This is a genomic window from Synechococcus sp. PCC 6312 (assembly GCF_000316685.1).
Classification (GTDB): Bacteria; Cyanobacteriota; Cyanobacteriia; order Thermosynechococcales; family Thermosynechococcaceae; genus Pseudocalidococcus.
Genome location: NC_019680.1, coordinates 1 through 57,671, shown reverse-complemented (window position 1 = coordinate 57,671; position 57,671 = coordinate 1). Strand labels below are relative to the sequence as shown.

Here is a 57,671-nt window from a genome sequence, read left to right as displayed (position 1 = left end):
ATGATGTTCCCCTGGGAATTACCCGTCTGAGTCGGGAGGAAAATAGCAACTTAATTATTGTTGGTTGGTCGGAAAAAACTGGTCTGCGAGCACGGCTGTTTGGCACCGTCATTGATAGCATTCTTTGGTCAGCCCATTGTCCTGTGGCCATTACTCGTCTTTTAGATGAACCGGAGAATATCCAATCCATCCTTGTTCCAGTCCGAGACCTCACGGCCCCAACCCTGAGAATCGTTGGCTTTGCCCAGGCCTTAGCTGCCGCCAGTCAAGCCGATGTCACCCTCCTCCATGTTTGTTTACCCGGTATTCCCAGTGAACAGATGACCCAGTTTGAGGCAGAATTAGCCCGGATTTTGCCACCGGATAGCCGCCCCGTCTGTATTGATATTCAAACCGTGGCTGAATCCGATATTGCTAGTGCCATTCTTGGCCAGGCCGCTAGTCGGGATTTAGTCTTAATGCGCTCAATTCGGCGGCGAACAACCGGGGGGTTGGCGGTGAGTGATATTACCACCCAAGTCGTGAAGGAATTACCCTGCTCAGTCATCCTCTTTGGTGAACCCCACTCCTAAGCTATCCACAACGTTCAACTCAGGTCGGCCAACTCACCATAGGGAGCCTGGCCCTTAATCCGTAAATCTTTAAGAGGCAAACCCTGGCAGCAAAGATAGTGAGCATAAAAGAGATCAGGAGACTGTACCCCTAAGCTGGCCAGGGCCGGTTGAATGGGAAACGGCCAAAGTCGATCGAAACAAAGCTCCCCCTGAATCCAGCCAACTTGCAAAAAACAACAGCCTCGCAAGGGGACGTGCAATTGTTTAAACAGGTATTGGCTGAGGTAATAAAGGGGTTGGCGGATTTTATCCTCCACATGGATGGGTTGTAGATAGTGCCCATCCTGACCCTGACCAATAAGTTCGCCATAGAGTAGGCCTTTTTCAGTTAGAGCTACAGGTAACCAATAATTCCCAGGCCCGGTTAAAAATCCTTTTTCTGCTACGACTTTTTGGATTTGCCGAGGCTGCCGACATTGCTCAAATAGTTCGGCCACTTGGGCATTACCCCAATTCCAGGCCAAGGTCAATGGATATATTTGCCCCTTAGTCTCAACAATTTTCTCTAGTTCTGGATCGTCTAAACACCTGACAACCACATCTAGACCCTGAGCAACTAAGACCGGCACAACTAAGGCTTCAGCTTGTTGACTGGTAATTTCTAGGGCGGCATCCGCTAACCCAGCTACCGGATTAACGACTAACTGAATCTGAGGCAGTGGTGATAGATTGTTTGGCAAATTGACCATGACTAGCCCAAACTAGGCACTAACCGGCCCGGTCTCAAGCCAGGAATGCCCGGTAAATCCAAATTTAGACCATTGCGCTGGGTATTGGCAGTTTGGTTTTGCAGTTGCCGGACTTGGGCCTGGAGGCGTTGGTTTTCCCATTGCAGGCTCTCCATTTTGGTCTTGACTTGCTCTAGGCGTTGAGAGAACTTCTGGCGGTAGACCTCCGGCATTTCCTGGATGACTTTCTCCAGCATTTGATTGCGCTCGTTAAATTCGTGGAGAGAGCCTTGGAGCCGCTGAATTTCCTGATCCCGCTGCTGAATTTCTTGATCGCGGTCTTCAATTTGGGATTGGTAAAAGGTAATTTGATCCCCTAGGGCTAAGGCCTGTTGTTGCAATTCCGTCAGTTGTTGGAGGGTTTCCTCGGTCAGTAATTGGACTTGCTTGGCTTCTTGGCGGGCCTGGTAGAATTGCAGAAATAGCTCTGGTTTGGCCACCATCAACCGATACATTTCTTCTGAGAGTTGTTTGACCAGTTGATCCCGGATTTCAATATCCTGTTGCCAGGCCTGGAGCAGGGTCGGATCAGGGGCGGTAGGGGCTAAAGATAGGGGGGACATTTCACTCACGGTTTCTCACTCCAGCCAAATAGAAAAGAAAAATAATCGAGAATTTTCTCAGATTGAGCGATTGAGTTACCCCCTCAGGATTCGGGATACAGTACTAGCTCATAGCCTTAACTACGCCCAGGCCTCGCACCCCATGCAAAAAATGTGATGACTGACCCACCGCCCACGTCTGACTTTGACCATCAACCAGTTCTGGCCCAAGCCCTTTTAACCGCCTTGATGCCCAAACCCCAGTCCCACTATTTAGATGCCACAGTCGGCGGGGGCGGCCATAGCCTGTTACTTCTAGAGGCTTATCCCGATATCAAAATTACAGCCATTGACCAAGACCCCAACGCCATCACAGCAGCCCAGGCCCGCTTGAGTCCCTATCAACAGCAAGTAAATTTTTGGCATGGAAATTTTAGTGACTTCCGGCCTGGCGATCTGAAGTTTGCCGGAATTTTTGCCGATCTCGGGGTCAGTTCGCCTCAATTTGACCAGGCCGAGCGCGGGTTTAGTTTTCGCTATGAGGCTCCCCTGGATATGCGCATGAACCCAAATCAAGCCACCACCGCCGCCGATTTAGTCAATAACCTCAGTGAAACAGACCTGGCCAATTTATTCTACGAACTTGGGGAGGAGCGATTTTCCCGCCGCATCGCCCGCCGCATCACTGCCCAACGTCCACTCAGAACCACAACCCAGCTGGCAAATCTTGTCGCCCAGGCCGTGCCCAACCGCGGATCACAGCGCATTCATCCGGCTACCCGTGTCTTTCAAGCTTTACGAATTGCAGTCAATCGGGAGTTGGATGTTCTTAAGACCTTTCTTGATCTCGCCCCTCAATGGCTAGAACCGAGCGGATGCATGGCGATCATTAGTTTTCATAGCTTGGAGGATCGCATCGTCAAATATGCCTTTCGGGAATCTCCACTATTACAGGTGATCACCAAAAAGCCAATCATTCCCAGTCCAGAGGAGATCGCCACAAACCCCCGCGCCCGCTCTGCTAAATTACGGATTGCCCAACGCAGCCAACCATGACGCTACCAGGCCACTTAAGCTTGAATTGTCTTTAGCCAAGCTTGCAGATCCGCCACGGTTTCAAATGTTAAAAGGGCCTCACCCAGTTTTTCTAATTGCGGCAGCGACAAACGATTGACTTGACTTTGGAATGTCCCAGGTAAATCGCCAATTTTTTTGGCTAACAGCCGCTGAATTAAGAGTTTTTCTCCCTCAACTCGTCCTTCTTCCCGCCCTTCTTGGATAAATTCTTGCCGCCAGACCTGGTACACAGATGATTCCTTCATAATCTCTCTCCGTAAGATGTTTTGGATCACTGTCTCCTCTAATAATAAACCTGCCAAAATTGCCGTGGAAGCCGTAATGTTACTTTGGGTACGCTGATCAGCAATCGCGCCTAAAGTCTCAGATACGGATTGAAGTACCTGCTGGGGATTGGCTGTTTGGCTTAAGACGGCGAGGGGAAGTAACCCAATCCGGCCTAAAAATGTTGGGGTTGGCTGCTCCCAAAGGCGAATGACGGAAAACTCATGGCGCATTCCCGAAATTTCAAAGGTGGTTTGCTGCACCAGGCCAGAATTCGAGGATAAAAGATAAGTCACCACCTGCCGCATTTGTTTCCTCGGAAAACGGCGATAGACCCGCAAACGATAATCAGCCATCCGAAAAGGAATTAAGGGGTCAGGTTGAGTTTGAAATTCAAGGTGCAAAATCAAGTCGGGAGAATCTAATAAAATCAAGGAGTCAGCATGGATTGGTTCTAAGGAAAGTTCCCCAGGACTGAGATTACCAAAGCAGATCAATTCTCCCAGGAGCCAGACCGCAAAATCCTCTGGGAAGGTCTCAGCTAAGAATTTACAGGTGTTATCAAACATCAGAGCCGCTCCTGAATTGATGCCCCAACAGACCAGGCGGTATTGACATTCATAAATCTAAAAAGAAAATAATTTTCTGCTAATTCTTATCTTTTCACACCCAAATGTAGCTGGCTTGACCGACAGACTACGGGGTGGGATATGCCACAATGTTAGCGGTCGTGCTTATTTACGACATTCCAAGAATAATCATTAGGTTGCTGGCATGGAACCGCTTTACGAATACGCCTGGTTGATTCCCGTCTTGCCTCTGGTGGGGGCGATGCTTGTGGGCGTGGGGCTGATTTCTTTTAATCAAACCGTGAACAAGTTGCGTCAACTCAATGCAGCGGTGATCATTGCCCTCTTGGGGGTGGCGATGACCTACTCCATTGCGATCTTTGTCAGCCAACTCCAGGGCCATGCTCCCTATGAACAGTTAATTGATTGGGCGGCGGCTGGAACCTTTCACCTCTCCATGGGCTACACGATTGATCACTTGACGGCGTTGATGCTGGTGGTGGTGACGACCGTGGCCCTGCTGGTGATGATCTACACCGATGGCTACATGGCCCACGATCCAGGGTATGTCCGGTTTTATGCCTACTTGAGTTTGTTTAGCTCCTCCATGCTGGGCCTGGTGATTAGCCCGAATCTGGTTCAGATTTATATCTTCTGGGAACTGGTGGGGATGTGTTCCTACCTCCTGGTGGGTTTCTGGTATGACCGTAAAAGTGCCGCCGAAGCTGCTCAAAAAGCCTTTGTCACCAACCGAGTCGGAGATTTTGGCCTGTTACTCGGAATTCTCGGATTATTCTGGGCCACGGGCAGTTTTGACTTTGGCGTGATTGGCGAGCGATTGGAGGAATTGACCAGTTCCGGTGTCTTAAATCCAGCCGTAGCCGCATTATTGGCAATTCTGGTGTTCCTTGGGCCCGTGGCTAAATCTGCCCAATTTCCCCTCCATGTCTGGCTCCCGGATGCAATGGAAGGCCCCACACCCATTTCGGCATTGATCCATGCAGCAACGATGGTGGCGGCGGGTGTCTTTCTGATTGCGCGGATGTTCCCCGTGTTTGAAGAAATTCCTTCGGTGATGACACTAATTTCTTGGACGGGGGCATTTACGGCGTTCTTGGGTGCTTCCATTGCCCTAACTCAAAACGACATTAAAAAGGGCCTGGCCTACTCCACAATTTCCCAACTCGGTTATATGGTCATGGGGATGGGTGTGGGAGCCTATAGCGCTGGCCTATTTCACCTGATGACCCACGCCTATTTCAAAGCGATGTTGTTCTTGGGTTCCGGTTCGGTGATTCACGGCATGGAAGCGGCTGTCGGTCATGATCCGGCCTTAGCACAGGATATGCGGGTGATGGGGGGCTTACGGAAATATATGCCGATTACCTCCGCCACGTTTTTGATTGGCTGTCTCGCGATTTCTGGGATTCCGCCCTTTGCTGGGTTTTGGTCTAAAGACGAAATTCTCGGGGCGGTATTTGCAGCTAATCCGGCCATGTGGGTGCTGACCTGGCTGACGGCGGGTGTGACTGCTTTTTATATGTTCCGGATGTACTTCATGACCTTTGAAGGCGAGTTTCGTGGGATTGCCTTTGGGCCGGGTGCGATGGATCCGAAAGAGTTGGAGCATGATTCTGCCCATGGTCATGGTGGCGGTAAACCCCATGAATCCCCTTGGACAATGACCTTGCCTCTGGCAGTTTTAGCGATCCCCTCGCTTTTAGTTGGCCTGGTGGGAACCCCTTTCCATAACTATTTTGAAGGGTTTATCCATGCCCCAGGGGAAATCATTGAATCCTTGGTCGTTGAAGATTTGACCGAATTTTATGTTTTGGGTGGGGCTTCGGTGGGGATTGCCCTAATTGGGATCACGGTGGCTTCATTGATGTATCTGCAAGGGAAAATTAGACCCGCTGCCATTGCTGAGAAAATTCGCCCCCTCTATGAGTTCTCCTTACACAAATGGTATTTTGATGAGCTTTACAATGCCGTCTTTGTGAATGGAGTTCGTCGCATCGCCCGCCAAGTCTTGGAGGTGGATTACAACGTCGTCGATGGGGTGGTTAACTTAACCGGATTTGTCACGATGATTACCGGCGAGGGCTTGAAATACTTTGAAAATGGGCGGGCCCAGTTCTATGCCTTGATTATTTTCCTAGCGGTGCTGGGATTTGTCATTTTCTCCTTCCCGTTTTGAGGAATTATTAAATTTTTCTGCAACCCCCTGCCTTTTTTGAAAATTACTTCTAATTTATTGATGCAGCATTACCTTTGAGCCGCGTCTAGAGTCAGATTGCCAAGGAGCTTTGGATTTTTGTTATGACTGACTTCCCCTGGTTGACTACCATCATCCTATTTCCGCTTCTGGCTTCAGCAGCGATTCCGTTTATTCCTGACCCCGATGGCAAAGGGCGACCGATTCGCTGGTATGCCTTGGTAATTGGCCTGATTGATTTTGTCTTGATCATCTATGCCTTTACCACCCAATACGATCTCAATGGTACGGGCCTCCAGATGGTCGAAGCCTACGATTGGATTCCAGAAATTGGCTTGCGCTGGTCCGTGGGAGTAGATGGAATTTCGATGCCCTTGGTGCTGTTGACTGGATTTGTCACCACGTTGGCAACTCTGGCAGCCTGGCCTGTGACCTTTAAGCCGCGGCTGTTTTATTTCATTATCCTGGCTATGTATGGCGGTCAAATTGCAGTTTTTGCTGTGCAGGATATGTTGGTCTTCTTCCTGGCCTGGGAATTAGAACTGATTCCGGTCTATCTGCTTTTGGCGATTTGGGGCGGTAAAAAACGGCAATACGCAGCAACCAAATTTATTCTTTATACAGCCCTCAGTTCTCTGTTTATCCTGGTGGCCGCCTTTGCCATGGCTTTCTATGGGGATACAACCACCTTTGATATGCACACCTTATCTCTGAAGGATTATGGCCTAGGCTTTCAATTGTTGGTCTATACCGGGTTCCTGGTTGCCTATGGGGTGAAATTACCGATTGTACCACTCCATACTTGGTTGCCGGATGCCCACGGTGAAGCCACAGCCCCAGTCCATATGCTCTTAGCGGGGATTCTGCTGAAAATGGGGGGCTATGCCCTGATCCGGATGAACGTGGAAATGTTGCCAGGAGCCCATGCTAAATTTGCGCCAGTGTTGATCATCCTTGGAGTTGTCAATATTGTCTATGCGGCCTTGACTTCCTATGCTCAACGGAATCTCAAACGCAAGATTGCCTATTCTTCGATTTCCCACATGGGCTTTGTTCTGATTGGGATTGGCTCCTTTACAAGTTTGGGGATGAGTGGGGCAGTTTTACAAATGGTCTCCCATGGCTTGATTGGGGCGAGCTTGTTCTTCTTGGTGGGCGCAACCTATGACCGAACCCATACCTTGATCTTGGAAGAAATGGGCGGTGTTGGCCAAAAGATGTCCAAGATTTTTGCCATGTTTACGGCTTGTTCCCTGGCGTCTTTAGCGTTGCCGGGGATGAGTGGCTTTGTGGCGGAATTAATGGTGTTTGTCGGTTTTGCTACGAGCGATGCCTATAGTCTGACCTTTCGGATTGTGGTGGTTCTCTTGGCGGCGGTGGGCGTGATTTTGACCCCGATTTACTTGCTCTCAATGCTCCGGGAGATTTTTTATGGCCCAGAAAACAAGGAACTGGTCAACCATGAAGAACTGGTGGACGCTGAGCCGCGTGAGATCTTTATCATTGCCTGTTTGTTAGTGCCTATTATTGGAATTGGTCTCTATCCAAAAATTCTGACCCAGATTTATGATGCAACAACAGTACAGTTAGTGGCTCGGATTCGAGAGTCTGTCCCCACTCTGGCGCAACGGCAATCACCTGAGACGGCAACTCTGGGATTTTTTGTGGCTCCTACTTTAGAAAACCAGGCCCTAGAATAAACTCAAGATAATTTGTTTGGATTAGCCATGGATTCCTCCCCAGGCCTGGCCTGTAAAACCCTTTTATTAGTCGATGACGATCCCAACTTAGTTCTGTTAGTTCAAGATTATTTGGAACTGAAGGGCTATCGGGTACTGACGGCGGCTCAAGGGCGGGAAGCCTTACAGGTGTTAAAACATGAAACCCCGGACATGATTATTTGTGATGTGATGATGCCAGAAATGGATGGTTATCATTTTGTCCGTCACATCCGGGAACAGGAAAACATTAAATGGCTACCGGTCTTGTTTTTGTCAGCAAAAGGGCAAACGGAAGATCGGGTCATGGGCTTAAATACAGGGGCTGATGTTTATATGGTCAAGCCCTTTGAGCCTGAGGAATTAGTGGCCCAAATCGAAGCCTCCTTGAAGCAATCAGAACGGGTTAAACAACTCCAAACAGCAAGTTTTGAGACTCCTGGCCCCTTGCCCTTACCGGAAGGAATTGAACTGACACCCACAGAAATAAAGGTGCTGCGTTTAGTGGCCCAGGGATTAGCCAATAAGGATATTGCTAGCCAACTGGTTGTGAGTCAACGCACTGTGGAAAGTCACGTCAGCAATATGTTGGGTAAAACAGGGCTAACGAATCGGACTGAACTCGCTCGCTGGGCCTTGGACTATCGCTTAAGTTAAAACCTGACCACCGATGATTTGGAACAAAATGTCCCCATTTTATGGTCACGATCCTAGTTATGCCCCAGGCCTGGAGGGTATGGCCGTCCTGATCTGGGCCTGGATAAGGTTCCCGTAGAGATATAGCCCCAATTTACTGGGTTTTGCGCTCCTACGACTGGGAAGAGTCTAGATAAACTGGTGTAGCCTATAGGTCTGGTATCGGTCAGAATAATCAGGGCTGTGATGATTGTTTGTAAGGAGATTAACTCAATGCCCATTAAAATTTCCCTGCTTGGTTTAATCTTATTGGTGGCGACTGCTGTCCCTGTGATCAGTCCGATCAGCGCAAATTCTCAGCCGGCTGGCACAGGACAATTTGGGGTAGATAATCCGCTTTTGCAGCGGGCCATGAACCTCGCACGGCAGGCCGCGGAACGAGCGAATGGCGGCCTCAGTCAATACCGGGCTGAACCTGCAATGTCTGGAATCGCCACCCAATCCCCCTTTGTGCTCAATTCTGATGGGAGCTTCACCTTTACCTTTTTAGGGGGCAAACCCGATCAACCCTTCTCCTTGGAATCCATTGTGACGGTGAGTGGTGATGGGCGAGAAGTGAATCTTGATTATAACGGGCCGATCAAATCCCCCAGGCCCCAGACAACTAATCCCAATAGAACGAGCAATAGTATTGGTGAGGAAATTCGCAACATCCAACGGGCGATGAATCTGGCCCGGCAAGCCGGCGTTAAAGCCAATGGTGGGTTATCGGTCTATCGGCCGGATATGTCCATGTTTAGCTTAGATCGGGCCAAATATGTGTTGAATGATAACGGAACCGTGACATTTAGCTTCTTAGGTGGGAGCCCCAATGCTCAACCGACCATTGAAAGTGTGATTACAGTTGCCTTGGATGGCTCCCAGATTACGATTGACTACAATGGCCCGATTCGTAATCCCTCCTGATCCCTGGGGGGGATTGAGCCGTTGATCCGGTGATCGGCCTCCAGCTTGCTATTCGGCATCGGCAAGGATTTTGGGAACCCGAAAAAATTCATCTTCAGCTTCTGGAGCAATTGCCAACAGGCCAGGCCGGTTAGGGAAAGGATTGAGTTGATCAACGCGGGTCACATTACTCACTTCAATGGCCCGGGTGGTGGGAGCAATGTTGCTGACCTCTAGTTCATCCAGTTGTTGGACATAGTCAAGGATGGCACTGAGTTGGGTCGTCAGGGTGGCAATTTCGGAGTCGGCCAAGTCCAAGCGGGCCAAGTGGGCGACTTTTTTCACATCTGCATCCGTTAGCATGACAATCTTGCCTCAACCCTAGAAAAACACATCAGCAGTGGAGCGGCCCGTGGTTTTCAGCCAATTTTGCGCTTCGATATAGTTGTTGGGAGCCTGTTGAATGGCCCGTTTCCAATATTCAGCTGCTTTATCATAGTATTGCTCAGCGGTTTCCAAATCTTCAGCTTCTTCGGACTGGGTTCCTAAGTAGTGGAGAATCACCGCCACATTGTTCAGGGCCTGGGGCATCCGGGGGTTTAAATCCAAAGCCTGGTGATAATAGTCAAGGGCTTTATTGTGATCCCCATTACTGGCATGGATCAGCCCAACATTATAGAGAATAAAACTCCGGTCGTAGGGATCCTGCTCTAGCTTGAGGGCTTCTTCATAGTTTTCCAGGGCCTCAGCATATTCACCATCCCCTTGGGCGGACATCCCATCGCGGTAGTAGGCGAAGGCAGCCTTCGATTGGCGGTTAGTCGGCAGAACCTTAAGAAGGATATCCGCCATGACTGTAAAGGTTTTGTCAATGAAATTATCGTTACGCTGAGAGCGAGGCATGGGGAATTGACCTGTTGAGTCAGAGTTTGCCGAACCGAATCCTTATAGGTAATCTACCGCGCCCAGGCCTGGGACAGCAACTCTGAGGATTTAGAACGCTTAAGCCAGATGTAACTTCAAGATCGCTGGCGAAGCTCGCCTTACTTTACAGCGAATGGTGGATTGCCCCAAACGTTGACAGGCCTCATAGCGATGGCAGCCGGAAAATCCATAATATTGCCCATCAACTTCTAGGACATCAATTGGCTCCTGTTGGCCAATATCTGCAATGGACTGCATTAAGGCTGCGACCTTGTCAGAATCATTTTGGCGCAGGAGCGGGCGGCGGATTGCAGTGAGGGGAATATCTAGAATTCGCATGATCTCAAGACTCCTAATTATGACGAGATATGACGAGCAGTGATTTCATCATTTTCAACTTAATCATAGTCGTTATGAGTATGTTTTACAAGATCAGTATCATTGGCCTGGTGGCAACTGAGGTGGGCGGGAGGGGGATTTGTCTAGTGCTGAAAAATTCCCTTTAAGATAGTGGGTAGTGATGGCCAGGAGCAGTGTTACGCCAGATGTCTCTATCCGCTGAAATCAATTTACGTCCCTTGGCCTATCGCGACCTCGATACTGTCCTGGAAATGTTCGCCCAGGCCCAGACAACGCTCCCAGGCCTGAATCGAGATCGCCAGTTTTTACAGCATTGGTACGCCCCCCTAAAACTGATTAGTTTTATGCCCCATCACCTCCCCCAACCATTGCGGGTTTATGTCGCAGAAAAAGGGGATCAGGTCTTGGGGGCCATTCAGGTGTCCCCATTTAACAAAAATCGGACAACCTGGCAGGTGGATCAGTTAGTGGCCCAGGCCGGTGGGACAGAATTCGGCAATCAAGAGATTGGGACACAGCTATTACGCCATTGCTTTACCAAGGTTTGGGAAGCTCGCACCTGGTTGTTGGAGGTGAGTGCTAGTGACAGTGATGGCCTGGGCCTGTATCGCCATAACGGTTTTCAACCCCTAGCCCAACTCACCTACTGGACAATCACCCCGGAGCAGTTAGCCAGCCTCGCCACCCATGAACCGGATTTGCCCAATCTTCTCCCCGCCACTAATGCCGATGCGGCCCTGCTCTGCCAACTGGATACAGCGGCCATGCCAGCCCTAGTTCGACAAGTCTTTGATCGGCATATTTGCGACTTCAGAGCGGGGATAGGGCAGTTTTTAGCCAGTAGTCTGCAAAACCTCTGGGGAACCACTCAAACCCAGCAAGGCTATGTTTTTGAACCGCAACGCAAAGCCGCCATTGGGTATTATGCTGTCGAACTCGCCCGCCACGGCAATCACGCCCACCAGGCCCAGATCACGGTGCATCCGGCCTATACCTGGCTTTATCCGGAGTTGCTTTCGCAAATTTCTCGTCTCACCCAGGCCTGGCCCACGAGTCCCCTGTATTTGACTTCTACCGATTACCAACCAGAGCGGGAGGCCTTTTTTGAACAGGTTGGGGCGAGTCGAACGGGCAATACGCTGATGATGTCGCGCTCCGTTTGGCATAAGGTGAGAGAAGTCCGGCCCCGTTTACCCGAGGGATTAGCCTTAGGGGAAGTGATTCAAGGCCTGCAACAAAATCGCCAACCCCTGCCCGGCCGCATGGCTCACCCCGATGTGATGCCCCTCTCCCCTCCCGGCAACTTTCCCCATCAGGATGAATAAGTTAGAGCGGGCTTTTCAATTGATCCAGCCATAAGGTTAAATTTCGCTGCATTTTTCAGACTACGCCTATCTCTGGAGTACATTGAGAGGCGAATTCCTATTGCTGCTGTGGCGATATACCCAATGGGAATCCGGTAAGTTCAACTGAAGGAATTTTTATGACCGCCGATCAATCCGTCCCCAACTACTTAGTCCCTGCAATTTTATCCACTGTTTGCTGCTGTATTCCCTTTGGCATTGTGGCCATTGTCTATGCTTCCCAAGTCAACACCAAACTGGCTGCCGGGGATCGCACAGGCGCAATTGCAGCCTCCGAAAAGGCTAAACTCTGGAGCTGGATTGCCTTTGGCAGTGGTTTAGCAATCTCGGTGATTTACATTATCATCCAGGTTATTGCCTTCCAAGCGGTTAATCAATAAAAGGCTCTAAAAAACCCGATGTTGGAGACAGGGCATTTGTTGGCGAACTTGTTCCAGACGTAAGGGTTCAATCGCCGCCACTGCTAACCCCGGCCGGTCTCCAGCATCAGCCAGAATGGTTCCCCAGGGATCCACAATCATCGCATGGCCATGGGTTTGGCGGCGGGCATAATGTTGACCCGTTTGGGCCGGGGCCAGGACATAAGCGGTGTTTTCAATGGCGCGGGCCTGGAGGAGGACTTGCCAATGATCTTTCCCCGTAAAGGCGGTGAAGGCGGCGGGGACAAAGAGAACATTCGCTCCGGCTTTGACTAAGGCTCGATAGAGTTCTGGAAACCGGACATCATAGCATACAGATAAGCCAATATTGCCCAAGGTGGGTGAAGCATAGACTGGGGGAAGGGTTGAACCCGCTAAGACTGTTCCAGATTCGTGATAGATGTTGCCATCGGGTAAATCTACGTCAAATAAATGGACTTTTTGGTAGCGGGCCAGTTCTTGACCATTGGGGCCAACTAATAAGGCCGTATTATAAACTTTGCCCGTTGCTGTCGGGACTGGATAGCCCCCCCCCAAGAGAGTAATTTGAAACCGTTGGGCCATTCGCCGTAGAAATTGTTCGGTTTGACTGGCAATTTCCGCCGCTTGAGCAACTTTGACGGAATCATCTCCCAAAAATGAAAAGTTTTCCGGCAGTCCCACCAACTCAGCCCCGCGCCGGATCGCTAGTTCAATCAGTTCCTCAGCTTGGGCTAAATTCTTAGCAAGATCCGGCAAACTGGTCATCTGGACAGCGGCAGCGAGATAGGACTTCATAGATTGTTTGAGGCTGGGTGTGAGGACGGGCCTTATTTATCCTAAGACAAGATGTCATCCGAAGATCCGTTCCCTCTCAATCCAAATCAAACCTGGATCAACGGGGTTGTGAAGTAGAGAACAATCTCCATCAGTCCTTGTCGAAATCTCTGGGGACTTGCTAGGATGTTTAAGCGCACAAGTTGGGGTGTCGCCAAGCGGTAAGGCAGCGGGTTTTGGTCCCGCCATTCGGGGGTTCGAATCCTCCCGCCCCAGTCCCTCGCTTTTGAGCAATGTCTAATCTTGTAAATTGCCAGGCCGGAACTCTTGCCCTTGACTTTGATGGGGTGATCTGTGATGGGTTACGGGAGTATTTCCAGGCCAGTTGGGTGGCCTATCGGCAAATTTGGCCCACCTCCGTCAAGACTCCTCCCCCAGCGTTAGAAGCCCAGTTCAAAACCTTACGCCCGATTGTCACCCACGGTTGGGAAATGCCGCTAGTCTTACGGGGCCTGATTAAGGGGTATCGCCTACGGGAAATTCAGTCAAACTGGAGCACGATAAAACAGCGGATCCTGACTGAGGAAGATTTAAACTGGCGGCATTTGGGCCAAACCCTAGATCGCATCCGGGATGAATGGATTAAGCGGGACTGGCAAGGTTGGTTGGGGCTACATCAGTTTTATCCGGGGGTGGTGGCCCAACTCCAGGCCTGGGAAAAATTGGCTTTACCCCTAGTCATCATTACCACGAAAGAAACTCGCTTTGTGGAATATTTACTCACCCAGGCCCAGGTGAATTGCCCCTCCCTCGGAATTTATGGTAAGGACTGCCAGCAAACCAAAGTCGAGGTTCTCCTCAAATTGCAAGACAGGGTTTCCTTGCCCATCTGGTTTGTCGAAGATCGGCTCGAGGCCCTGCAATCAGTAGAAAGGGAACCCCGCTTAAATCAAGTCCAGCTATTTCTGGCGGCTTGGGGTTATACAACGGTGGCCACCTGTACCCAGGCCCAAGCGGATTCCAGAATTACCCTGTTGCAGTTGGATCAGTTTTGTCAGGACTTTTCCACCTGGATGCCCAAGGAGATCCCCTAATGCCCAGCCATCATGAACTGCTTGAAGAAGCCCAATTTCCCCAGGCCTTGAAGCAAATTCTCAACCAGAGTGAACAGGCCTTCAAAACCTGGGAGGTGGTGGTGACAGATTTTCTCGACCCCCTCGTTCGCCTAGAAGCTATCGCAGCTCTCAACCAGTTAACGGATCTCCACTACCAGGCCTGGGGGGGCTATCCCCAAGCAGAACGCCAACGCATGGTCTTAGCCCGCACCGATATCCCCTTAGACCAAAGCAATATTGGCCTGGAACTCTGGGCAATTGCCGGGAACTTTCTCTTTGACCCGCCCACGGATACGGACTTTCACCAGGCCCTCATAATGGCAGGCATCCCCACGGATCAGATTGGTGACATTATCCTCCTTGGAGATCGGGGCGCACAGGTGATTCTCGTCCCAGGTTTAGACATCTCCTTGGGCCAGGTGAAACAGGTTCGTACAGTGCCAGTTAATGCCCAACCCCAGGCCTGGCAGGAACTTCGGGTCAGACCTCCCCAGATTAAAACCCTAACCACTGTGGAAGCTTCACTGCGCTTAGATGCCTTAGCCTCAGCCGGATTTGGAATGTCCCGGAGCAAAATGGTAGAGATGATCAATGGCGGTGCGGTGCGGGTCAACTGGCAGCCGATTAACCAACCAAGTCATCTCCTGAAAACTGGGGACTTAGTGACGCTCAAACAGCGGGGCCACCTGACCATCGGGTCGATTCAAGTCACCAAAAAGGAACGCTATCGAGTCGAATTAAGCCGTGCTAGCTAGGTTTATCAGGGGAGATCAAGAATCATGTCCGCATCATCCAACCGCAAGATCAATCTGATTCTGGCCAAGCCCCTGATCCGGTTGCTCCTATCCCTTGGCCTGGCCGTTGCCGCCTATGCCCTAATCGAAACTCCTTGGTGGGAAATTCGTATCCTGACGGCCTTTAACTTGGGGTTATTTCTGCACTTAGCAATTTTGGGAACATTTCTCTGGAATGCCACTCCAGCCCAAACCTATCACCATGCCCAAGGGGGAGAACCGAGTAATGTCGCCTTACTGACGGTTGTTGTTCTGTTTTCCCTATTAGGGTTTGTCGGCGTGGCCGTGATGCTAGACAACTCGCAAAAGTATCCCCCCTTGATTACCAACCTGCACATGGGCCTCTCCTTCCTGGCCATCTTTCTGTCTTGGCTGTTGGTACATATCTATTTCGCCATTCACTATGCCCATCTCTACTATGACGAGATTGAGGAATCAGTCCGAACCCACGCAGCCGGGGTTCCCTACCGCAAGGGGCTAGATTTTCCCCATGAAGACCTGGTGTCCTATCGAGATTTTCTCTACTATTCCTTCACAATTGCCATGTGTTACCAAACCTCCGATGTTTCGATTATTAGTTACGAAATGCGCTCGGTTAGCTTGGTGCAATCGGTATTGTCGTTTATTTTTGTGGCGGTGGTCTTTGGCCTGGTGGTGAATGTGATTTCTAATGTGGTTTAGAATCGCCTCAGAACCCTGCCATCAAAGTATCAGCCGATTACCATAACAATCATCAAGATCAACTGCTGTCAACTTGCCCCCTGCCACTGTGCTAATTTCTGACCCCCAGGCCGCCCTCAGCCGACACACATTCATTGACCAGTTCTTTGCCCTCCGCCAAGCCAGCCTGAGCTTATTTGACTCCGTTTCCCCAGCAGCCTTTTGTCACCAGGCCCATCCTGACTTTAGCCCTGTGGGTTGGCATTTAGGACATATTGGCTGGACAGAAGGACTCTGGCTCTTACCCAAATCATTACGGGAACAACTCACCCCCCCAGACTACAACGCCCTATTTGCCGCCAGTGGTTTACCGAAAACAGCCCGTTCCCAACTGCCCCCACTCCAAGAAATTTGCACCTATCTCGCCACCATCCGGGCGGCTATATTAACGGCATGGGTGAAGCAGGATTTCCAAGCCCAGGAATGGCTAGCCTGGTGGTTATTGCAACACGAAGCCCAACACGGAGAAACAATTCAAATGATCCTCGCACTCCAGGCTCCGAATCCTCTAAGTACAACTGTTATCCCTGTCAACAAGCAGATTACCGCAATGGTGACAATTCCTGCTGGTGTCCTCAAGCCCTCGGCTCCCTCATTACTGCTCTTGGACAACGAAAAACCAGGCCTGGCTGAGGAAATCCCCGCATTTCAGATTGATCAACAGCCCGTCAGCCGTGGCCAATTTCAATATTTCATCGAATCCGGTGGCTATGAAACCGAACAATGGTGGACAGCAGAGGGCTGGGCCTGGCGAAAACAATATCAAATCAATCAACCCCGGTATTGGGCCTGGCCGGTGAGTTCAGATCATCCAGTCTGTGGAGTGAGTTGGTATGAAGCCGCCGCCTATGCTGCCTTTATGGGTAAACAACTCCCAACAGAACACCAATGGGAACGGGCCCAGCAAGTCCTCCAGGCCCCACCCCGATCTGAAATTCCCCTCGCCACACCTAGAGACCATTACACAAGTTCCCTCTCAACATCCTCCTATGGCTTTGGGCAAGTTTGGGAATGGACTGACACCTGGTTTCATCCCTATCCGGGGTTTTGTAGCTCCCCCTATCCAGGCTATTCCGCCGCCTATTTTGACCGGGCCCATCGGGTTCTCAAAGGCCAGAGTTTTGCCAGCCAACCCCTCACCCAACGCCCCTCGTTCCGGAACTGGTATCATCCCCACACCCAAGAAATTTTTGCCGGAATCCGCTGTGTAAGGACATGAGAGCCATCTATCCGGCCATCCCGATGTAATAAGCTGAATAAGAATCAAACACACAGGATCAAGAGATGAGTCGGATCAAGGTGGGATTAGTCTTTGGCGGCCGCTCCGGGGAACATGAGGTTTCAATTATCTCTGCCCAGGCCATTGCCAAAGGACTCATCACCCCACCAAACACCGATAAATATGAGTTAGTTCCCTTTTACATTGGCAAGAACGGGGCCTGGTCAGCACCGAACATCGCAACTTCGATTCTGGCTACGGGGCAACCCCTGTCCGTAACCGATACAACAACACCTAATCTTTGGCAGTTCCCCCCCCAAGTCAGCGAGATCGATGTTTGGTTCCCCATCCTCCACGGCCCCAACGGGGAAGACGGCACGATCCAAGGCCTATTCAAACTGGTGCAAAAACCTTGGGTAGGCTCTGGGGTTGCGGCATCTGCGGTGGGGATGGATAAAATTCTGATGAAAGCCGTATTTGCCGCCGCTGGCCTGGAGCAAGTCGCCTATCTGCCAGTCAATCGGAGTGAAATCTGGTCGGATCCGTGTGTGTATAGCCATCTCTGTGATCAAATTGAGTCAACTCTCGGTTATCCTTGCTTCGTTAAACCCGCCAATCTCGGCTCTTCTGTGGGGATTACCAAAGTCAAAAATCGCGACCAACTCACCACCGCCCTCGACAATGCTGCCAGTTACGACACCCGGATTATTGTGGAGGCTGGAGTGATTGCCCGCGAAGTTGAATGTGCGGTTCTAGGGAATGATCGCCCCCAGGCCTCGGTGATTGGCGAAATTACCTACAGCAGTGAATTTTATGACTATGAAACGAAATATACCGATGGGCGGGCAAATCTCCTGATTCCGGCCAACTTACCCCCAGCGGTTGTCGAGCAAATCCAGGCCATGTCAATCAAAGCTTTCAAAGCCATTGGCGCATCAGGCTTAGCCCGGATGGACTTTTTCTATCTGGAAGCAACGGGAGAAATCCTTATCAACGAAGTCAATACCCTGCCCGGATTCACTGCCCTCAGTATGTATCCCCAACTCTGGCTCAAAAGTGGGCTCGCCTTTCCTGATTTAGTGGATGAATTAGTCCGACTGGCCTTGGCACGGGGAGCAAGCTAACGACAGATAACCAGGGGAAAAATAGCCTTAGCGATCAAAGTTACCAGAATTATCTACATCCCCAGAATCCGTGGAGTAGCTGGGCCGATCTAGGGGTTGGTAATCCGTATCAATCGGTTGATCGTCATTTAATTCGGGACGGGGACGAGGGCGGCGGCGGGGGCCAACTTTGCGACTCCGAGGTTCTGAAGTATCCGGGGTAGAACTGGGACGACTGGCGGCTGGCCGGGGGCGCGGGGGTGGAGCATCCTCATAACGGGACGGGGCCTGGGGTTCTCCATAATTATCTACGGGTGAATCATCCTCAACGGTGGGACGACTGGGACGGCGATTGGTGGGTCGGGTTGGGCGAGGGTTCGTAGGTGGACGCTCTGGGCGAATCGGTCGTTCCGGAGGTTCTGGAGCATTGCCACGGCGGGAGGGCAAACGGCCGGCCGGAGTTACATCATCCTCCCAAGCATCGTCATAACGCTCCCGGCTTGCATCACGACTGCCTCGAATCCGGCGCACGGGTGGTAAGTCTTCCTCGTAGGGTTCCAATTCCTCTAGCTCGGCCCGATAGGTATAGGTGCGACTGACCGGACGATCTTCATCCACAACTGGAGTATTCCGGCGGGCCTGTTCCGTGGCAATCCGGCGGAGGCGAATACTTTCAATCGCAAAGAAGACTGCGGAACCCGTTAAGAGAACCTGACCAAAAAAGAGAATCGGATCGAGTCGCCAACCCTGGAAAAAAAGAATTCCGCCACAGAGTAAACAAACCGCCGCAAAAAATATGTCATGATCACGGGCTAACTCCGGCCGGACAGAGCGCAAGAAATATAAAACGGCTCCACCCACGGCCAGGCCAATGCCCAAAATCCCGGCTGGCCCAAGGCCCACATTCACAATTTGGCCTAAAACTGGGTAAAACATTGGAACTGGGATACCCACGCGCTTTTCCTCAAATCACTCGCATTTGCCGGAACCATTTCCATGTTAGCGATTCAGGCCCCGTTTCTCGCTCTTTAGCCAAAAAATCCTGACAGGATGGGTGGGAACCTGCCAGGGGTAACTCAGCCGGACAAACAGGTTGGGATGAAATAAATAATCTCTGATGTCCTTCACCGGTGATGATTTCGGTTCAGAGTTTGTTCACAGGGGAGGAGCCGGAGAACCTGAGCCAACTAGCTGACAGGTTGGGGGGCTGGCGCACCAGTTGCCGGAGTTGCTGCTTGGGAGTTGGGGGTTTGGATGGCAATCACATTGGGAGTGAATAAAAAGACTGCTTCTCCGAGGCGAGTTTGATGGCCGTTAATGGCATAGGTACTCCCGGCTGCAAAATCAGAAATCCGTTGGGCTTCACTAATTTCTAAATCTTCTAAGTTAAGGATTACCGCTTTATCCGCACGCAAGGCCTGGACAATTAGGGTTGTGTCGCTCAAGGCCCGCGGTTTGACAATCACAACTTCATAGCCACTATTCAAACCACTCAAACCACGAGATAAAGAGAGAACATCATTCATGGAGTCAAGCCCCCTCAGGCGTTGCAAACATAGTTATCATCCTTACATTTGGGGAATCTCACGGCAAAATTCATAAATTAAAGTTCACAAATGTAGTTAATGTCCTAGTCTAAAGCATCTGTCTTAATTTCAGCCATGTTGGCGGTGATCAATGGAAATGTACGTTACCAAAACGGCAACTCAGCAGCACCTTTGTTGATCCTCCCCTAATCTAATATTCAGAACTCCATTCAACCCCAATTTCAAGAACAAGGGCAGGCTCACCAACCGTCTGTCGAGCGATTTAATCACCCTAGGAGGCACCTCAATGACCCGTTTACTTTGGCCCGCAAGTTTAGTGGGTCTCTGGACACTTTCCCTAATTACCCTCAAAGTTTCTGACCAATGGGCGGCAAATAGCCCTCATGCTTCTGTCCTCAGTCCAGCCATTGCCGCCGAACCTTGGGGCCTGGTCACGCTCAAACCTCCCAGCCAACCCCAACCGGATTCCCCAACTATGGTCATGACTCCAAATCAATATCAGCAATACCGCACGACTATTGAACGCACCCAGGCCATGCTGAACAATACCGAAGCGATTCGTTTGGCCCAACAGTACGGTCTGAACCTGCTCAACGTCACCTGGGAAGATACGGGCCGCTATCAAAATTCAGCCGTTGGCCCCAACATCAGCGACATGACGATTCAAATGCAGCAGTTTAACCCCACAACCAAAAGCTATGAACTGAGCTTGATGCCCGTAATCCGCTATCCCAACTTCACGGATAAAACCGGGGATGTGCCGCTGGAGCGATTTTATATCCGAGTTGGCAATGAAAAAGGTAGAACGCTCAAACGGGTCAGCCTCAAAGAATTGCTCAGTAATTTTCGCAACTATCTCCACCAGCCCCAATCTTGGCCTGGCCGAAATAAATCCCTCTTAGCTCCCCGCGATACCCATGTGTTGGTCAGTGCCCAGGCCTGTTTTCTGCCTATTCCTCAGGGTGGTAAAGCCGAATTTAATCCGGTGTTGTTTAACTATCAGTCCTACGAGAAAAATCCGGCTGTCCTGACGATCCTTGTCACCCGTGAAGGAACCAGTGCCACGATTATTGACAACAAGCGGGATGGTTTTCAAGCTGGACAGACCTGGGGCCAACGCCTATTCTTTAACAAAAATGGGTTGCGGGCTAGCTTAACCGGACAACGAGCCAGTGATTTTAGCAGTAACCCTGACGCTCCCGGTCCGACTACGCCGCTCACCTCTGCCCAGGCCGAAGCTGATGGTTTGAATATGGTGATGTTAATTCAAGTCCCCCTCAAACAACAGCCCCGACCGCAACGTGATTTCAGTCTGAACCAAGCTTTTCCCAGTGCTGCTCCGATGATGGAATCTGCAAGTAGGGGTGGTTCTAATGTGGAAGCTGCGGTGATTGGCCATGGGCGAGTGGAAGGGCCTTATACAGAAATTGATAACCTCCCAATCGAGCGCGACCCCCGTTTCCCAATTCGTGTCACGGTGCAGTTTTATAAAGCCACGAGTAATGGCATGGTCTCACCAGAGGATATGCGCCAAATCAATGCCCAAATCAGCCGGGTTTATCAGGATGCGGATTTTGTCGGCAGTTTAGTGGTGGATGGTAGCACCGGCCGGCCAACGGAATATCAAGGCCCCAAACAAGAACCGCCGGGTTGGTGGGAAGATTTTTGGCAGCGATATGAGGCAAATTCCGGGCAATCGCGACAAGAGGCCATGGAAATGTTACGCAAATTACGGGGACTGGCCTGGATGCCGAAAACCCCAGCGGAACTTCAAAAAGCCCTGGCGGACTCCAATCGTCACCCCCAGCCTTAAAAACCGACAAAAAAAAGAGGCCTAAAACTTAGACCCCTGACTACACTTTGACCGCTGAGAATTGTGCTTACACGAAACACAAAGGAGAATCTAGGGAATTATAGTAAACCCCAGAAATGCAGAACGCCCTGCTTGGTGAGTAATTCAGTCACAAGGGCAGCAACAAATCCAATCATGGCCAAACGACCATTCCAAATTTCGGCCTGGGGGGTAAAGCCAAATACCCAAGCATTCCGGTCTTCTGTCTTGGCAACCTTAGTAGCGTCTGTCATAGTTTTGACTCCTGACGTAAACCCGATGAACTTGTAAATCAATGTAACAACTTTCTCCAAAGATTGCAACAAGTCTTAATAATTAGTCCATCTTTGCCCGAAGCTGAGACAACTACAGAGTTTGGCGGGGGGCCTATATCAGGGGAGGCAGTCAACCTATTAATTGAGTCTAATTCCTAATTAGTTGAAAATTACTTCCACTGGATTGGAGCAGTTGATCTCTAGGACTGGCAAAAAATAGGATTCCCATTCAGCCATATTCAGTGAGTGACCCCTGCCAATAGGAATCAAACAATCATAAATCGCAAAAAAATGGGGCCTGCCACCAACGACTGACCCCACCTGCCGATTCCTCAAGAGAGGAGAACACTGAAAATTACTATAACTTAGTTGAGAAATAGTAGCAACTATTTTGCAAAAATTTCTGAGACGATCAACGGGGTATGATAGCCAAAGCCTTGGAGTCTCTGGTGATATGGCGTTACAGTTGCGGGTCTATGTACCTCCCCATCCTCTCATCCAACATTGGTTAGCCGTAGCCCGGGATGTCGGAACGCCGACCGCTTTGTTTCGGACGGCCATGACCGAGTTAGGTCGCTGGTTAACCTATGAAGCGGCGCGAGATTGGCTGCCAACCCTAGAAACAATGGTTGAAACCCCCTTGGCTCCCTGTGCAGCTAAAGTGGTTGACTCCCAAGCCCCGTTGGTGGTAGTGCCGATTTTGCGGGCAGGATTATCGCTGCTCACGGGTGTTGAAAGTGTCATTCCCCTCGCCAAGACCTATCACATTGGCATTGTCCGTAATGAAGCAACCCTAGAACCATCTTGCTATCTGAATAAGTTTCCTGACCAGTTTGAACCCAGGACACGCCTCCTGATTAGTGAACCCATGCTGGCCACGGGCGGCTCGATTATGACCACCATGACTGAACTCACCCAACGGGGTATAGACCCATCTCTAGTCCGAATTATTGCCATTGTTGCTGCCCCGCCTGCCTTGCAAAAGTTAGGAGCCCATTTCCCAGCAGTCCAGGTTTACACCGCTACCATTGATCCAGAGTTAAATGAACAGGGGTTTATTGTCCCAGGCCTGGGAGATGCAGGGGATCGTAGTTTTGGGACTTGAACCAGATCCGCTAGAGTGGGAAAGGAAATGGTAGCAGGCAGATATGGAAAATCGCAGTGACCGCTTTGGGAGTGGGTTTATTGCTGGGGCAGTATTTGGAAGCATTGTGGGTGCCTTTGCCGCTGTTTTTTTAACCAACAAACTCGCTGAGTTAGAAGCAGGGCCGCCCAATAGATCGCCAGCAGGGGGACGTTTACCCTTAGGGATGAATGATGAAACCGCCATGGAGTCAGCCCGTCAGGGACTAGAAGCTAAAATTGCCCAACTCAACGACGCTGTGGATGATCTGCAACAACGCCTCAGTACCGTTTCAGAATCCAACGACCTTTAGGCCAGTCCCCCGTTGGAGACAAATTCGCTACCATCACTCAATTTTGCTGATTAGCCCTAGGGAGTTCCGTTATCTGTGAATGAATTTATGAATGATGCCTCTGTTGTCCCCTTAGTTCTCACCGCATTGAGTAATTTTCTCCAAATCTACTTAATTATCCTGCTAGTCCGCGTCCTTTTAACTTGGTTTCCGAATGTGGACTGGGGGAATCCGGTCTTTTCGATCCTGGCTCAATTAACCGACCCCTATTTAAATATTTTTCGGAGCTTAATCCCCCCCATCGGTGGCCTGGACTTTTCCCCTATCATTGCTTTCTTTCTGCTACAGTTCCTTGTCCAACTTCTCAGTTCGTTCTCGCGGGGGGGCGCGCTGTTTTAAGATTGACAATACAGGTTTAAAACGGATTTTCCGCCAGAACATTTCGGTTGTTCCACTTTGTTACAGTAGAAGATTAAGCCATGACCGCAGTCCTCAGCCCCTCCCTCGATCTAGACCACGTTAACCAAGAGCTAGATGGTCAGCATCCGGCTCAAATTTTGGCCTGGGCCCTCGCCCAATTTCCCACCGGACTGGTACAGACAAGTGCCTTTAATGTCGATGACTTGGTGATTACAGATCTGCTCTATCGCCAACTTCAGCCCGCCGCCCCAATCCCGGTTCTATTCCTCGAAACCCTCCATCATTTCCCCGAAACCCTAGAACTCGTTAAAAAAGCAGAGTCTCACTACAAGCTAGACCTACAGGTTTATCAAATTCGGGGAGTCAATGATCGGACGGAATTTGCCCAAAAATTTGGTGAATCCCTCTGGGATACCGATGTGGTCAAGTTTCATCATCTGACCAAAATTGAACCCTTAGAGCGGGGGTTATTAGAGCTGGGGACAACGGCTTGGATTACTGGCCGCCGTCGCGATCAGGCTGTAACCCGGGCCGAAATGCCCTATGTGGAACTAGATAAGCTGGGCCGCTATAAAATTAACCCCTTGGCGGCCTGGACACGCAAACAATCATGGATCTACGTGGCAGAGCATGGAATGATGTATAATCCACTCCACGATCAAGGCTATGCCAGTATTGGCGACGAACCCCTGACAACTCCGGTGGGTGAGGGCGAAGATGAGCGGGCCGGGCGTTGGCGGGGACTAGGCAAAACTGAATGTGGAATTCATATTTAAGTTTCAGTTTCCTGTTTTTCTAACCTATCCTTAATATCTACTCAGCAGCAGGAACCTAGGGAGACTAGAGACATTTCACCTTATCCCTAGGTTTCTGTTTGAGCTAGAAATTTCCTCGCTCCTGACTCAGAGCTGACGTATCCCTTCATCTGAGCTAGATCGGCAATCTTGATGGAGATTTTTCGGGGAGTAGGGTGGGATTATGAGTCGATAGCACAGTCCTAATTAAGCGGAATAAAACTAATTCCCAATTAGGGTTCTTCCCTAGCCCCTGACAGACAGTTGGATATTTGTCCCCAGAAAACACCCTAAACCCCAGTAAATTTTGTATGGTAAGTTATTGCTCAGGATAGTATCAACATCATCATTCACCCTTCCAGTGGCAATGCCATGAGTCACCTCCATGAGTAACGTGTTAGTTGTTGAAGACAGTGCGCCCCAACGGGAAATGATCAGTGAGCTTCTGGCTAAGTCGGGGATGACCGTTGCGTTGGCGACTGACGGGGTAGAAGCACTGGAACAGGTCAAGGCTCTGCAACCCGATATTGTTGTTCTCGATATTGTCATGCCTCGTAAAAATGGCTATGAGGTCTGTCGGGAAATTAAGTCAGATCCGAGTACCCAGAACGTTCCAGTCATTATCTGTAGCTCCAAAGGCGAGGACTTTGATAAGTATTGGGGCATGAAACAGGGAGCAGATGCCTATATTGTCAAGCCTTTTCAGCCGAAAGAATTAATTGGCACAATCAAGCAACTATTGAGGGGAGCCGGGTAATGCTGAGTAGCTCAGATTTTTTAGCTGATGATTCCCAGGTTCTAGATGGCAGTTTCCAGGGCCTTCAAACCCCCGAGGGGGATTTACATTTACGGTTTTCCCTCAGTTCTGGAACTGAATTGGCCCTGCCTGCCGTTGGGGTTCGAGAAGTGATTGCCACTCCCCCAGATCGGATTACCCCTGTTCCCAATACCTCAGCCACCCTCTTGGGAGTCCTGAACTTACGGGGGCAAGTCATTTGGGTAGCAGATGCTGGACAATTTTTGGGAGAAGAAGCCCCGATCAATGCCGATCGGCCGGAAATTTCCATTATTGCCATTGAAGATGAGGAATTAGTCGTTGGCCTGGCAGTGGATCAGGTGAAAGGTATGGAGTGGTTGAATCCAGAGGCAATTGTCCCACCTGGTAACATTAGCGACAGCATGATTCCCTTTATTCGAGGAGAATGGATTATGGATGAAGCCTCATCCCAGAGCTTAAAGTTGCTGGATCCAGTCGCTGTGATTCGTAGTGCTCGCTGGGGAGGATAAACATTAAATTAAAAGACCGGCCTGCAATACCGTAGATTCAAGTTTCTTTACATTTGACGGTCTTTGTAATCTTCAAACAGGAATTAAACATACTCTATATAAGTAGGTAAGCGCAGGCGATGTCTCACACACCACAGTGCAGTTAGGGGAGCAAGTTTAATGGCATCCAGTACCCAGTACACCCAAGAATATCAAAAAGCTGTGACAGCCTATATTCAGGGGAATTATGACCAGGCTGCGACAATCGTGGACAAGCTGGTCATCACTCGTCCTGACGATCCCAATATTCGCTTACTGCGGGGACATATCTACTGTTGCCAAGAACAATATCAACCAGCCCAAGAGCAATACGAGTTGGTGTTAAATCTGACCTCTGATCCGGAGCTAATTAATTGCGCCAATGAAAGTTTGTCCAAGACCTTAGAACTGGTGGACATTGGGGGAACCAATGGGGGTAACGCTTACGAAGAAGACTGGGATAGTGATGAACCCACCGGATTGCAAATGGGCCATACCTTTATCCAAACTAACCAGGCCCCCTCTCAGGCGGAATCTGTGAGTGCTCAGTTCCAGGCCAGTGACTCTTTACCCGAAGATTTGGCCGTTCCGGCTGAGTTCTCTCTCACCTCAACAGATGAAGTTTTGTCGGGAGAGTCAGACCTAGATCCCTTTGCCATTGGCATCGCTGTAGAGGCTCCCAAGAGTTCAAATCTGGACTGGAGCGATATTCCTGCTGATTTAGGAGCGATTGATGGTGATTCTGACTTCGTCGGCCTTAATTTTGACCAAGGGCCAGCCCTGGAGACTGATGAGCTAGATTCCGAAAACGAAATGACCATGCTCATGCCCAATCAACCAGACCTTTCCGCCCTTGATTCGGAATTAGTGGTTTCGGTGGGAGAGGCGAGTCTTGGCAACTTGGATAATTTGTTTGGCGATCCCTTTGCCACAGATATTGGGGATGGAGATGTATTTGTAACCAAAACTCCCCAAGCCTGGTCAGAGCCAAATTCGCTGGAACCTTCTCCCATTCTGCCGAGTCAACCAGCCGTTGAGGCTAGCCTAGAAACCGCCCAAGACTTTGATTTTGACTTTGATCCCAATGCTTTAGGGGACATGGATGACCTTGGAGATCTGGGTGATATTGCCGACCTTGAAGAGTTTGATGGCTTAGAAGATTTTGATCTAGATAATATCAGCGACCTAAGTGGTGACCTTAACGACTTCGGGCAGACGGAGGCCCTAGCCATAGATGAGTTCGCTACAGAAATTCAGCTTGAAGGAAATGTGCCAGCCCCAGAACCCATCGCCAACTTCTTCCCTGAGGAATCGGATGGGATTGCCGAGGTAGAGTCCTCCGAATCAATTGCTTCTCTGGTCACGGATTCAGTCACACCTCTAGAAGGGCTATCTCAGGCAGAAGTTACCCCTTCTGAATTGGGTTTGGATTTGGCCTGGGATGAAGAGCCAGCCATTGCCGGTTCTTCTGAGCTTGAGTTGCCAGGAGAAATTCGGCCTGAACCGGACTCAGATTATCTAGAGGATTTCTTTGCTGATAATCTCGCCGATGACTCAGGAATTGCACTGGATTTTGATGCTGACGCGGCTCTGTTTTCTCTTGATGGTGAATCGGGTCAACCCAATGGAGAAGCGGCAGAGACTGCTGTTTATTTTGCAACTGAGCCAGGCCTGGAGACGCAAGCATCACTAGAGGCAGAGTTAACGCAGTCCCCATCACCCGGCCCCGATGTCGTAGATTTACTAGAGTTTACAGACACCGATATTCCCCTTGAGATGGAGGAAACCAGTGATGAAGATGACTTAACAGCCTTTTTAGAAACTCCTGAACCAAATCCTGAGTCAGGTTCAAGCCCGTCATTCCTTGACCTGGATTCCATTCCCTCGGCCTTGGAGGAGGATGGTGAAGATCTCTTTGGGGATTATTTTGCAGCCCAACCCACTCCTGGGACAGCTTGGGAAGAGTCAGAAGAAGTGGAGGCGATCTTCATCAATGCCACCGATACGGCCGAACCTGCTGCTATTTCTACAGAGAGTACCTTTGCTGATCCGGATACCGAAGGGGCAGAACCCAATCTCGAACTTCTGGAGTTGCCAGAATTAGAGATTTTTGGCACTGGAGCAGGGGAATTGGATTTTGGCGAAGTGGAATCTTCCGAAAGCCCAGTTGGGGTATCTCCTCAGTGGGAAATGGATACATTCCAGGCCTCAGAGCTTCCCCTCCCTATTGATCTAGAGGGCGAGGCTGCAGCCCCAATGAATGAAACATTCGCCATTGTCCCTGAGGATCTGGACTTATCAGCGGAGTTGAGTCAATTACCCGATTTAGATTTCGGTGACAATGACACCCCCAGTATTGCCCAGGCCAGTGCCGAGCTTGAGGATTTGTCAGCCTTTACCCAGCCAGCCCCAATTCCCATACCTTCCCCTGTCCCCTCGCCTCCACTCCGTCCTGTTGTAGCCACCACTACCACCTCCCTGAGCAGTAGTGATACCAGTGCTTCCTCATTTAGTAAGCGCAATACCACTACGGCCCTGACAGTGGGGGTTGTCTCTGCCTTGGCCTCTGGGTTGGTTGGCCTGGGCATTAATCAGGGTGAAAACGTCCCCAGTGCCTTGCTAGGTGGCCTGGCAGGGGGCTTTGCTGGAGGTGTTGCTGCCTACGCCTTAGGGCGGCGAAATGTGGATCATATTAAGCGCTGCACTACTGATTTACAGGCTCAGTTTAATGCCGTCATTACTGGGGATATTTCAGCCACCGCTACGGTCTTTGCTCCAGATGAGTTAGGGCAGCTGGCCACCAGTTTTAACACCATGACTCAGTCAATCCAAGGGGTGATGGCCGAGAGTCAGCAAAAAGCAGAGGAAAATGAGCGGCAACGGGATGACCTGCAACGACAGGTGATTCGCCTATTGGATGATGTCGAAGGGGCTGCTCGCGGAGATCTGACGGTTCAAGCCGAGGTCACTGCGGATGTCCTTGGGGCAGTCGCTGACTCCTTTAACCTGACTATTTTTAATCTCCGCAAGATTGTGCAACAGGTGAAAGTTGCAGCCCGGCAAGTCAATAAAGGGGCAACGGATAATGAAATCTTTGCTCGTAGTCTCTCTTCCGATGCTTTACGCCAGGCCGAAGAGTTAGCGGTGACGCTCAACTCGGTGCAGATGATGACCAATGCCATTCAACGGGTGGCCGAAAGTGCTAAAGAAGCCAATCTCGTCGCTCGCAATGCAACAGAAGCCGCTCTCAAAGGTGGCGAAGCGGTGGAGCGAACCGTGGCAGGGATTCTCCAAATTCGGGAAACAGTGGCGGAAACGACCCGGAAAGTCAAGCATCTCGCCGAGTCATCCCAGGAGATTTCCAAAATTGTCGGCTTAATTTCCCAAATTTCGGCTCGTACCAACCTGTTAGCATTGAACGCCAGTATTGAGGCCGCTCGGGCTGGGGAATCGGGGAAAGGATTTGCTATCGTTGCAGATGAAGTCCGGCAACTCGCAGATCGGGCCGCTAAATCCTCCAAGGAAATTGAGCAAATCGTCCTCCAAATTCAAAGTGAAACCGGGGCGGTGATGACGGCGATGGAAGAAGGTACTCAACAGGTGATTGAAGGAACCCGGCGGGCAGAACAAGCCAAACATTCCCTGGAGGATATTATCCAAGTTTCCAGTCAGATTGATAGCTTAGTGCGCTCCATTACCAGTGCCACAGTGGAGCAGACGGAAACGGCCCGTTCCATGGCTCAAGTGATGCAGTCGGTAGAACTCACAGCCCAGGCCACCTCTCAGGAAGCCCAACGAGTCTCGGATTCTCTCCAAAATCTGGTGACAGTTGCCCGAGATCTACAGTCTTCGGTAGAGCGGTTTAAGGTTGAACAAACGGAAGAACAGGGGTAATTCAAGGAGTGGGCGATGCAGACTGATCAGCAAAAGCGCATCTTAGGCTATTTCATTGAGGAAGCTCAAGAGCATTTAACCACCATTGAGACCAGCCTCATGAATTTGCAGGGGGTGGTTGATGACCCGGAAGCCATGAGTGAGATGTTTCGGGCCGCTCATTCCGTTAAGGGTGGGGCAGCTATGCTGGGTTTGCACAGCATTCAGCAAATTTCCCACAAACTAGAGGACTACTTCAAGATCCTTAAGGAGCATCCCGTCCGGGTAGATGAAACCTTAGAAACTCTTTTTTTACAGGGGTTTGATGCCCTACGAGAACTTTTAGACGAACTCCAAAGCCCCTTTGGCCTATCTGAAGAGGTGGCCAACCAGGCCCTGAGTCAAACTGAACCTGTCTTTGATCAGTTAGAGGCTCATCTGAGTGGTTTAGTGTCCGGCGCACCCACACCTGCTGTTACTCTGACTTCTATCCCGATCGCCCCCACTGCAATAGCCGAACCTAGCGATGGGCGGGAATTTGTGTTTCAAACCGATGTCCCAGAACGGCTCCGGGGGATGTTGCAACTGTTCAAGCAGGCGGACTCCCCGGAGATTCGTCAAGAGTTACAAGCCGCTTGTGTTAGCTTAGGGCAGTTGGGAGAACCCTTTGATCTGCAGGCCTGGGTCAACCTATTAGAGGCTGCCGAGCGGGCCATTGCTAATCCTGACAATAGCCTTTTGGCCCTGGCCCCCACCATCATTAAAGACATTAAGGCGGCCCGTGATCTCGTCCTAGCCCAGCAAGAGGGTGAGATTCGCCTTTCCCCGGAAATGCTGCCTCTCTTACCGGTTGAACCGGTTCTTGAGTCCCCATTGGTCTTAGAGGAGAGTCTTCCAGAGGCAGTGATGCCCATGGCCACACTAGACCCAATTGGAGCATTAGAAGCATCCAGGGAGTTCTTCCCCTCTGAACCAGAGGTAATTGCCGCCGAATTAAGGGAAGAAGCGGTGGCCTGGCAGACAACGGAAGCGGATCTGAGTGAATTAGATGATATTTTTGAGCTTTCTGGAGAACTGCCTCCCCCTTGGCCAGGCCTGGACTATGGCTTTGAGTCCACTCAGCCTGTGATTGATGCCGATGATGATCTCTCCGAATTTTTAGAAAGCACGGCGGCAGCAGCCGGAGCTAGCAATGAGATGGATCTCTCGGGTCTATTTGGGGAGAGAACCGCAGCAGTTGAGGATCTAGCTGAGTTGGGCGGTTTAGATTTCACGAGTTCCGAGCCAGACCCCCTTGCCAGCGGTGGCGTGCGTGATGAAGAAGTTGACCTAGCTACCTTTTTTGCCCAAACAACGGCATCACAGCCCCTAGAACCCCAGTCCCTAGAGATTCCTGCTGATGCGGCTGGCTTGGGGAGCTTGATTGATACCTTGCTGGAGGGCATTGATCAAAGCGAAGCCAATTTAACCGCTGACAGTGAATTTTTAGATACCTTCTTGGCAGAGGAAATCACCCCTGCCACCTTAGAGGCTTTGACACCTCCCGGCCGGGTCGAGACTCCTACCTCGGATTGGCGCGAATCTACAGAGGTGGCCGCCGTTCTTGATGAACTGATTGTCCCAGCCCCAGAACTTAGCTCGTTGGGGGATCAGGAGAATTTAGAACAACTGGCAACTTCAGCTGATTTAGAAGCCTTCATGGCCGCTACTGCCGATGAACCCTTACCTAGTCCTGGTATGGTTTCAGATCAAGATGATATTCTCAATGATCTGAGCGAAATTAGTGAAATTTTTGCGGGGCGGGTGGCTGCTACCCCAGTGCCTACGGTTGACTTTGAAGACCTTGATGCCCTCCTAGCTGAAGCTCCACCTCAAGCCCCAGAGACTGTAGCTGACCCAACTCCGGCCTGGGATGACCTAGAATCGCTCCTTGAGGAACCCGTTGCCGGCACTGAATCCGTTCCAGCCTACCGACTGAGGGAGTTTGATTCCCTACTCACCGACTTAACCCCCAATCCAGCCCTCTCCGCTGATCCCATCTCCCCCGCCCTCAATTTACGTCCGCGGACGACTCGGCGTAGTGCCAGTGCAGGCTTTGATCAAACCATGCGGGTTTCTGTCAAGCATTTAGATGGTCTCAACAACCTAGTCGGGGAATTGGTTGTTAATCGGAATGCCTTAGAAGATAACCAAGAGCGGCTCCGACAATTTTTAGATAACCTCCTCTATCAAGTTCAGCAGTTGGGGGATGTCAGCCAACAAATGCAGGATTTATACGACCGTTCCCTCCTCGAAAGCTCTTTGTTCAGCAGCATTTCTCAACCTCGCGGCTTTGGGCGGGAGAGTGCCAATGACCCTAACCATGCCACCGGGGTGCAATTTGACTCCCTGGAAATGGATCGGTTCACTGGCTTCCATACCCTTTCCCAGGAAGTTATTGAACGAATTGTTCGCGTTCGAGAGGCTGCCTCCGACATTGAATATGTGGTTGATGAAGTTGAGCAAACAACCCGGATGTTCCGCCAAGTCACCACCCAAGTCCAAGAAAGTTTGAGTCGTTCCCGAATGGTGCCCTTCCGAGAAATGGCCACACGCTTACCGGGTGCCGTTCGCCAAATTGCCAGCAAATGTGGCAAGCAAGCCAACCTGGAAATTGAAGGCGAAGGAATTCTCGTAGATAAGGGGATTCTTGAGCGGCTCTACGATCCCATGACCCACCTGATCAACAATGCTATCTATCACGGGATTGAAACCCCAGAGGAGCGTCGGGCCAAGGGGAAACCAGAAAAAGGAACTGTGAAGATCCGGGCCTTTTACCAGGGTAGTCAGACGATTATTTCCGTCAGTGATGATGGCCATGGGATTGATTCGGAACGGGTTAAAGCCAAGGCCATTGCCACTGGAATTATTTCTGCTTCTGAAGCTAATCACCTGACCCGCCAAGATATTTATGGTCTCCTTTTTCGGTCTGGGTTTAGCACCAAGGATCAGGCCGATGATTTGGCCGGGCGTGGCGTGGGTATGGATGTCGTCCGGGTTAGCCTTGAGGAAATTCGCGGCAGCATCAACACTGATTCCACCCTCGGTAAAGGCACAACCTTCACAATTCGCTTACCTCTGACTCTGAGTATTACAAAAGCCCTCTGTTGTATTGATAATCACTGCCGGATTGCCTTCCCCATTGATGGTGTGGAAGATATGCTAGATATTCCCGAAGATCGCTTACAGGTGAGTGAGGACGGTGAGCAGAAACTGGCCTGGCGGGATCGGCAGTTGACATTCCGGCGGTTGACAGATTTACTTCCTTATCGACGACAAATTAGTCGAAGTAATGTCTATGGTGGAGCCAGTCATGAGGAAGATGTCATTTCCGTTGTCATTCTCCGCAGTGCCGATGATTTGATTGCCCTACAAGTGGATCAGGTCATTGGTGAGCAGGAAATTGTGATTAAGCAACTGGCGGGGCCGGTTCCCAAGCCTATGGGGATTGCTGGAGTTACCGTACAAGGGGATGGACGTGCAATGGCCATTGCCGACATTCTGGAGTTAGTTGATCTCTCTCTCAATCGTCTCGAACCTGGAGATTGGGGTACGCCAATGCCTCCCCTACCGGAAGAACCTGTCAAGACCGAACCGCTAGTGTTGATTATTGACGACTCTATTACGGTGCGGGAATTACTCTCAATGACCTTTACTCGAGCAGGTTATCGAGTTGAACAAGCCCGTGATGGGCAGGATGCCTGGGAAAAACTCCGCTCTGGCTTACCCTGTGATTTAGTTTTCTGCGATATTGAGATGCCGCGGATGGATGGCCTGGAGTTGCTGTCGCGGATGCAGAAAGATCCTACTTTAAGCCAACTACCGATTGCGATGCTGACTTCACGGGGGGCAGATCGTCACCGGCAAATGGCTGCCCAACTGGGAGCACGAGGCTATTTCACCAAACCCTACTTGGAGGAGCAGTTATTGGATGCGGCAAATCGCTTGCTCCAGGGGGAAGTTTTGGTTTCTGAACCAGTCACATGAACCAAACTAGTTATGGGTTAGAGGAATTTACAGCATTATTTCCTTTTCCCTTAGATAACTTCCAACTCCAGGCCATTGAGGCCCTCAATCAAAACTGTTCTGTTGTCGTCTGTGCCCCCACGGGTTCTGGGAAGACTCTGGTTGGAGAGTATGTGATTCATCGGGCCTTGGCGCGGCAACGACGGGTTTTTTATACCACTCCCTTAAAGGCACTCTCAAATCAAAAACTGCGGGATTTTCGGGAACAATTTGGCCATGAACAAGTGGGCCTATTAACAGGGGATGTGTCCATTAATCGTGATGCACCCATTTTAGTCATGACTACCGAAATTTTTCGGAATATGCTCTATGGCACGCCAATTGGGGAAGTGGGCACATCCTTAGCCGGAGTCGAGTCGGTGGTTTTAGATGAATGCCATTATATGAATGATCGGCAACGAGGGACTGTGTGGGAAGAGTCAATCATTTATTGTCCAGCCGAAATTCAGTTAGTCGCCCTTTCTGCCACCATCGCCAATGGGGAACAACTAACGGATTGGATTACCGCCGTGCACGGGGAGACCAGGCTGATTTATTCGGATTGGCGACCTGTTCCCCTACAGTTTTATTTTTGCCAGGGAAAGGGATTATTTCCTCTCCTAAATAGTGAGAAAACCCATCTCAATGCCCGTTTACTGCGCTCCAACCCTCCTCCTGGCCGAGGCCGGAAACGCCCAGAGTTCCTCAATTTAGCTTATGTGGTCAATCAGTTAGCCCAGCGGCAAATGTTACCAGCCATCTACTTTATTTTTAGTCGACGCGGCTGTGACCAGGCCCTGCAACAAATGGGGGGGGTGAATCTCCTCAATCCAGAGGAATCCCAGGCCCTGAACCAAATTTTGGACGAGTTCTTAACCCGTAATGGGGCTGTTGTTCCCACGGCCCACATTGCCCCCTTGCGCCAGGGGATTGCCGCCCACCATGCCGGAGTCTTACCCCTTTGGAAAACCCTAATTGAAGAGCTTTTTCAGGAAGGCTTAATCAAAGTCGTGTTTGCCACCGAAACCCTTGCGGCGGGAATTAATATGCCAGCCCGAACAACAGTATTATCGTCTCTTTCCAAACGCACGGATTCTGGGCATCGCTTGCTAACAGCCTCTGAGTTTTTGCAAATTTCGGGGCGGGCCGGACGGCGGGGGATGGATGAAATTGGCCATGTGGTGACCTTGCAAACCCCCTTTGAAGGTGCACGGGAAGCTGCCTATCTGGCTACTGTTGGCCCGGATCCCCTGGTGAGTCAATTTACACCCAGTTATGGGATGGTTTTAAATCTGCTGCAACGGCATACCTTAGAGGAAGCCAGAGACTTGATTGAGCGCAGTTTTGGCCAATACCTTGCCACCTTACACCTTGCTCCCCAACGCCAGGCCATTACGACACTAGAAGTAGAACTGGAAGAGATTAACCAGCGTCTAGATCCTGCCAACCCCCAGGCCCTGAGTCGTTATCAAAAGCTGCGGGAACGGCTCCGCCAAGAACAACGCCTCCTGAAAACCCTGAGCCACCAGGCCGAGGCCCTGGCCCATGAACAGCGGGTTCCCCAACTTTTGGTTGCTCAACCAGGGACTTTAGTGTGCTTGGATACGACCGAACTCCATCCCAAGGTGGAAGATGCCTATCTCACGGCGATCCTTGCTGCCAAACTGCCGGGGCCGGGGCAATTTCCCCTCTTAGGTTGTTGGGGAGTTAATAACCGCTTTTATGTCGTCGCATTGGAGCAGGTCAAGGCCATTGGCGAGGTAGCTCCAGTGATGTTCCCAGCCTGGCCTACCGACATTTCCCCTAAACGTGGGTATTCCTGGAACGGGCCTACGGAAGCAGCCAACATCGCCAAAGCTTTACCGGAAATGCATCCCGATGTTTCCCGAGAAGTCCAGGCCCAGGCCCAGAAAATTGCCCAAATTGAGACTGAAATGGCCACCCTACCCGTGGGGGCGAATCCAGGGACGGCTTTACGATTACGGCGACGACGGGAGAAATTATTAACAGACCTGGTGGATCGCCAAGAAAAACTGAGCCAGCAAGCCCACCCCCATTGGGAAGACTTTTTGAGTTTAATTGCCATTTTGCAAGAGTTTGGGGGCCTGGAGGATTTAGTTGCTACCCCCTTGGGGCAATTAGCGGCTTCCTTGCGGGGCGAGAACGAACTGTGGTTAGCCTTGGCATTCGATTCTGGAGCCTTGGATGAGTTGCCCCCGCAACAACTAGCCGCCGCCTGTGCCGCCTTAGTCACCGAAACCCCCCGCCCCGATAGCTGGACAGATTATGCTCTTTCTGCACCAGTTGAAGAGGCCTTAAGCAGCTTGCGCCCACTCCGCCGCCAGTTGTTCCAGGCCCAGCGCCGCAAACGAGTGATTTTCCCGATCTGGTTAGAAACGGGTTTAGTCGGCCTGGTGGAGCATTGGGCCTTAGGAATTGACTGGTCTGCTCTCTGCCAAGCTACGAACTTAGATCAGGGGGATTTAGTCCGTCTGTTGCGCCGCACCTTAGATGTTCTCTCCCAAATTCCCCATGCGCCCCATGCCAGCCCAACCCTGAAGAAATCGGCAACCCAGGCCCGCCAATTACTGGATCGCTTCCCCGTTAATGACTTACTTGTCGAAGACCCCGATATCAATCCTCAGGATATAGTCAGCCTCAGTTCGTGAATTTAAGAAGGGCAGTAACGCCTTGCCTGAGAACCCAGGTAAATAATTTACCAAGAATCTGTTTTCTTAGATACAGAATGTCCTAGCTGAGCTTTCGTAATAGTAAGAGATGAAGCAACTAAAACATTTAACCCAAGTAAGACCTAATCGCTTTTCTGGGCAATTGAGGAAATAAATAACGATATGGCCTAGTTAATAGTCTCTGATAATGCTTCCCTAAAGTCTTACCAGATTAAATCTACCTCTAGGTTAAGTTACCTGGACTCAATTATTTGAGGTAGCACTTGAATCAGCAGTATTTGATTAAAGCCAGACACGGACTTTTGCAAGTGCGCCTAAAGCTGCGGAATACTGCCTACCCAGTTCTTCCAGGCCTGCGTCTGTCCTATCAAAAATAGGTAATACACCGCTATAGGTCTAACTGTAGGTTTTTGAGTGTGTAGGAGTTTTCACAATAGACAATAGCTAGGAAATTTTTTGATACCTGCTTTTTTTCATATCGCCTTTATTTGGCTAAGGACTGAGCAACAATGACAAAATTTTCGACTCCCAAGTGGCGTTTTTTTCGGTACACTGACTTCAAGTCAAAGACCTGGGGGCAAACTATATCCTCTCTTTGGTTAGCGTTCCGAAGATTTGCTGATCTCTCCCAGCCCCCTGCTCCCTTGGCTGGCTCCCGCCGCTTTATTGTTCTATTTGCCTTGCCTCTATGCCTGATTGGATTTTCTAGTTTATTGGCTGGGCCATTCGCTGAGGGTTCTCTGGCCCAAACCGCAGATGCAGCCACAGATCCCTACAAGGCCATTGACGCAGCCGACACAGCCTGGATGTTAGTCAGTACAGCCTTGGTCTTGTTGATGACACCCGGCCTGGCATTTTTCTATGGTGGCTTAGTCCGCTCCCGCAACGTCCTGAACACAATCATGATGAGCCTCGTTTCCATGGGAGTCGTGGGGGTAACCTGGGTGCTGTGGGGGTACAGTTTAGCCTTCAGTCATGTTTCCCTCAATGACAAGAATTTTGAAACTGGGATTGGCGCATTGATTGGCGGCTTGAATTGGATTGGGTTGCATGGTGTTGATCTGGCCCCAGATCCCGGTGGAATTTATGCCGCGACCATTCCCCATGAACTGTTTATGCTCTATCAAATGACCTTTGCCATTATTACGGTGGCGTTGGTGTCAGGCGCGATTGTGGAGCGGATCAGTTTTAAGGCCTACTTTTGGTTTCTGATCCTATGGTCAACTTTTATTTACTCGCCTTTAGCGCACATGGTTTGGGGACGGGGCTTTTTAGGCAGTATCAATGCGCTCGATTTTGCCGGGGGGACGGTGGTGCACATCAGTTCTGGAGTCTCGGCCTTAGTGGCGGCCTGGATGTTAGGGGCGCGCAAGGATCATCAAGTTGCCCCCATGTTGCCTCACAATGTGCCCTTTGTTTTGCTCGGGGTGGGTTTGCTTTGGTTTGGCTGGTTTGGCTTTAACGGGGGTAGTGCCTTAGGGATTGGCGGTGATGTGGCCAAATTACCTTCAGCAACAGTGGCAGTGGTCGCAACAACAATTGCAGCAGCAGCAGCAGGCTTAACGTGGATGTTGGCGGAATGGCTACTACGAGGTGTACCCACTGCTGTCGGATTAGGAAGTGGTTTTGTGGCTGGCCTGGTCGGAATTACTCCTGCGGCCGGTTTTGTGACTCCCCTGAGTGCGCTGGCTATTGGGGCAATTACAGCCTTGTGCTGCTATGGAGCCGTCAACTTAAAAGCCAAGTTAAAGTTTGATGATGCTCTGGATACATTTCCTGTTCATGGTGTGGGGGGAACAGTCGGGGCCCTTTTAACCGGGGTGTTTGCCACAAAAGTGGTCAATGGTTTTGCCAATACCGATGGTTTACTGTACGGCAATCCAGGCCAACTGCTGCCTCAACTCACCAGCATCATCGTTTCTTGGGTGTTAGCGGGTGTCGGTACATTCATTATTCTCAAACTGTTGTCATTGGTGATGGACTTACGGGTGAGTACCGATGTGGAGGATGAGGGCCTGGATATTCATGAGCACGGTGAGGCAGCCTATGGCGGTGATTTTCCTAGCGAAATCAGTCTCAAGCGTTAACGCTGGATGCCTGATCAGACAGATTAATCTTTGACAATGATTGCAATCCTGCTATGGCGTTATCCATGTGGGGCTAGATTGGAGCAGGTCAGCAAAAAGTTCTGAGGCAATGCCTTGAGAATTTCTACCAGCTTAGATATAGTCCCTCGACCCCGATAAACTTAAGCTTTGCCTTTGCTTTGGAAAGCGGATCATGGGAGAGAATAGGGCCTGGATGTGATTCAGTTGTGCCTCAGTTTTTGAGGATTTCCTATGCGCTTGCGCCCACGTTACCCGGCCAAGTTATCCCATTGGTTATTACGGGAAAATACAGCAAAGGGGCACGAGCAGTCCCAGGCCTGGTGGCGGGTCATGTGTCTGACGGGTGTGGATTACTTTTCAACGCTGGGCTATCAACCGGGAATTGCGGCTTTGGCGGCTGGGGCCCTCTCTCCCGTAGCAACCTTGATTTTGATCCTCTTAACCCTGTTTGGCGCGTTACCCATTTATCGGCGGGTGGCCAGCTTTAGTCCCCACGGCGAAGGCTCCATTGCCATGTTGGAACATCTGCTTCCTTGGTGGCAGGGGAAATTATTGGTTCTCGGCCTGTTGGGCTTTATGGCTACGGACTTCATGATTACGATCACCATTTCCGCCGCCGATGCCACGGCCCACCTCTTAGAAAATCCCTTTGTACAGGGGCTGGGACTGTTTCCAGGGGAAAATGTTCTCGTCACATTGGTCTTGATTGTCCTCCTCGCCCTTGTTTTTCTGCGGGGTTTTCGGGAGGCCGTGGGGATTGCCGTGCCCTTGGTGGTTGTCTATTTATTCCTGAATACCATCACGATTATTGTGGCTGGCTATCATGTCATGGAAAACTGGGGGCAGGTGGTGGCCTGGCAAAATCTCCTCTTGACCAGTTATCCAAACCCACTGCTGCTGCTGGTGACGGCAGGGTTACTCTTTCCTAAATTGGCGTTGGGGCTATCGGGCTTTGAAACCGGGGTGGTAGTGATGCCTTTGATTCGGGGTCGGGCCGGAGATACAGAAGATCAACCCATAGGCCGGATTAAGAATACTGGCAAAATGCTGGGTCTGGCGGCGGTGCTGATGAGTATCTTTCTGTTATCCAGTAGTCTGGTGACTATTTTGTTAATCCCGGCGGCAGAATTTCAAACTGGAGGCAGTGCCAATGGCCGGGCCCTCGCCTATCTGGCCCATGAGTATTTGGGAAATGGGTTTGGCACAGTTTATGACATCAGTACCATCTTGATTTTGTGGTTTGCCGGGGCTTCGGCGATGGCGGGGCTGTTGAATGTGGTTCCCCGTTATTTACCCCGCTATGGGATGGCCCCTAGTTGGACAAGAATGCGGCGGCCCTTGGTCTTGGTCTATACCGCCATTGCTTTTTTCGTTACGGTGCTCTTCCAGGCCAATGTGGATGCCCAGGGGGCGGCCTATGCAACCGGGGTTTTGGTCTTGATGAGTTCGGCCGCTGTCGCTGTCACCCTGGTCTTTCGACATCGCCCAGGCCTGGCTAAATGGGGCTTTGGCTTTATTAGTCTGGTTTTTGCCTATACAACTCTTGTCAATATTGCCGAGCGACCGGAAGGGATTAAGATTGCCAGCTTTTTTATTGGGGTGGTTGTGATCATTTCCCTGATTTCCCGAGTGTGGCGTTCTACAGAATTACGGATTGAGTCGGTCAGCTTTGATCCAGCGGCAATGGAGTTTATTCACCAGGAAAGTAACAATCAAGGGATTATTCGCCTGATTGCCCATCGCTACAGTGCCAATACAGGCCCCAATGACTACCAGGCCAAGGAACAGCGGGTTCGTGAGGATGACCATATTCCGCCAACGGATTCAGTCCTATTTTTGGAGGTGCAGGTTGCTGATGCGTCCACCTTTAGCCAAACCATTGGAGTCCAGGGGCTAACCATTGGAGAACAGCGGGTTTTACGCACCCAGGCCGCGGCGATTCCCAATGCCATTGCGGCAATTTTGCTCCAAATTCGGGATGATACCGGCCAACTCCCCCATGTTTACTTTGGTTGGGCCGAGGGACATCCGATTAAGTTTTTAATCCGCTTTATCTTGTTTGGCGAAGGAGACACCGCTTTAGTGACGCGGGAAGTGTTGCGTCAAGCCGAACCGGATCCTGAGCAACGGCCGAGAATTCATGTCGGGGGATAGGGGAAGTTTGAGGACGCGATGGGGCAAATATCGTTACAGTAAGGGAAGTAAAGTTTTGTCACAAACTCCTATGCCCTCTCAACCGTTTCTAACGCCAGCCGCCGCAATCAAGGATCCGCAAGTCCCGGCCTGGTATGCCCTAGACCCGGTTTGGCAAGGAACAACGGATGTGATTCCTGTGGGATTACCCCATGCCCTGTTGGCCCCGGCCTGGCAGATTTTAATCTTGGGCGATGGCTCACCGACTCGGCATTTACAACTCCTGACGGGGGAACCTACAGAGGTGGATGTGATTGATATGTCTCTGGTTGGCCTGGATGCAGATCACGCTCCGCCGGCAATTGCGGCAATTCCTGGCCCAAGGCTCAGACGACAAGTGTGGTTGCGGACTGCTTCGGGTCAACGTTTGGCCTATGCCACTTCTTGGTGGGAAGCTGCCCATGTGGATGAATATCTCCAAAACCGGGCTTTACCCATTTGGGCCAGTCTAGCCAAACTAAAGGTCGAACTGTATCGGGATATTCAGGGGGTTTATTTGGGTCATTCCCCAGAGTTAGCGGCTGCCTTCGGGGAAACCGGGCCGTTTTGGGGCCGACATTACTTGTTCTGGCACGACCATCGCCCGTTAACAGTCATCTATGAAGTTTTTTCACCCTATCTCTGTCGCTATCTGGGCCCGATGAGTTGTCATCCTTAGGTTAAGCGGTGATTCTCATGCTCAAGCTCTGAGGTCAACATCTTGGTACAAGAGACTGTGCCCCAGGCCTGGCGCGGTAAAAAATGACTGAAGCTAGGTATGATGTGCGCCTTGGCTTCTAAAGGCTTTTTTCCCCTTCCCAATTACTTAAATCATGTCAGAGTGAAGAGGACTATAGCCACAACTTAATGAAGCGGGATAGGCATGAAATTTTGAAAATAATCTTGCAACATTTTGATGAAATTATTGAGGCTTGAAATCGCTACTTTGAGTATAAAAATGACTAAGTTTCACCATGTCCAGGCCCTGGAGTTTGAGGGAGATGATCTCATTCTCAAGGTAGATAACCAAGTTGCTCGCACCCTATTAGTGAAATTTCGCCACGATTAGCCCAGGCCAGCCCAGAAGAACGCTCTATCTATCAAGTTTCCCCGGCTGGATATGGGATTCACTGGCCCCTAATTGATGAGGATTTGTCTATTAACGGGTTACTGAGAATTGCCCAAAAATCATCAGTTGCTACGGTTTAACTGCTGTTATTAAGGTGATCGCTTTCAATTTGGCTAATCTCTGGTTTCCATGAAGTCATCTGAAAATTGGTCTAAGCTGTCAAACAATAATTGCCAGGGATGATCTTTAGAAATGAGAATGATTGAATCACCAACCTTCTTGATATAAAACTCAGTGCCAGAAAGTTCTATTTCTTTGGGAAGGATGACAATTTGGTGATCGCCATCGGTTTTGATTTGAGCGGTATTCATGGCCAACTTCTCTAGGCTAATGTCTTTAATTATCGTTGATAGCACATCGTGAAAAATGTAGTCTTGTGTTCAAGTCATCGCTTCATCCCAGGCCTGGGCAAAGTCAGCTAAAACCTCTGCTTGGGTGGGTTCATCGGTTGCTTCTGATTCTGGAACAAGAATGATCACTTCAACTCGACTATTTTCATCAATGGTCAGGGGTTGATCTAGGGTTAATTGCCCCTGATAGTTAATGGTTGCCATGACTTTGACGGCTTTCATAATGATTTCCTTGAATTATTTAGGGGCATAGTTTTGATCAACATATTAAAATCCTTGTAAGATTTTGGGTTTCAGGCCAGCTTACAGAAACGCCCTATCTATCAAGTTTCCCCGGCCGGATATGGGATTCACTGGAGGAGGTTTAGCGAGTGTAAGGCTGTTCTATGCGCAAGCCTGAGATGACTTGGTAGTGCTTGATGTTAAAAGTGCAGAGGGTTACATTCCGCCCAACGGCACAGGCCCCAATTAAAGCATCAATCAAACCAATTTTGTGAGACAGGTGATAGGCCGTAAAATCAGATAGGGCCCGGGCGCAGTCAGTTTCAGTTGGCCAGACAATCGTTAAGGGGGCGATGAGTTGGAGCACTTGACGCACCTGTTGCTTATTCTGAGCATCTTGAATCAACTCCATAACCACAAAGCCAGGAATACTTGGTAGTTCTGGGAGAGAGGCAAACCAGGCCAGGGCCGGCTCATACCCCCGCTGAATATCGATCATGACATCGGTATCAACTAGGTACATTTGCTACCTAAATTCGCTCACGGTATTCAGCTTGATCGCGTAATCTGCGGGCATACTCTTGGCTATTTGCAATATCAGGCCGAGAGTTAATCACCCCAATACTTTCCCAGTAGGCAACAAGCTCAACTCCTGTTTTGGGAGGGTTTTGCAAAAAAGGACGAAGGGAGAGAACTCGAAGAATATATTCCGGCAGCGGTAGATTTAGTTGGGCAGCCTCGTCAGAAAGCTCGTTCTCTAGGTCTGAGGGTAATTCCAAAGAGATAGTCATTGCCTGGAGTCTTCTACACTACGAAGTTAATACAGTGCCATATTACAAAACCTTTCACCCCTTTTGGGATTGATGTATTGATTGCCGAGCCTGTGTTACGAGATAGCCTGAGATTGGATGCTAGAAAACTGGTACAAAGAGCGAGAACGATATGAGTCAGAACTTAACTAAAGCTGAACAACAACGCCTCGCTGCTGTCAATATCCAAGTGGCCCGACAATTAGGCCAGGCCCTCAAAAATCCTGAAGTCTTAGCCGATATACCTAATGGAGCCGTTGTTTTTCCGATTACCACAGATGCTTGGATCAATGAGCAAAATGAGAAACTTGCGGCCATCGCTGTCTCAGAAGGGAAGCCTGTTCATTGGATCAAAATCGAGGACTTTACTAAGACACAGAGCCTCAATACGACAGAAATCCTTACTGCATAGTAAGCTCGATCTCCAGGCCTGGCAAAATCCACTCATACGTTAAATCGGCCGGGGGATGGGCATTCTGGGTGGGGCCGTTTTCCACATCAGATCAATTTCTTCTGGAGTGAGGCCATAGGCTTGGTTGACTAAATCTGAGAGTTGAATTTCTAGGGTGAGAGCTTCGGCATTGCGGGCCTGGATTTGGGGGGCATAGTCTTGGTAAACATCTCGCAATTCTTTTAAGGCTTTGGGGTTTAGGCTGGTTCCTTTGGGTTTTCTGATTCTCACTTCTTGGACAAACTGATCACCATCCAAATTGGCAAAGTTCTCTAATTTTTGGCCGAGTTTAAGAATCGCTTGTTCTGTTTGGAGCCAATCATATACCTCTCTATGGCTGGCCTGGTTTTGTTTGGTGAGTTCAATTAAGCGACTAACTTTTGGTTCAATTTGTGACTTTATTTCATCGGTAGTCGGGGGAATTGGTAAGGTTTCTGTGTATATGTTTTTGAGCCGTAACACTTCATCTTTGCCGTGAGCAGCATTACGCCATAGCCATGCCCATATTAGTGGTGAATTGATAACTGCTAATAACCAAAGATTATTTGTAGGTAAGATAAAACATAAGTCGTTGGTATAAAAATTATTATAATCAAAACAAAATTTTGCTCCCCACGCTAAATCAGGCCAGATTATTTTAGGTTGTTCAAATAAATCCGTAGAAGATGGAGGAGCTTGTAACTGCCACCATAATTGTTTTCCTGCTCTTTTCTCTAATTTCTCACCGTATTGAGTTAAATGTTCCCTGACAATAGGGTAATTTTCTATTTGAATCTCTTTATGCGCTAGAATCATCCACAAGTTTTGCCAATCTGGATTCCAGCGTTTAACATCCTGGCCTCTTAAGTAAGGTTTGATAATTTCTACACTCTTGGGATCAAGATTAACTAATTTGTTTTTGGTTGCATTGTCAATTAAGAAAGCCTCATTTAAACCCGTTTTAATACCGTAATAGGGTGAATGTCCTACATATTCCTTAAGTGGAATCCCCACCGATTGAATCTTCTGCATCAAAGCATCAACTTCTGGGGGTTCAAGGCTCCAGGCCTGTTCCGTAAAGCGAGTCCAAGGAATATCAAACCCTTCCTGCTGCACATACTGAGGCAAACTAATCTCTGGCAACTTCTCACGGGGAACTGGACACACCCGCACTGTTGAAGCTGGATGATTCACCGTTTCAGGCTTACGCATCGAGACAATACAGGGAAACACTTCAGCATCAGGAAAAATTGGGGCATGACCAAAATCTAGAATTTGCTCAAAGATAGAATTCTCAGTAAAGAACCGCCGCAATGCTTCCCCATAGCCCGCCTTGAACCACTTATTCGTGACGATGTAGGACAGCACCCCCTCCGGCTTAAGAATCCTTAACCCCTGCTCATAAAAATAGACATAGAGATCAGCCACCCCATCAAAAGTCTGGTAATGGGTTTGTAAATAGGGCTTAAATGGGGTGAGTCGTTCCTGGCGGACATAGGGCGGATTCCCCAGCACCACATCAAACCCACCATCCGCAAACACATCAGGAAACGCCGCTAGCCAATTAAACGCTAAGGGATCATAACTAGGATCAGAAACAATAGAATTGCCAACCTTGATATTGTCATCCAAGTAAGTTAACGCCTTTTCCTTCTTGGCCGTCTTTAACCACAGGGATAACTTGGTAATTTCCACAGACTCCGGCCATAAATCAACCCCAAACAAATTTTTATTTAAAATAGTCTCGTCTAAATCAAATAAACTCCGCTGCCCCACCACATCCGCCGCCACCTTTCCCTTACTTTGTTGATCCACTGCCAAAGCGGCCAAGGCTTCATTCACCCGCTCATACTCTCGGTTTAGATAATCAAACGCCGCAATCAAAAATGCCCCCGAACCACAGGCCGGATCAATCACCCTGGTTTTGAGCAAAATATCTCGATAGTCCTCCCAAAACTTAACCTCAGTGTCTCGCCGTTTCTTGGTCGCTTGCTTGGGAATGGTATCTAATCCGAGTTGTTGAGATAAAACGGCTTCCTTTTGCCTTAAATATCCCCCCAATGCCACCTCGACAATGTACTGAGTAATAAATGCCGGAGTGTAATAAACCCCCTGAGTCTTGCGCTTGCCTTGCTTTTGGTTAAACGATTGCCCCGCCGCTAGAGCCTTCAACTCCTCCAGATCACTAACCGACTGCTCAAAAATATGCCCCAAAATGTTGACCGACACTTCCGTATCAAAATCAAACCGAGTTAAATCCTTAAGCTGGCCACAGAGTTGATCCGTAACCTGAAGCTGCTCATCTAAAAGAGAATCCAGTTTGAACAGGCCGCCGTTATAGCCCGGAATGGGTGGATCCTCATTCCCCTGATCGACCCACCGAAAAATGGCTTTGTAGTTCTCCCAAATGGGCCTGGGGTTGTAAGGATCTCGATGCTCATAGGCTTTTTGGATCGTCTTATCCGGCAATAACCCCCGATCCTCGCAAAAAGCAATAAACAACACCCGATCCAAGACCTTCTGGGCTTTTTCGATCAGGACAGTATCTCGATTTTCGATGTCATTTGGGGCCGTGGCCTGGAAATGCTGGGCTAAATCAACCCGGACTTGCTTGTATTGCTCATACAGGGCATTAGTAATCGCTGCCTCGGCTTCATTGGACTCAGCTAATAGTTCATCAATCCGTGACCGGGCCTGGGGTTGATTGGGTAAAAAGTTCTCTCGACACAGCAGGAAATAAAACCGCTGAAACGCCTCCATCTCCCCCAAGTCCAGCAAGCGAAAGATTTCACAATAGGCCGGGGTCTTACTGGTTTGATACAGCCGAATTTCCCGATAGTTCGAGACAATCACCCATTTACAATCCGGTGTGTAATTGGCATATCGCCACCCTTGATCTACTGCTGATTCCTTCCGGCCTGGGGCAACCCGATCCAAATCATCCTTGGCCCCCTTTAACTCAATCGGTGCAATCACCCGCCCGGATAACTTAACCCCGCCTTTGGCCTGCACAGTAGCCGTAAAGAACCCCAACGCCCCATCAGCCGAACCGCCCCCATCAGAAATCGTTTGCTCGGCATGAATCTCCCAGGCCTGGCCACCCCCCGCAATCACGGATCGATAGCCCAATATGGCCTGGAAAATATCAGCTAAAAAACTGCCATGCAGCGAGGTTTCCTTAATCTCATCCAACGTCCCAGACTGCAAAACATCAATCCACTGCAAAATCTTCCCTTGTCGCTCAGGTAAGTCAGCCGGAAACGTAAACGCCCGAATTGCAGCATTTAGAGTTCTGTCATGAAAAAGCGGGTTTGTGGGTTGTCGAGACATTGTGACGCAAGATCATCTCTTCCCATACTGTAATTCGAGTGTCCTTAATCCGGGGCCGGTTGCCACAAATCCCTGAACTTTTTTTGGATCAGTTATCGGTGATCTGGACATTCACAGACCATTATTTTATGGGTCGCCTGGGATTCGAACCCAAGACCAATCGGTTAAAAGCCGAGTGCTCTACCGCTGAGCTAGCGACCCACTACTTTGCGCCTTAAATTCAAGGCATTTACCAAGGTAACATATCCAATTTGCTCTTGGATAGTAGGTTCTATTTAAGCAGGGTGTAGGTAAATAGTGTCACCCAGCCGAGTTCCATAAATTTGGGCTGCAGAACCTTGGTTAATGGCAATTTCAAGCCAACCATGACTACCGATCAGGGCAATGGGCTGGCCTGGAGAGACTTCGCTGTAGATGTGCATCAACGGTAAAGTTAGGGCCTGGTACTGAACCATCCACGTCCCGCCTTGACAGAGTGTTTTTGGCAAGGTTGAGATGACATTCCCAAAATGATCAATGCCTTGAATAGTTCCCCGCCAACCAGAGGAGGTTTGTTCAGGCTCCAGGCCAGGTAAACAGATTAAAGAAGCCGGATCAATCGGGTTCCCCAGAGAACTGAGTCCTACTCCCAAGGATAAATGGGCTGCTACGGGGGCAAAAATATCTCGGCCGTGGAACGTGGTACTAATTTCCAATGGGAGCCAATAGTCTGGATTAGTTAACTCCACAGCTTGGTTAACCTGGGCCTGGTGCAGCACTCCTGTAAAAATCCCATTATCTGGGCCAACTAAAACCCCTTGACTCGTTTGGATGGCCAGGCCCCGGCGACTACTACCTACTCCTGGATCCACCACCGCTAGATGAATGGTCTGAGGATTAAAGTAGGGCGTGGCCTGGCGGAGTTGGAACATTGCGGCATGACAGTCGTGAGGAGCAATGCCATGGGTCAGGTCAATGATGGTTGCGGTGGGGTTAATTTGGGAAATGATGCCGCGCAGAATTCCTGCATAAGAATCTTGATAGCCAAAATCAGTCAGCAGGGTAATCATCGAAGTAAGTGTGAAAGCAGCCGACATCAGCAGACTGGTGTAATCTACGACTAAATCATGTAATAATTCCCGATCATTTGAGAACTATTTTACGGAATGCAACCATGTTGAATGACACCGACCGGGTACAAGTCCTCAGTGAAGCGTTGCCCTATCTCCAGGCCTTTGCCGGACGCACGGTAGTTGTCAAATATGGGGGTGCAGCGATGAAAGACAGCAACCTGAAAGCGACAGTGATTCGGGATATTGTCTTTATGTCCTTTGTGGGAGTCCGACCCGTAGTAGTACATGGGGGCGGCCCAGAAATTAACACGTGGCTGACCAAACTCAACATTGAACCCCAATTCAAGAATGGCCTGCGAGTGACTGATGCCCCAACAATGGATGTGGTAGAAATGGTTCTGGTGGGGCGGGTCAATAAGGAACTGGTTTCCCTGATTAACCAGGCCGGGGGTCAGGCGGTGGGACTGTGTGGCAAAGATGGAAACCTCATCCAGGCCCGGAGTCAGGGACAAGATGGGATTGGCTTTGTTGGCGATGTTCAAAGTGTGGATATTCGCGTGGTCTCAACCCTAGTTGAAAAAGGCTATATTCCCGTCATTTCCAGCGTTGCTGCCGATGAAACCGGCCAAGCCTACAACATCAATGCCGATACCGTGGCGGGGGAAATTGCGGCTGCCTTGGGGGCCGAAAAACTGATTTTACTGACAGACACCGCCGGAATTTTACGGGATTACCACGACCCCAGCACCCTGCTCTATAAACTGGATATTGCCCAGGCCCGCGAACTCATTCAAGACGGCACAGTATCTGGTGGCATGATTCCCAAGGTCAACTGCTGTATCCGCTCCCTCGCCCAAGGTGTCAAAGCAGCCCATATCATTGACGGGCGGATTCCCCATTCCCTACTTCTAGAAATTTTCACCGACTCTGGGATTGGCTCCATGATTGTCGGTTCTTCCTGTTAAACCCATACCCAGCTCTACCTCCATGGCCAGTCCCTTCAGCAGCTTTGATCCCAACACCCTCTTAACCTTAGAGGAAGCTCAAGCCATAGAACAAACCGTCCTCCCCGCCCAAGAGCGATTTTTAATCCGGGTGGCTCTCTATTCCCTGCGCTACCTGAAACCAATGGCCGAGCAAGAGCAGATTTCCCTTAATCAACTGAGTCCAGAGCTAATTTATCAATGGCTAGAGCAGGACGAAACACTTCTGGGAGAAGAACACCAATCCCCTGGCTTCCTCACCTGGTATGGACAATTTTTGATCGCCTCCCTAAATCAACTCAGACAGGCCGGCGAGTTTTGCCAGGTTAGTCCAGAAGAATTGAGTTTGGCGCAAGTCATTACTTGGTTTCGGGCCCAGGCCCAAGCGCGATTGAGTCCCTAGGCAAACTGGAAAAGGGGAAAGACCAAGAAGATGAATGCTGAATCCCCGCAAATCTTAACTATTAGCTTCCCGATCCAAGGCCAACTCGACCTGACGAAACTCTTGCTCAAGGCGGGTTTTCAGTTTTTCTGGGACGGGGCGATTGGGATAAGAGCTATAGTGACCAGCCAAAGAATTTAAGGCGGTTCGCATCGTCGTAAAGGAAGTCAAGCTGGTCAAATTGTCATCACGGCGATAAAGGGCAATAAAGCTATTAATCTTGGTGCGGGCATCGGCCTGGGCAGCAGCTTTCGTGGGATCATCTTCAGGCAAGGCAATGGCCTGGCGGAGGCTATCAATCACAGCGATGGTGTCTTGGCGAAAATTACCACTCAGGCCTGGGGGAGTATTACTACACCCGGTTAAGCCGATTGAGATCACTAGGACTAGGCTGAGGGCAAAGCTTAAGAAACGCTTCATAAAAGTTAAACCAGTCGGGAAAAAGAGCCTGAAGATATTTCTAATATTTCCATATCCCTAGAATCATCCGCTAGAGAATAAGGAAATATCGCGAGTTACCCAGACAGTCCCGCCCGCAATCTTAGGAAATTGTTAAGTAATTATGAGAATTTTGGCAAGAGTTGTTAAGATAATTAACATTATGATTCTCTTACTCTTGCTGGTTATTGGATTAGTGATTTGGTCGGTACGGCTTCTTCAAGGAGCTTATCGACTCAAGGATTCGTCCTTAGCAATTGCTAGTGTGTTGGTGGCTATCTCGGCTGGGGGAGTCGTGATTGTTTATGGCTTAATGGATGGCTGCTTGGGGCAATTTAGCCAAATGGGTCTAGCCCAGGCCAATGCCGACCTTGAAATTATCATGTCTGGAGACCCCGAGCTAGTCTCAACAGCGGTCACTACTGCACCAAATCTCTAGGGCTTCAGTTTTCTCACCCGTTGTGGTGAAGCCCATCACGTTAAGATATGAGTATTTTTCAGACAGATTAGGTAACGTTTATGTCCCTTTTGTCCATCGCTGCGGCAATTGCTGTTCTCGGACTCCTGATTTTCGTCCATGAATTAGGGCATTTCTTAGCCGCACGGACTCAGGGGATCTACGTTAATCGCTTTTCCATTGGCTTTGGCCCAGTCCTGTGGAAATATCAGGGTCCCGAAACTGAATACGCCCTGCGTGGGATTCCTCTGGGTGGATATGTGGGGTTTCCCGATGATGATCCGGATAGCCCGATTCCTCCTCAGGATCCCAACCTTCTCAAAAACCGCCCAGTTTTAGATCGGGCAATCGTTATTAGTGCTGGGGTATTAGCTAATCTTCTCTTTGCCTTTCTCCTCATCTTGACCCAGATGGGGATCTTTGGAATTCCGCAAATTACCTATCAGCCAGGGGTAGTTGTACCACAATTGGCGACAGAAAGTAGCTTAGTTGCCCTTCAGGCTGGTATCGAAGCTGGAGACCGAATTACAGCAGTCAATGGCTATCCCTTAGAAGCCAAAGCCGAAAGCCTTACTTACTTGATGTCACAAATCCAATCCCACCCAGGGGAACCACTGCAGTTAGAAATTGTCCGAGGGGATACAACCCAAAACCTAACCATTGTGCCGGAGTTAGGAGAAGATGGCCGGGCCAAGGTGGGTGTGCAATTGGCTCCCAATGTAGAAGTGACGCGTCAACAGACCCTTAACCCAATCCAATTGGTAGGCGCGGCGGCGCAAGAGTTTGAGCGGATTACCCAGTTAACAGTCACGGGATTTATTAAGCTCTTTCAGCACCTCGATCAAGCCGCCTCACAAGTGTCTGGGCCGGTAGCGATTGTGGCCATTGGGGCTGATATTGTCCGCTCTAATTTTGGCCAGTTATTTCAATTTGCCGCCCTGATTAGTATTAACCTAGCCGTAATTAATATTTTGCCCTTACCGGCCTTAGATGGGGGTCAACTGGTCTTTTTGCTGATTGAAGGGCTGCGGGGTAAACCTTTACCAACTCGGATTCAGGAAGGGGTCATGCAAACGGGCTTGGTTTTATTGTTGGGCTTAGGGATGGTTTTAATTGTCCGCGATACGGTCAACTTAACTGGCCTAGCCTGGATGCAGCAGTTATTTTAAAAGCTCCATAGCCTGAGTCAAACCCATACTTAAAAAACCTGCCCAGAATGACATCATTACCCCGGCATGGGACTGTCGATGCTGATGTTAAGAGTCTAACTGGTGATGATCTCTGGCCAGTGGGAATGAGGTGACATTGAGAAGCTTGTCATGGTGGCTCATCCTTACCCGGCCAGGGGGAAAGTCACAACCGTAGAACATTCTCAATCTGCCTTTCCTTACATGCCCTATCTTTACCCCAGACACAGTAACGTTAAGGAACGCGTCTATGTCTATCAACGGTCATGAATTAGATGAGTTTTGCCAATCGTGACGGGCCTGGAAGGCTTGGCCTAATCTAGGAGTGTTGGCAAAGGGGATGAGGTGGTGATGTGAGTGAACTGGAACTAAATCCATGGTTGGGTATGTTTTAATTCTGGCGGTTATTATCTTGGGTGGGGCGATTGCAACCGTCGGCGATCGGCTGGGGTCAAAGGTCGGTAAAGCCCGTTTATCTCTCTTTAATTTACGTCCTAAGCAAACCGCCGTTTTAATTACCATTCTGACGGGGAGTTTAATTGCTGGTTCAACGCTGGGCATATTATTTGCAGTTAGTAAGGAACTGCGGGATGCTGTGTTTCGGATTGAATCAATTCAACGTCAACGCCAAGCCGCAGAAGTAGAACTCAAAACCGCTCTCATTCAGAAAAATTCGATTGAATCGGATCTAGCGGCATCCCAGGCCAACCTTTCCCAGGTCAAAACCCAACTAGCCGGAGCCACAAAGAGCCTCAAAGCCGCCCTTACCCGCCAGGCCCAGACCCAACGCTTATTTGAACAACTCCAAGCCCGCTATCGCCAAACCCAGGCCAACCTTATCCAAGTCCAGGCCAAAAGCCGCACCCTGCAAACCGAAATTACCCGTCTCCAGGCAGAACAAACCACAGCCTTGCGTCAACTCCAGACTGCCCAAGGTCAACGCCAAGAACTCGAAATAGCTGTCACTAAGATACAAACGCGTCTTGCCGCTGCCGAACGCCAAAAACAAACCCTTGAGGACTCCATTGCCACCATTCAGACCCAACTCGCCACTGCCGATCAACAACGCCAAGCCCTTTTGGATCAACAAACCAAACTCCGATCTGAAATCAAGACCTTAGAAACCAGTCGCCAACGCCTTGAAGAAAATGTCGAAGTCCTCCTCCTGGGTTTAAGGCGCGGGACAATTTCGATTCGGGCTGGACAAGTCTTAGCAGCTGGGGTGGTGAAAAACATTGATACCCCCACCAAAGCCCAACAGGCCATTGAAGAATTTCTTCGCCAGGCCCGGCGCAATGCGATCATTTTGAATAGTCCCCAAAACATTAAACCCACGGATCAAGTCATTCAAGTTACAACCGCTGATATTGAGCGTCTCATGCAGCAGTTATTAACGGGTAAGACATACAGCGTGCGCATCCTAGCCGCAGCCAACTATCTCCAAGGAGAGGCCAATATCTTAGTAGTCCCCCAGGCCGCAGAAAATAGCTTGATCTTTGAGCCAGGAGCCACGATTGCCCGCATTAATCTCAGCCCTAGTAAAATGAGTGATGAACAAATTTTGCAACGCTTAGATGCACTCTTTACCACCTCCAATCAACGGGCTATTGAAGCTGGAGTGTGGCCAGATCCGGTCAGTGGTACTGTCGGAGCCTTTGATCAGATCGAATTAGTCAAATTTATTTTGGCTTTAAGAAACTATCCAGGGGATATTGAAATCAGTAGCATCGTTCCCCAGGCCATCTACACGTCTGGACCAATGAAGCTGGAGTTAGTCGCGCGACAAAACCAAAAAATTATTTTACGGGGCGGCTAGGTATCACTATTCAAGAGCAAAAGCAAGCTTTCGATAAACTAGGTTGGTTCCTTCGGTTTTAACCAACTCGCAAATTCTCTGGTAAAAGTCCCGGCTAAAATTGCGACCCGAATCCGTTGGGTAAAACAAATCAATTCCGTCAAGTTGTGAATCGCCAAGAGGGTAAACCCCAAGACTTCCTGAGAGCGGATTAAATGACTTAGGTAAGCCCGACTAAAATTTTGGCAGGTATAACAGGAACAGGTTTCATCCAGGGGAGTAAAGTCCGTTTTGAAACGAGCATTCTTGAGATTCCAACGTTCTCCTTGCACCAAGGCACAGCCATGACGGGCCAGGCGCGTGGGAATGACACAATCAAACAAATCAATTCCGGCGGCAATGGCTTGGGCCATTTCCCGATAAGTACCAACTCCCATGAGATAGCGGGGCTTATCTTCCGGTAACAGGGGCGTAGTTGCTGCCACCACTCCGGCAATTAACTCCGGCGGTTCTCCCACACTCACCCCACCAATGGCATAGCCGGGTAAATCGAGCTTGACCATTTCAGTCGCACAGGCCTGGCGCAAATCTAAATACACCCCTCCCTGAATAATCCCAAAAAGAGCCTGGGGATGAGACTGTGGGTCATGAGGACGGTCATAGTGAGCCTGGTAACAGCGATATAACCAGCGGATTGTGCGCTCTGTAGCAGCCTGGACTTGATCGCGAGTGGCTGGATAGGGGGGACATTCATCAAAGGCCATAATCACATCCGCCCCCAATCGCCCTTGAATCTGCATCGCGATTTCTGGACTAATGAAAATCTCTCGTCCATCTTTGGGAGACTTAAATAGCACCCCAGCATCGCTAATAGCCCGCATTTGACTGAGGCTAAACACCTGAAAGCCCCCAGAATCCGTCAAAATTGGCCCAGGCCAACCCATAAAGCGATGCAATCCCCCCGCCGCCGCAATAATTTCTTCACCAGGTTGCAAATGCAAGTGATAGGTGTTAGCCAAAATCATTTGCGCCCCAGTGGTGGCCAGTTGGGCCGGGGTGACTGTTTTCACATTGGCGAGGGTTCCCACCGGCATAAAGCGCGGGGTTTCAATAATTCCGTGGGGGGTATGAAAAACACCGGCACGAGCTTGGGTCTGGGGACAACGGGCCTGGCAGTCAAACTTAAACACGGGGGCCTAGATAATAGAGCATTGCTCCTCAATGATCCCATACCCAAGAGCGCATCCAATTTTTTCAGGCGCAACTAGCCGGACTCCCTCACCAGGAACCGGCAGTTATTCAGGACTATCCACCATCACGACTAGGGGGTAATCCTCAGATCAGAATCAGATCAGGAGTTATGGCTCACGGTAATCGGTAACTCAGGCCAGCGGCTTTTGATGACCAGCCTGCTTTATTTCTGTCATTAAAGGAACTCCTTTCATCAATATTTACAAGAGTTTATGTAATTTCTGCCATATTCCGACCGACATATAGGAGTCTGTGGCATGATCATTTAGTAACCTACGATGCTGTTTTTTTGATACAGGAGTCATCTATGTCCCTCCAACTCGGGGATGTCGTACCCAACTTTACCCAAGATTCTTCCGAAGGCGAAATTAACTTTTACGATTGGGCCGGAGATAGTTGGGTGATTCTGTTCTCACACCCGGCGGACTATACCCCCGTTTGTACCACCGAATTAGGGGTTGTGGCCAAACTGCAAGACGAGTTTGTCAAGCGCAATGTCAAAACCATTGCCCTCAGTGTTGATGATGCCAATTCCCACAAGGGCTGGATCGGTGACATTAATGAAACCCAAAACACCACGGTCAACTACCCAATTTTGGCAGATGGGGATAAAAAAGTTTCCACCCTTTACGGGATGATTCACCCCAACTCCAGCACTGGCAACACCTTAACAGTCCGTTCCGTATTTATCATTGACCCCAACAAAAAATTACGCCTAACCCTTACCTACCCTGCCAGCACGGGCCGCAACTTTGATGAACTTTTGCGGGTGATTGATTCTCTACAATTGACGGATTATCACAGTGTTGCCACCCCAGCGAACTGGAAGGATGGGGATGATTGTGTTGTGGTTCCCTCGATTCCCACGGATGTCGCGCGGGAAAAATTCCCCAAAGGCGTTACTGAGGTCAAGCCCTACCTCCGGTTAACTCCCCAACCCAACAAGTAAGTTCACCTATGATCTCAAGTGAGATATTGAGATAATCTTAAGCGTTATCTGAGTCAAGAATGCCCTAATTCCCAAACTTAAAACTCTAACGGTCACTGTCGGTAGCTTTTTCTTTAATCGAGATCAGCTATGGGCAGTTTTTTTTGGCCTGGGTGATTTTTAATTTCACGTCTAGCTGCCCGTTTAAGCCCCCTGATTTTGGGCGAACAAGAAAATGTATCTTCAGGGGAGTCAACCCATCTTCAACAGGCGCAGAAATGACTCTACATTCAACAATTCCACAGGCCAAGATCTCAACTGGGGATAACGAGTCAGAATCTCAGCAGATTGAAAAAATTTATTCCGATCTTCAAAGCAGTTTCCAGGTTTTCTAGGCTCAGTCCTGATTTAAGAACAAAAGAATTTACTACCTCAATGCACAATCCTGACTTAAGCAGTTCACTAGAACATAACCGCATATTTTCTTTTTTTAATAGTCTCTGATCTACTAATTCTAGATAAATAGATCTTCTTATAGTAGTAGTAGGGCCTGTGGAAACTGTGGAAAACTTTTTGAAAGTCTCTTTCCATAAGGGATTGAACCACTTTAAGCCTGTGGAAAACCTGTGGATAAAGTAGGTAAGTTTTCCACAGGACATTAAATTTTGTAATCTTTTTCCACAACTCCTTCATGTTTTCCACAGGTTTTTCCCAAGGTTTTCCACAGAAAATAGGCACTTTTCCACAAAACTCTGCTTGAATCTTATTGAGTTCTGAGGTTTTCCTCAGGCTTCGGCGGGGCGACTGGCAAGATTAATCCGGTCGCTGAGTTGTCTCAAAAGGGAACCCATTTCCGGATCGGTGCGCTGAAGTTCTGTCACTTTTTCACAGCTATACATCACGGTCGTATGATCTTTGCCGCCAAATTCTTCGCCAATTTTGGGTAAGCTCAACCCGGTGTATTGACGCATCAGGTACATCCCCACCTGGCGGGCCACGCTAATTTCTCGCCGCCGTGAGTTGCCTTTGAGGTCTTCAATTGCAATGCCAAAGGACTCTGTAATCACGTTGAAAATAATTTCTGGTGAGGCTTCAATTTTTCGATTGGCAGGATTTAAAACTGGGGCAATATTTTCCACAGTCATAGATAAGCCAGAAATTGAAATATAAGCCACAGCCCGAATTAACGCGCCCTCTAGTTCGCGGATGTTCGAGGTGTAGCTAGAGGCAATGTATTCCACAACTTCCCTCGGTAAGCGAATGTTTTCGTACTCGGCTTTTTTCTGGAGAATCGCCATTCTAGTTTCTAAATCTGGCGGTTGAATATCCGCAATCAGGCCCATAGAAAAACGTGAACACAGTCGTTCTTGGAGCCGGGGAATTTGGCTCGGGGGGCGATCTGAGGCGAGAACCACCTGTTTACCGGCTTCATGGAGGGTGTTAAAGGTGTGGAAAAACTCTTCTTGGGTGTATTCTTTGCCTTCAATAAATTGAATATCATCGACCAAAATGACATCTACGGCCCGATAGTGCTCCCGAAAAGTTTGCATACTATCTTTGCGAATTGCCGCAATTAGGTCATTGGTAAATTGCTCTGTGGAAACATAGAAAATTTTGGCCTGGGGGTCAATTTCGAGCCGATAGTGGCCAATGGCCTGCATCAAATGAGTTTTTCCCAGGCCGACTCCTCCGCAGAGAAAGAGGGGGTTAAATTCACGGCCTGGGGACTCGGCAACTGCTAAACAGGCCGCGTGGGCCATGCGGTTATTGGGCCCAACCACATAGCGGGAAAAAACATACTTGGGATTAAGTTCGCCAATGCGGTCACGACTGGGGGCTGGGGGCGGGACGAGCAAAGAGGGGCCAGATTGATTCGGTACCAGCTCCATGGTTTGGGGAGGAGGATTAGGTATCTCTGTTGACTCTTCACTGCCTTGGGCAATCGCTAAGCGGATATCCACCGGATATCCCATTACATCATGGGCAACATCAGAGATGGTTTTTAGATAGTACTTATGCAGCCAATTACGGGCAAAAGGATTTGGCATACAGACCACCAGCACCTTACCATCAAAGCTTTCCACAGTGGCAGTTTTAATCCAGGTTTCAAAGGTGGGGCGGCTGAGGAGGAGTTGTAGTCGCTCTAGAATTTGATTCCAAAATGTTTCTGGGGAAATCTCCACACTGGCCTCTGGGGATGCAAACTGGGAATATGAATTTGGATTGGGCATGGTATAATCAGAATCCCGCTTAGAAATACCTAAATGGGAAAAATCTATTTGATTTTTTGCTTGCAATAATTCATCACGGCT

Annotated in this window: 53 protein-coding genes and 2 tRNA genes (1 of these 55 running past the window's edge); 35 read left to right on the top strand and 20 right to left on the bottom strand. The window is 49.7% G+C overall.

Annotated elements, in window-relative coordinates; translation table 11 throughout:
- A protein-coding gene (locus SYN6312_RS00280; protein WP_015122856.1) for a cation:proton antiporter crosses the window boundary here: on the top strand, positions 1 to 572 show its end. The gene continues 1,540 nt to the left of window position 1, outside the view; the window shows 572 of its 2,112 coding nt (coding positions 1,541-2,112); the start codon falls outside the window, past its left edge; the stop codon is at positions 570 to 572.
- Between the two features lie 14 nt (positions 573 to 586).
- Here the strand turns inward: SYN6312_RS00280 and SYN6312_RS00275 are convergent, their stop codons facing one another.
- Entirely contained in the window at positions 587 to 1,303 is a 717-nt protein-coding gene (locus tag SYN6312_RS00275; RefSeq protein ID WP_015122855.1) for a hypothetical protein, read from the bottom strand.
- A gap of 2 nt (positions 1,304 to 1,305) precedes the next feature.
- Positions 1,306 to 1,905, bottom strand: coding sequence for an Npun_F5560 family protein (locus tag SYN6312_RS00270; protein WP_041430449.1), 600 nt, complete (start codon positions 1,903 to 1,905; stop codon positions 1,306 to 1,308).
- Positions 1,906 to 2,058: 153 nt separating this feature from the next.
- Here SYN6312_RS00270 and rsmH point away from each other — a divergent pair, with 153 nt between their 5' ends.
- Complete coding sequence (gene rsmH, locus SYN6312_RS00265) at positions 2,059 to 2,940, top strand: 16S rRNA (cytosine(1402)-N(4))-methyltransferase RsmH (protein ID WP_371257378.1); 882 nt, start codon at positions 2,059 to 2,061, stop codon at positions 2,938 to 2,940.
- Positions 2,941 to 2,954: 14 nt separating this feature from the next.
- Here rsmH and SYN6312_RS00260 read toward each other — a convergent pair whose 3' ends face one another.
- Positions 2,955 to 3,794, bottom strand: coding sequence for an Rpn family recombination-promoting nuclease/putative transposase (locus tag SYN6312_RS00260; RefSeq protein ID WP_015122852.1), 840 nt, complete (start codon positions 3,792 to 3,794; stop codon positions 2,955 to 2,957).
- A gap of 205 nt (positions 3,795 to 3,999) precedes the next feature.
- Between SYN6312_RS00260 and SYN6312_RS00255 the strand changes: the two genes are divergently transcribed.
- The 4 genes from SYN6312_RS00255 to SYN6312_RS20250 all read left to right on the top strand — a co-directional run bounded on the left by SYN6312_RS00255 (position 4,000) and on the right by SYN6312_RS20250 (position 9,329).
- Entirely contained in the window at positions 4,000 to 5,991 is a 1,992-nt protein-coding gene (locus tag SYN6312_RS00255; protein ID WP_015122851.1) for an NAD(P)H-quinone oxidoreductase subunit 5, read from the top strand.
- A gap of 122 nt (positions 5,992 to 6,113) precedes the next feature.
- Positions 6,114 to 7,709: a photosynthetic/respiratory NAD(P)H-quinone oxidoreductase subunit D1 gene (gene ndhD1 / locus SYN6312_RS00250; RefSeq protein ID WP_015122850.1), complete on the top strand. Its 1,596-nt coding sequence runs from the start codon at positions 6,114 to 6,116 to the stop codon at positions 7,707 to 7,709.
- A gap of 27 nt (positions 7,710 to 7,736) precedes the next feature.
- Positions 7,737 to 8,384, top strand: a complete 648-nt coding sequence (locus SYN6312_RS00245) for a response regulator transcription factor (protein WP_015122849.1) — start codon at positions 7,737 to 7,739, stop codon at positions 8,382 to 8,384.
- A 252-nt stretch (positions 8,385 to 8,636) separates the two neighbouring features.
- Positions 8,637 to 9,329, top strand: a complete 693-nt coding sequence (locus SYN6312_RS20250; protein ID WP_015122848.1) for a purine nucleoside permease — start codon at positions 8,637 to 8,639, stop codon at positions 9,327 to 9,329.
- A 48-nt stretch (positions 9,330 to 9,377) separates the two neighbouring features.
- On the opposite strand, the gene gatC is transcribed toward SYN6312_RS20250, so the two are convergent.
- The 3 genes from gatC to SYN6312_RS00225 form a co-directional block, all read right to left on the bottom strand.
- Positions 9,378 to 9,677 carry an Asp-tRNA(Asn)/Glu-tRNA(Gln) amidotransferase subunit GatC gene (gene gatC, locus SYN6312_RS00235; RefSeq protein WP_216594190.1) on the bottom strand — a complete coding sequence of 100 codons (300 nt, stop codon included), beginning with the start codon at positions 9,675 to 9,677 and terminating at the stop codon, positions 9,378 to 9,380.
- Between the two features lie 12 nt (positions 9,678 to 9,689).
- On the bottom strand, positions 9,690 to 10,211 hold the full coding sequence (locus SYN6312_RS00230) for a photosystem I assembly protein Ycf3 (protein ID WP_015122846.1): 522 nt from the start codon (positions 10,209 to 10,211) through the stop codon (positions 9,690 to 9,692).
- A 99-nt stretch (positions 10,212 to 10,310) separates the two neighbouring features.
- Entirely contained in the window at positions 10,311 to 10,571 is a 261-nt protein-coding gene (locus SYN6312_RS00225; protein ID WP_015122845.1) for a sulfiredoxin, read from the bottom strand.
- Between the two features lie 206 nt (positions 10,572 to 10,777).
- Between SYN6312_RS00225 and SYN6312_RS00220 the strand changes: the two genes are divergently transcribed.
- Both SYN6312_RS00220 and SYN6312_RS00215 read left to right on the top strand, forming a co-directional pair.
- Positions 10,778 to 11,917, top strand: coding sequence for a GNAT family N-acetyltransferase (locus SYN6312_RS00220; protein WP_015122844.1), 1,140 nt, complete (start codon positions 10,778 to 10,780; stop codon positions 11,915 to 11,917).
- Between the two features lie 158 nt (positions 11,918 to 12,075).
- Positions 12,076 to 12,336: a CD225/dispanin family protein gene (locus tag SYN6312_RS00215; RefSeq protein WP_015122843.1), complete on the top strand. Its 261-nt coding sequence runs from the start codon at positions 12,076 to 12,078 to the stop codon at positions 12,334 to 12,336.
- 6 nt (positions 12,337 to 12,342) lie between these two features.
- Here the strand turns inward: SYN6312_RS00215 and SYN6312_RS00210 are convergent, their stop codons facing one another.
- Positions 12,343 to 13,152: a carbon-nitrogen hydrolase family protein gene (locus SYN6312_RS00210; RefSeq protein ID WP_015122842.1), complete on the bottom strand. Its 810-nt coding sequence runs from the start codon at positions 13,150 to 13,152 to the stop codon at positions 12,343 to 12,345.
- A gap of 183 nt (positions 13,153 to 13,335) precedes the next feature.
- On the opposite strand from SYN6312_RS00210, the gene SYN6312_RS00205 reads away from it, so the two are divergent.
- From SYN6312_RS00205 to SYN6312_RS00180, 6 genes are all read left to right on the top strand, one after another.
- Positions 13,336 to 13,407: transfer RNA gene (locus tag SYN6312_RS00205), tRNA-Gln, on the top strand.
- Between the two features lie 17 nt (positions 13,408 to 13,424).
- Positions 13,425 to 14,225, top strand: coding sequence for an HAD family hydrolase (locus SYN6312_RS00200; RefSeq protein ID WP_015122841.1), 801 nt, complete (start codon positions 13,425 to 13,427; stop codon positions 14,223 to 14,225).
- Positions 14,225 to 15,001 (top strand): photosystem II S4 domain protein, encoded by a 777-nt coding sequence (locus tag SYN6312_RS00195; protein ID WP_015122840.1) that lies wholly within the window; start codon positions 14,225 to 14,227, stop codon positions 14,999 to 15,001. Before SYN6312_RS00200 ends, SYN6312_RS00195 begins: the two co-directional genes overlap by 1 nt.
- Positions 15,002 to 15,025: 24 nt before the next feature.
- Positions 15,026 to 15,721 carry a DUF1345 domain-containing protein gene (locus SYN6312_RS00190; protein ID WP_015122839.1) on the top strand — a complete coding sequence of 232 codons (696 nt, stop codon included), beginning with the start codon at positions 15,026 to 15,028 and terminating at the stop codon, positions 15,719 to 15,721.
- Between the two features lie 73 nt (positions 15,722 to 15,794).
- Complete coding sequence (locus SYN6312_RS00185; RefSeq protein WP_051020944.1) at positions 15,795 to 16,979, top strand: SUMF1/EgtB/PvdO family nonheme iron enzyme; 1,185 nt, start codon at positions 15,795 to 15,797, stop codon at positions 16,977 to 16,979.
- A 65-nt stretch (positions 16,980 to 17,044) separates the two neighbouring features.
- Positions 17,045 to 18,103 carry a D-alanine--D-alanine ligase family protein gene (locus tag SYN6312_RS00180; RefSeq protein ID WP_015122837.1) on the top strand — a complete coding sequence of 353 codons (1,059 nt, stop codon included), beginning with the start codon at positions 17,045 to 17,047 and terminating at the stop codon, positions 18,101 to 18,103.
- A gap of 27 nt (positions 18,104 to 18,130) precedes the next feature.
- Here the strand turns inward: SYN6312_RS00180 and SYN6312_RS20855 are convergent, their stop codons facing one another.
- Positions 18,131 to 19,036, bottom strand: coding sequence for a Ycf66 family protein (locus tag SYN6312_RS20855; RefSeq protein ID WP_371257377.1), 906 nt, complete (start codon positions 19,034 to 19,036; stop codon positions 18,131 to 18,133).
- A gap of 233 nt (positions 19,037 to 19,269) precedes the next feature.
- Complete coding sequence (locus tag SYN6312_RS00170; RefSeq protein ID WP_051020942.1) at positions 19,270 to 19,608, bottom strand: cell division protein SepF; 339 nt, start codon at positions 19,606 to 19,608, stop codon at positions 19,270 to 19,272.
- A 307-nt stretch (positions 19,609 to 19,915) separates the two neighbouring features.
- On the opposite strand from SYN6312_RS00170, the gene SYN6312_RS00165 reads away from it, so the two are divergent.
- A complete protein-coding gene (locus SYN6312_RS00165; RefSeq protein ID WP_015122835.1) occupies positions 19,916 to 21,442 on the top strand; it encodes a hypothetical protein in 1,527 nt (508 codons plus the stop codon).
- A 98-nt stretch (positions 21,443 to 21,540) separates the two neighbouring features.
- Here the strand turns inward: SYN6312_RS00165 and SYN6312_RS00160 are convergent, their stop codons facing one another.
- Positions 21,541 to 21,714, bottom strand: a complete 174-nt coding sequence (locus tag SYN6312_RS00160; protein WP_015122834.1) for a chlorophyll a/b-binding protein — start codon at positions 21,712 to 21,714, stop codon at positions 21,541 to 21,543.
- 475 nt (positions 21,715 to 22,189) lie between these two features.
- Here SYN6312_RS00160 and upp point away from each other — a divergent pair, with 475 nt between their 5' ends.
- The 13 genes from upp (at position 22,190) to SYN6312_RS20450 (ending at position 41,765) form a co-directional block, all read left to right on the top strand.
- Complete coding sequence (upp, locus tag SYN6312_RS00155) at positions 22,190 to 22,840, top strand: uracil phosphoribosyltransferase (RefSeq protein WP_015122833.1); 651 nt, start codon at positions 22,190 to 22,192, stop codon at positions 22,838 to 22,840.
- A 43-nt stretch (positions 22,841 to 22,883) separates the two neighbouring features.
- The gene (locus SYN6312_RS00150; RefSeq protein ID WP_015122832.1) at positions 22,884 to 23,171 is read left to right on the top strand and encodes a hypothetical protein; all 288 of its coding nucleotides are present in this window, start codon (positions 22,884 to 22,886) and stop codon (positions 23,169 to 23,171) included.
- Between the two features lie 87 nt (positions 23,172 to 23,258).
- Positions 23,259 to 23,549, top strand: coding sequence for a YggT family protein (locus SYN6312_RS00145; protein WP_015122831.1), 291 nt, complete (start codon positions 23,259 to 23,261; stop codon positions 23,547 to 23,549).
- An 80-nt stretch (positions 23,550 to 23,629) separates the two neighbouring features.
- Positions 23,630 to 24,346: a phosphoadenosine phosphosulfate reductase gene (gene cysH, locus SYN6312_RS00140; protein WP_015122830.1), complete on the top strand. Its 717-nt coding sequence runs from the start codon at positions 23,630 to 23,632 to the stop codon at positions 24,344 to 24,346.
- A gap of 403 nt (positions 24,347 to 24,749) precedes the next feature.
- On the top strand, positions 24,750 to 25,121 hold the full coding sequence (locus SYN6312_RS00135) for a response regulator transcription factor (RefSeq protein ID WP_015122829.1): 372 nt from the start codon (positions 24,750 to 24,752) through the stop codon (positions 25,119 to 25,121).
- The gene (locus tag SYN6312_RS00130) at positions 25,121 to 25,651 is read left to right on the top strand and encodes a chemotaxis protein CheW (protein ID WP_015122828.1); all 531 of its coding nucleotides are present in this window, start codon (positions 25,121 to 25,123) and stop codon (positions 25,649 to 25,651) included. Before SYN6312_RS00135 ends, SYN6312_RS00130 begins: the two co-directional genes overlap by 1 nt.
- A 159-nt stretch (positions 25,652 to 25,810) precedes the next feature.
- Positions 25,811 to 29,563 carry a HAMP domain-containing methyl-accepting chemotaxis protein gene (locus SYN6312_RS20850; protein WP_015122827.1) on the top strand — a complete coding sequence of 1,251 codons (3,753 nt, stop codon included), beginning with the start codon at positions 25,811 to 25,813 and terminating at the stop codon, positions 29,561 to 29,563.
- Between the two features lie 15 nt (positions 29,564 to 29,578).
- Positions 29,579 to 33,568: a response regulator gene (locus tag SYN6312_RS00120; RefSeq protein WP_015122826.1), complete on the top strand. Its 3,990-nt coding sequence runs from the start codon at positions 29,579 to 29,581 to the stop codon at positions 33,566 to 33,568.
- Positions 33,565 to 36,255, top strand: coding sequence for an RNA helicase (locus SYN6312_RS00115; RefSeq protein ID WP_015122825.1), 2,691 nt, complete (start codon positions 33,565 to 33,567; stop codon positions 36,253 to 36,255). Before SYN6312_RS00120 ends, SYN6312_RS00115 begins: the two co-directional genes overlap by 4 nt.
- A 530-nt stretch (positions 36,256 to 36,785) precedes the next feature.
- On the top strand, positions 36,786 to 38,363 hold the full coding sequence (locus SYN6312_RS00110; protein WP_015122824.1) for an ammonium transporter: 1,578 nt from the start codon (positions 36,786 to 36,788) through the stop codon (positions 38,361 to 38,363).
- A 252-nt stretch (positions 38,364 to 38,615) separates the two neighbouring features.
- Positions 38,616 to 40,538, top strand: coding sequence for a hypothetical protein (locus SYN6312_RS00105; RefSeq protein ID WP_015122823.1), 1,923 nt, complete (start codon positions 38,616 to 38,618; stop codon positions 40,536 to 40,538).
- Positions 40,539 to 40,608: 70 nt separating this feature from the next.
- A complete protein-coding gene (locus SYN6312_RS00100; protein ID WP_015122822.1) occupies positions 40,609 to 41,235 on the top strand; it encodes a chorismate lyase in 627 nt (208 codons plus the stop codon).
- A 365-nt stretch (positions 41,236 to 41,600) separates the two neighbouring features.
- Entirely contained in the window at positions 41,601 to 41,765 is a 165-nt protein-coding gene (locus SYN6312_RS20450) for a DUF2442 domain-containing protein (RefSeq protein ID WP_156804892.1), read from the top strand.
- A gap of 33 nt (positions 41,766 to 41,798) precedes the next feature.
- Here the strand turns inward: SYN6312_RS20450 and SYN6312_RS00095 are convergent, their stop codons facing one another.
- The 4 genes from SYN6312_RS00095 to SYN6312_RS00080 form a co-directional block, all read right to left on the bottom strand.
- Complete coding sequence (locus SYN6312_RS00095) at positions 41,799 to 41,996, bottom strand: antitoxin (protein ID WP_015122821.1); 198 nt, start codon at positions 41,994 to 41,996, stop codon at positions 41,799 to 41,801.
- A 69-nt stretch (positions 41,997 to 42,065) separates the two neighbouring features.
- Complete coding sequence (locus SYN6312_RS00090) at positions 42,066 to 42,257, bottom strand: hypothetical protein (protein WP_015122820.1); 192 nt, start codon at positions 42,255 to 42,257, stop codon at positions 42,066 to 42,068.
- A gap of 142 nt (positions 42,258 to 42,399) precedes the next feature.
- A complete protein-coding gene (locus SYN6312_RS00085) occupies positions 42,400 to 42,780 on the bottom strand; it encodes a PIN domain-containing protein (protein WP_015122819.1) in 381 nt (126 codons plus the stop codon).
- Between the two features lie 7 nt (positions 42,781 to 42,787).
- Entirely contained in the window at positions 42,788 to 43,048 is a 261-nt protein-coding gene (locus SYN6312_RS00080; protein WP_015122818.1) for a hypothetical protein, read from the bottom strand.
- A gap of 151 nt (positions 43,049 to 43,199) precedes the next feature.
- Between SYN6312_RS00080 and SYN6312_RS00075 the strand changes: the two genes are divergently transcribed.
- Positions 43,200 to 43,478, top strand: coding sequence for a hypothetical protein (locus SYN6312_RS00075; RefSeq protein WP_015122817.1), 279 nt, complete (start codon positions 43,200 to 43,202; stop codon positions 43,476 to 43,478).
- 39 nt (positions 43,479 to 43,517) lie between these two features.
- Here the strand turns inward: SYN6312_RS00075 and SYN6312_RS00070 are convergent, their stop codons facing one another.
- The 3 genes from SYN6312_RS00070 to SYN6312_RS00060 form a co-directional block, all read right to left on the bottom strand.
- Positions 43,518 to 46,826, bottom strand: coding sequence for an Eco57I restriction-modification methylase domain-containing protein (locus SYN6312_RS00070; RefSeq protein ID WP_015122816.1), 3,309 nt, complete (start codon positions 46,824 to 46,826; stop codon positions 43,518 to 43,520).
- A 129-nt stretch (positions 46,827 to 46,955) separates the two neighbouring features.
- A tRNA-Lys gene (locus SYN6312_RS00065) sits at positions 46,956 to 47,027 on the bottom strand.
- A 74-nt stretch (positions 47,028 to 47,101) separates the two neighbouring features.
- Complete coding sequence (locus SYN6312_RS00060) at positions 47,102 to 47,902, bottom strand: S-adenosyl-l-methionine hydroxide adenosyltransferase family protein (protein ID WP_015122815.1); 801 nt, start codon at positions 47,900 to 47,902, stop codon at positions 47,102 to 47,104.
- Between the two features lie 77 nt (positions 47,903 to 47,979).
- Between SYN6312_RS00060 and argB the strand changes: the two genes are divergently transcribed.
- Both argB and SYN6312_RS00050 read left to right on the top strand, forming a co-directional pair.
- Positions 47,980 to 48,843 (top strand): acetylglutamate kinase, encoded by an 864-nt coding sequence (gene argB / locus SYN6312_RS00055; RefSeq protein ID WP_015122814.1) that lies wholly within the window; start codon positions 47,980 to 47,982, stop codon positions 48,841 to 48,843.
- Between the two features lie 22 nt (positions 48,844 to 48,865).
- Positions 48,866 to 49,264 carry a hypothetical protein gene (locus SYN6312_RS00050; RefSeq protein ID WP_015122813.1) on the top strand — a complete coding sequence of 133 codons (399 nt, stop codon included), beginning with the start codon at positions 48,866 to 48,868 and terminating at the stop codon, positions 49,262 to 49,264.
- A gap of 54 nt (positions 49,265 to 49,318) precedes the next feature.
- Here the strand turns inward: SYN6312_RS00050 and psb27 are convergent, their stop codons facing one another.
- Positions 49,319 to 49,723, bottom strand: a complete 405-nt coding sequence (psb27, locus tag SYN6312_RS00045; protein ID WP_015122812.1) for a photosystem II protein Psb27 — start codon at positions 49,721 to 49,723, stop codon at positions 49,319 to 49,321.
- 181 nt (positions 49,724 to 49,904) lie between these two features.
- On the opposite strand from psb27, the gene SYN6312_RS00040 reads away from it, so the two are divergent.
- From SYN6312_RS00040 to SYN6312_RS00030, 3 genes are all read left to right on the top strand, one after another.
- Complete coding sequence (locus SYN6312_RS00040) at positions 49,905 to 50,180, top strand: hypothetical protein (RefSeq protein WP_015122811.1); 276 nt, start codon at positions 49,905 to 49,907, stop codon at positions 50,178 to 50,180.
- A gap of 80 nt (positions 50,181 to 50,260) precedes the next feature.
- Positions 50,261 to 51,367: an RIP metalloprotease RseP gene (rseP, locus tag SYN6312_RS00035; RefSeq protein ID WP_015122810.1), complete on the top strand. Its 1,107-nt coding sequence runs from the start codon at positions 50,261 to 50,263 to the stop codon at positions 51,365 to 51,367.
- 394 nt (positions 51,368 to 51,761) lie between these two features.
- Positions 51,762 to 53,201: a DUF3084 domain-containing protein gene (locus SYN6312_RS00030; protein ID WP_015122808.1), complete on the top strand. Its 1,440-nt coding sequence runs from the start codon at positions 51,762 to 51,764 to the stop codon at positions 53,199 to 53,201.
- A 38-nt stretch (positions 53,202 to 53,239) separates the two neighbouring features.
- Here the strand turns inward: SYN6312_RS00030 and tgt are convergent, their stop codons facing one another.
- Complete coding sequence (gene tgt, locus SYN6312_RS00025) at positions 53,240 to 54,370, bottom strand: tRNA guanosine(34) transglycosylase Tgt (RefSeq protein ID WP_015122807.1); 1,131 nt, start codon at positions 54,368 to 54,370, stop codon at positions 53,240 to 53,242.
- Positions 54,371 to 54,738: 368 nt separating this feature from the next.
- On the opposite strand from tgt, the gene SYN6312_RS00020 reads away from it, so the two are divergent.
- Positions 54,739 to 55,380: a peroxiredoxin gene (locus SYN6312_RS00020; RefSeq protein WP_015122806.1), complete on the top strand. Its 642-nt coding sequence runs from the start codon at positions 54,739 to 54,741 to the stop codon at positions 55,378 to 55,380.
- A 764-nt stretch (positions 55,381 to 56,144) separates the two neighbouring features.
- Here the strand turns inward: SYN6312_RS00020 and dnaA are convergent.
- Positions 56,145 to 57,590 carry a chromosomal replication initiator protein DnaA gene (gene dnaA / locus SYN6312_RS00010; protein WP_015122805.1) on the bottom strand — a complete coding sequence of 482 codons (1,446 nt, stop codon included), beginning with the start codon at positions 57,588 to 57,590 and terminating at the stop codon, positions 56,145 to 56,147.
- Positions 57,591 to 57,671 lie beyond the last annotated feature (81 nt).

Coding starts and splice junctions, on each gene's coding strand:
- SYN6312_RS00130 (WP_015122828.1), top strand. CDS start 25,121: ATGCTGAGTAGCTCAGATTTTTTAGCTGATGATTCCCAGGTTCTAGAT.
- cysH (WP_015122830.1), top strand. CDS start 23,630: ATGACCGCAGTCCTCAGCCCCTCCCTCGATCTAGACCACGTTAACCAA.
- SYN6312_RS00275 (WP_015122855.1), bottom strand. CDS start 1,303: ATGGTCAATTTGCCAAACAATCTATCACCACTGCCTCAGATTCAGTTA.
- SYN6312_RS00135 (WP_015122829.1), top strand. CDS start 24,750: ATGAGTAACGTGTTAGTTGTTGAAGACAGTGCGCCCCAACGGGAAATG.
- SYN6312_RS00050 (WP_015122813.1), top strand. CDS start 48,866: ATGGCCAGTCCCTTCAGCAGCTTTGATCCCAACACCCTCTTAACCTTA.
- SYN6312_RS00085 (WP_015122819.1), bottom strand. CDS start 42,780: ATGTACCTAGTTGATACCGATGTCATGATCGATATTCAGCGGGGGTAT.
- argB (WP_015122814.1), top strand. CDS start 47,980: ATGTTGAATGACACCGACCGGGTACAAGTCCTCAGTGAAGCGTTGCCC.
- psb27 (WP_015122812.1), bottom strand. CDS start 49,723: ATGAAGCGTTTCTTAAGCTTTGCCCTCAGCCTAGTCCTAGTGATCTCA.
- ndhD1 (WP_015122850.1), top strand. CDS start 6,114: ATGACTGACTTCCCCTGGTTGACTACCATCATCCTATTTCCGCTTCTG.
- SYN6312_RS00230 (WP_015122846.1), bottom strand. CDS start 10,211: ATGCCTCGCTCTCAGCGTAACGATAATTTCATTGACAAAACCTTTACA.
- dnaA (WP_015122805.1), bottom strand. CDS start 57,590: ATGCCCAATCCAAATTCATATTCCCAGTTTGCATCCCCAGAGGCCAGT.
- SYN6312_RS00105 (WP_015122823.1), top strand. CDS start 38,616: ATGCGCTTGCGCCCACGTTACCCGGCCAAGTTATCCCATTGGTTATTA.
- SYN6312_RS00100 (WP_015122822.1), top strand. CDS start 40,609: ATGCCCTCTCAACCGTTTCTAACGCCAGCCGCCGCAATCAAGGATCCG.
- SYN6312_RS00110 (WP_015122824.1), top strand. CDS start 36,786: ATGACAAAATTTTCGACTCCCAAGTGGCGTTTTTTTCGGTACACTGAC.
- SYN6312_RS00120 (WP_015122826.1), top strand. CDS start 29,579: ATGCAGACTGATCAGCAAAAGCGCATCTTAGGCTATTTCATTGAGGAA.
- SYN6312_RS00165 (WP_015122835.1), top strand. CDS start 19,916: ATGACCCGTTTACTTTGGCCCGCAAGTTTAGTGGGTCTCTGGACACTT.
- upp (WP_015122833.1), top strand. CDS start 22,190: ATGGCGTTACAGTTGCGGGTCTATGTACCTCCCCATCCTCTCATCCAA.
- SYN6312_RS00070 (WP_015122816.1), bottom strand. CDS start 46,826: ATGTCTCGACAACCCACAAACCCGCTTTTTCATGACAGAACTCTAAAT.
- SYN6312_RS20850 (WP_015122827.1), top strand. CDS start 25,811: ATGGCATCCAGTACCCAGTACACCCAAGAATATCAAAAAGCTGTGACA.
- SYN6312_RS00200 (WP_015122841.1), top strand. CDS start 13,425: ATGTCTAATCTTGTAAATTGCCAGGCCGGAACTCTTGCCCTTGACTTT.
- SYN6312_RS00160 (WP_015122834.1), bottom strand. CDS start 21,714: ATGACAGACGCTACTAAGGTTGCCAAGACAGAAGACCGGAATGCTTGG.
- SYN6312_RS00195 (WP_015122840.1), top strand. CDS start 14,225: ATGCCCAGCCATCATGAACTGCTTGAAGAAGCCCAATTTCCCCAGGCC.
- SYN6312_RS00115 (WP_015122825.1), top strand. CDS start 33,565: ATGAACCAAACTAGTTATGGGTTAGAGGAATTTACAGCATTATTTCCT.
- SYN6312_RS00030 (WP_015122808.1), top strand. CDS start 51,762: ATGGTTGGGTATGTTTTAATTCTGGCGGTTATTATCTTGGGTGGGGCG.
- rseP (WP_015122810.1), top strand. CDS start 50,261: ATGTCCCTTTTGTCCATCGCTGCGGCAATTGCTGTTCTCGGACTCCTG.
- SYN6312_RS00040 (WP_015122811.1), top strand. CDS start 49,905: ATGATTCTCTTACTCTTGCTGGTTATTGGATTAGTGATTTGGTCGGTA.
- SYN6312_RS00060 (WP_015122815.1), bottom strand. CDS start 47,902: ATGTCGGCTGCTTTCACACTTACTTCGATGATTACCCTGCTGACTGAT.
- SYN6312_RS00255 (WP_015122851.1), top strand. CDS start 4,000: ATGGAACCGCTTTACGAATACGCCTGGTTGATTCCCGTCTTGCCTCTG.
- SYN6312_RS00260 (WP_015122852.1), bottom strand. CDS start 3,794: ATGTTTGATAACACCTGTAAATTCTTAGCTGAGACCTTCCCAGAGGAT.
- SYN6312_RS00190 (WP_015122839.1), top strand. CDS start 15,026: ATGTCCGCATCATCCAACCGCAAGATCAATCTGATTCTGGCCAAGCCC.
- SYN6312_RS00270 (WP_041430449.1), bottom strand. CDS start 1,905: ATGTCCCCCCTATCTTTAGCCCCTACCGCCCCTGATCCGACCCTGCTC.
- SYN6312_RS20250 (WP_015122848.1), top strand. CDS start 8,637: ATGCCCATTAAAATTTCCCTGCTTGGTTTAATCTTATTGGTGGCGACT.
- SYN6312_RS00080 (WP_015122818.1), bottom strand. CDS start 43,048: ATGACTATCTCTTTGGAATTACCCTCAGACCTAGAGAACGAGCTTTCT.
- SYN6312_RS00150 (WP_015122832.1), top strand. CDS start 22,884: ATGGAAAATCGCAGTGACCGCTTTGGGAGTGGGTTTATTGCTGGGGCA.
- SYN6312_RS00220 (WP_015122844.1), top strand. CDS start 10,778: ATGTCTCTATCCGCTGAAATCAATTTACGTCCCTTGGCCTATCGCGAC.
- SYN6312_RS00170 (WP_051020942.1), bottom strand. CDS start 19,608: ATGAATGATGTTCTCTCTTTATCTCGTGGTTTGAGTGGTTTGAATAGT.
- SYN6312_RS00145 (WP_015122831.1), top strand. CDS start 23,259: ATGAATGATGCCTCTGTTGTCCCCTTAGTTCTCACCGCATTGAGTAAT.
- SYN6312_RS00090 (WP_015122820.1), bottom strand. CDS start 42,257: ATGAAAGCCGTCAAAGTCATGGCAACCATTAACTATCAGGGGCAATTA.
- SYN6312_RS00020 (WP_015122806.1), top strand. CDS start 54,739: ATGTCCCTCCAACTCGGGGATGTCGTACCCAACTTTACCCAAGATTCT.
- SYN6312_RS00215 (WP_015122843.1), top strand. CDS start 12,076: ATGACCGCCGATCAATCCGTCCCCAACTACTTAGTCCCTGCAATTTTA.
- SYN6312_RS00225 (WP_015122845.1), bottom strand. CDS start 10,571: ATGCGAATTCTAGATATTCCCCTCACTGCAATCCGCCGCCCGCTCCTG.
- SYN6312_RS00180 (WP_015122837.1), top strand. CDS start 17,045: ATGAGTCGGATCAAGGTGGGATTAGTCTTTGGCGGCCGCTCCGGGGAA.
- SYN6312_RS00075 (WP_015122817.1), top strand. CDS start 43,200: ATGAGTCAGAACTTAACTAAAGCTGAACAACAACGCCTCGCTGCTGTC.
- SYN6312_RS00210 (WP_015122842.1), bottom strand. CDS start 13,152: ATGAAGTCCTATCTCGCTGCCGCTGTCCAGATGACCAGTTTGCCGGAT.
- SYN6312_RS00095 (WP_015122821.1), bottom strand. CDS start 41,996: ATGAATACCGCTCAAATCAAAACCGATGGCGATCACCAAATTGTCATC.
- SYN6312_RS00245 (WP_015122849.1), top strand. CDS start 7,737: ATGGATTCCTCCCCAGGCCTGGCCTGTAAAACCCTTTTATTAGTCGAT.